General features: G+C 63.3%; 43 protein-coding genes, 1 tRNA gene, 3 rRNA genes and 1 pseudogene (1 of these 48 running past the window's edge). 31 read left to right on the top strand and 17 right to left on the bottom strand.

Annotated features, from left to right (window positions below; genetic code table 11):
* The 10 genes from G4D79_RS15820 to G4D79_RS15865 form a co-directional block, all read left to right on the top strand.
* Positions 1 to 361, top strand: the 3' portion of a protein-coding gene (locus G4D79_RS15820) for a glycine zipper family protein (RefSeq protein WP_030537336.1). It extends 110 nt beyond the left edge of the window; the window shows 361 of its 471 coding nt (coding positions 111–471); its start codon lies beyond the left edge, outside the window; the stop codon is at positions 359 to 361.
* Positions 362 to 641: 280 nt separating this feature from the next.
* The gene (gene atpB, locus G4D79_RS15825) at positions 642 to 1,469 is read left to right on the top strand and encodes a F0F1 ATP synthase subunit A (protein ID WP_003941403.1); all 828 of its coding nucleotides are present in this window, start codon (positions 642 to 644) and stop codon (positions 1,467 to 1,469) included.
* Between the two features lie 83 nt (positions 1,470 to 1,552).
* Positions 1,553 to 1,795 (top strand): ATP synthase F0 subunit C, encoded by a 243-nt coding sequence (locus tag G4D79_RS15830; protein ID WP_003941327.1) that lies wholly within the window; start codon positions 1,553 to 1,555, stop codon positions 1,793 to 1,795.
* A 7-nt stretch (positions 1,796 to 1,802) separates the two neighbouring features.
* Positions 1,803 to 2,363 carry a F0F1 ATP synthase subunit B gene (locus G4D79_RS15835; RefSeq protein ID WP_003941337.1) on the top strand — a complete coding sequence of 187 codons (561 nt, stop codon included), beginning with the start codon at positions 1,803 to 1,805 and terminating at the stop codon, positions 2,361 to 2,363.
* Positions 2,364 to 2,368: 5 nt separating this feature from the next.
* On the top strand, positions 2,369 to 3,193 hold the full coding sequence (locus tag G4D79_RS15840; RefSeq protein ID WP_003941304.1) for a F0F1 ATP synthase subunit delta: 825 nt from the start codon (positions 2,369 to 2,371) through the stop codon (positions 3,191 to 3,193).
* A gap of 62 nt (positions 3,194 to 3,255) precedes the next feature.
* Positions 3,256 to 4,899, top strand: a complete 1,644-nt coding sequence (atpA, locus tag G4D79_RS15845; RefSeq protein WP_007726218.1) for a F0F1 ATP synthase subunit alpha — start codon at positions 3,256 to 3,258, stop codon at positions 4,897 to 4,899.
* Between the two features lie 48 nt (positions 4,900 to 4,947).
* On the top strand, positions 4,948 to 5,931 hold the full coding sequence (locus G4D79_RS15850; protein ID WP_003941320.1) for a F0F1 ATP synthase subunit gamma: 984 nt from the start codon (positions 4,948 to 4,950) through the stop codon (positions 5,929 to 5,931).
* A gap of 3 nt (positions 5,932 to 5,934) precedes the next feature.
* Positions 5,935 to 7,386: a F0F1 ATP synthase subunit beta gene (gene atpD / locus G4D79_RS15855; protein ID WP_003941349.1), complete on the top strand. Its 1,452-nt coding sequence runs from the start codon at positions 5,935 to 5,937 to the stop codon at positions 7,384 to 7,386.
* 6 nt (positions 7,387 to 7,392) lie between these two features.
* Positions 7,393 to 7,761 (top strand): F0F1 ATP synthase subunit epsilon, encoded by a 369-nt coding sequence (locus tag G4D79_RS15860; RefSeq protein ID WP_003941287.1) that lies wholly within the window; start codon positions 7,393 to 7,395, stop codon positions 7,759 to 7,761.
* Between the two features lie 49 nt (positions 7,762 to 7,810).
* On the top strand, positions 7,811 to 8,233 hold the full coding sequence (locus G4D79_RS15865) for a DUF2550 domain-containing protein (RefSeq protein ID WP_029255703.1): 423 nt from the start codon (positions 7,811 to 7,813) through the stop codon (positions 8,231 to 8,233).
* Between the two features lie 10 nt (positions 8,234 to 8,243).
* Here G4D79_RS15865 and G4D79_RS15870 read toward each other — a convergent pair whose 3' ends face one another.
* Positions 8,244 to 8,816: a cob(I)yrinic acid a,c-diamide adenosyltransferase gene (locus tag G4D79_RS15870; RefSeq protein WP_099698505.1), complete on the bottom strand. Its 573-nt coding sequence runs from the start codon at positions 8,814 to 8,816 to the stop codon at positions 8,244 to 8,246.
* 54 nt (positions 8,817 to 8,870) lie between these two features.
* On the opposite strand from G4D79_RS15870, the gene murA reads away from it, so the two are divergent.
* The 4 genes from murA (at position 8,871) to rrf (ending at position 15,962) form a co-directional block, all read left to right on the top strand.
* A complete protein-coding gene (gene murA, locus G4D79_RS15875) occupies positions 8,871 to 10,130 on the top strand; it encodes a UDP-N-acetylglucosamine 1-carboxyvinyltransferase (protein WP_030537339.1) in 1,260 nt (419 codons plus the stop codon).
* Between the two features lie 583 nt (positions 10,131 to 10,713).
* Positions 10,714 to 12,231 (top strand): 16S ribosomal RNA (locus G4D79_RS15880).
* A 327-nt stretch (positions 12,232 to 12,558) separates the two neighbouring features.
* Positions 12,559 to 15,692, top strand: a 23S ribosomal RNA gene (locus G4D79_RS15885).
* Positions 15,693 to 15,845: 153 nt separating this feature from the next.
* Positions 15,846 to 15,962: ribosomal RNA gene (gene rrf, locus G4D79_RS15890) — 5S ribosomal RNA — on the top strand.
* The 16S, 23S and 5S rRNA genes sit together here, the layout of an rRNA operon.
* Before the next feature lie 291 nt (positions 15,963 to 16,253).
* On the opposite strand, the gene G4D79_RS15895 is transcribed toward rrf, so the two are convergent.
* Together G4D79_RS15895 and G4D79_RS15900 are read right to left on the bottom strand one after the other, a co-directional pair.
* Positions 16,254 to 16,880 carry a dihydrofolate reductase family protein gene (locus tag G4D79_RS15895; RefSeq protein ID WP_099699155.1) on the bottom strand — a complete coding sequence of 209 codons (627 nt, stop codon included), beginning with the start codon at positions 16,878 to 16,880 and terminating at the stop codon, positions 16,254 to 16,256.
* 140 nt (positions 16,881 to 17,020) lie between these two features.
* Positions 17,021 to 18,613 carry an adenylate/guanylate cyclase domain-containing protein gene (locus G4D79_RS15900; protein WP_099699154.1) on the bottom strand — a complete coding sequence of 531 codons (1,593 nt, stop codon included), beginning with the start codon at positions 18,611 to 18,613 and terminating at the stop codon, positions 17,021 to 17,023.
* Between the two features lie 42 nt (positions 18,614 to 18,655).
* Between G4D79_RS15900 and nucS the strand changes: the two genes are divergently transcribed.
* Together nucS and G4D79_RS34545 are read left to right on the top strand one after the other, a co-directional pair.
* Complete coding sequence (gene nucS / locus G4D79_RS15905; RefSeq protein WP_007733244.1) at positions 18,656 to 19,330, top strand: endonuclease NucS; 675 nt, start codon at positions 18,656 to 18,658, stop codon at positions 19,328 to 19,330.
* Between the two features lie 19 nt (positions 19,331 to 19,349).
* Positions 19,350 to 19,694: a hypothetical protein gene (locus G4D79_RS34545; RefSeq protein ID WP_054828484.1), complete on the top strand. Its 345-nt coding sequence runs from the start codon at positions 19,350 to 19,352 to the stop codon at positions 19,692 to 19,694.
* Between the two features lie 7 nt (positions 19,695 to 19,701).
* On the opposite strand, the gene G4D79_RS15910 is transcribed toward G4D79_RS34545, so the two are convergent.
* Together G4D79_RS15910 and mce are read right to left on the bottom strand one after the other, a co-directional pair.
* A complete protein-coding gene (locus G4D79_RS15910) occupies positions 19,702 to 20,760 on the bottom strand; it encodes a hypothetical protein (RefSeq protein WP_003945156.1) in 1,059 nt (352 codons plus the stop codon).
* A 40-nt stretch (positions 20,761 to 20,800) separates the two neighbouring features.
* Entirely contained in the window at positions 20,801 to 21,274 is a 474-nt protein-coding gene (gene mce / locus G4D79_RS15915; protein ID WP_037131968.1) for a methylmalonyl-CoA epimerase, read from the bottom strand.
* 107 nt (positions 21,275 to 21,381) lie between these two features.
* Between mce and G4D79_RS15920 the strand changes: the two genes are divergently transcribed.
* The 3 genes from G4D79_RS15920 (at position 21,382) to G4D79_RS15930 (ending at position 24,040) form a co-directional block, all read left to right on the top strand.
* The gene (locus tag G4D79_RS15920; RefSeq protein ID WP_007733254.1) at positions 21,382 to 22,575 is read left to right on the top strand and encodes an acetyl-CoA C-acetyltransferase; all 1,194 of its coding nucleotides are present in this window, start codon (positions 21,382 to 21,384) and stop codon (positions 22,573 to 22,575) included.
* A gap of 100 nt (positions 22,576 to 22,675) precedes the next feature.
* The gene (locus tag G4D79_RS15925; RefSeq protein WP_054782236.1) at positions 22,676 to 23,038 is read left to right on the top strand and encodes a DUF3817 domain-containing protein; all 363 of its coding nucleotides are present in this window, start codon (positions 22,676 to 22,678) and stop codon (positions 23,036 to 23,038) included.
* 105 nt (positions 23,039 to 23,143) lie between these two features.
* Positions 23,144 to 24,040 carry a tetratricopeptide repeat protein gene (locus tag G4D79_RS15930; protein WP_030537899.1) on the top strand — a complete coding sequence of 299 codons (897 nt, stop codon included), beginning with the start codon at positions 23,144 to 23,146 and terminating at the stop codon, positions 24,038 to 24,040.
* An 18-nt stretch (positions 24,041 to 24,058) separates the two neighbouring features.
* Here the strand turns inward: G4D79_RS15930 and G4D79_RS15935 are convergent, their stop codons facing one another.
* Genes G4D79_RS15935 through G4D79_RS15945 form a run of 3 tightly spaced genes read right to left on the bottom strand, consistent with a single transcriptional unit; the run spans position 24,059 to position 29,732 of the window.
* Positions 24,059 to 25,507, bottom strand: a complete 1,449-nt coding sequence (locus G4D79_RS15935; protein ID WP_042446171.1) for a neutral zinc metallopeptidase — start codon at positions 25,505 to 25,507, stop codon at positions 24,059 to 24,061.
* Positions 25,507 to 27,708, bottom strand: a complete 2,202-nt coding sequence (gene glgB, locus G4D79_RS15940; RefSeq protein WP_058038868.1) for a 1,4-alpha-glucan branching protein GlgB — start codon at positions 27,706 to 27,708, stop codon at positions 25,507 to 25,509. The genes G4D79_RS15935 and glgB overlap by 1 nt, the downstream gene beginning before the upstream one ends.
* Positions 27,708 to 29,732: an alpha-1,4-glucan--maltose-1-phosphate maltosyltransferase gene (locus G4D79_RS15945; RefSeq protein WP_099698637.1), complete on the bottom strand. Its 2,025-nt coding sequence runs from the start codon at positions 29,730 to 29,732 to the stop codon at positions 27,708 to 27,710. The genes glgB and G4D79_RS15945 overlap by 1 nt, the downstream gene beginning before the upstream one ends.
* A 177-nt stretch (positions 29,733 to 29,909) precedes the next feature.
* Here G4D79_RS15945 and glgP point away from each other — a divergent pair, with 177 nt between their 5' ends.
* Complete coding sequence (gene glgP, locus G4D79_RS15950; protein ID WP_030537902.1) at positions 29,910 to 32,510, top strand: alpha-glucan family phosphorylase; 2,601 nt, start codon at positions 29,910 to 29,912, stop codon at positions 32,508 to 32,510.
* A 68-nt stretch (positions 32,511 to 32,578) separates the two neighbouring features.
* Here the strand turns inward: glgP and G4D79_RS15955 are convergent, their stop codons facing one another.
* Genes G4D79_RS15955 through G4D79_RS15965 form a run of 3 tightly spaced genes read right to left on the bottom strand, consistent with a single transcriptional unit; the run spans position 32,579 to position 36,621 of the window.
* Entirely contained in the window at positions 32,579 to 34,627 is a 2,049-nt protein-coding gene (locus tag G4D79_RS15955; protein WP_099698632.1) for an ATP-dependent DNA helicase, read from the bottom strand.
* A gap of 9 nt (positions 34,628 to 34,636) precedes the next feature.
* Entirely contained in the window at positions 34,637 to 35,284 is a 648-nt protein-coding gene (locus G4D79_RS15960; RefSeq protein ID WP_042446164.1) for a nicotinamidase, read from the bottom strand.
* The gene (locus G4D79_RS15965; RefSeq protein ID WP_180279675.1) at positions 35,281 to 36,621 is read right to left on the bottom strand and encodes a nicotinate phosphoribosyltransferase; all 1,341 of its coding nucleotides are present in this window, start codon (positions 36,619 to 36,621) and stop codon (positions 35,281 to 35,283) included. The genes G4D79_RS15960 and G4D79_RS15965 overlap by 4 nt, the downstream gene beginning before the upstream one ends.
* Before the next feature lie 121 nt (positions 36,622 to 36,742).
* On the opposite strand from G4D79_RS15965, the gene clpS reads away from it, so the two are divergent.
* From clpS to rdgB, 7 genes are all read left to right on the top strand, one after another.
* Positions 36,743 to 37,054 (top strand): ATP-dependent Clp protease adapter ClpS, encoded by a 312-nt coding sequence (clpS, locus tag G4D79_RS15970; RefSeq protein WP_037132099.1) that lies wholly within the window; start codon positions 36,743 to 36,745, stop codon positions 37,052 to 37,054.
* A gap of 56 nt (positions 37,055 to 37,110) precedes the next feature.
* Positions 37,111 to 37,701 carry a DUF2017 domain-containing protein gene (locus G4D79_RS15975; protein WP_003945318.1) on the top strand — a complete coding sequence of 197 codons (591 nt, stop codon included), beginning with the start codon at positions 37,111 to 37,113 and terminating at the stop codon, positions 37,699 to 37,701.
* Complete coding sequence (locus tag G4D79_RS15980) at positions 37,698 to 38,765, top strand: P1 family peptidase (protein ID WP_003945309.1); 1,068 nt, start codon at positions 37,698 to 37,700, stop codon at positions 38,763 to 38,765. The genes G4D79_RS15975 and G4D79_RS15980 overlap by 4 nt, the downstream gene beginning before the upstream one ends.
* A gap of 92 nt (positions 38,766 to 38,857) precedes the next feature.
* Complete coding sequence (locus G4D79_RS15985; protein WP_007733273.1) at positions 38,858 to 39,517, top strand: rhomboid family intramembrane serine protease; 660 nt, start codon at positions 38,858 to 38,860, stop codon at positions 39,515 to 39,517.
* Positions 39,518 to 39,614: 97 nt separating this feature from the next.
* Entirely contained in the window at positions 39,615 to 40,373 is a 759-nt protein-coding gene (locus G4D79_RS15990; protein ID WP_007733274.1) for a cyclic nucleotide-degrading phosphodiesterase, read from the top strand.
* Positions 40,374 to 40,425: 52 nt separating this feature from the next.
* Positions 40,426 to 41,211 carry a ribonuclease PH gene (rph, locus tag G4D79_RS15995; RefSeq protein ID WP_003945332.1) on the top strand — a complete coding sequence of 262 codons (786 nt, stop codon included), beginning with the start codon at positions 40,426 to 40,428 and terminating at the stop codon, positions 41,209 to 41,211.
* Positions 41,212 to 41,214: 3 nt separating this feature from the next.
* Positions 41,215 to 41,823: an RdgB/HAM1 family non-canonical purine NTP pyrophosphatase gene (gene rdgB, locus G4D79_RS16000; RefSeq protein ID WP_003945370.1), complete on the top strand. Its 609-nt coding sequence runs from the start codon at positions 41,215 to 41,217 to the stop codon at positions 41,821 to 41,823.
* 62 nt (positions 41,824 to 41,885) lie between these two features.
* Here the strand turns inward: rdgB and G4D79_RS16005 are convergent, their stop codons facing one another.
* Both G4D79_RS16005 and G4D79_RS16010 read right to left on the bottom strand, forming a co-directional pair.
* On the bottom strand, positions 41,886 to 42,266 hold the full coding sequence (locus G4D79_RS16005; RefSeq protein WP_003945334.1) for a DUF3817 domain-containing protein: 381 nt from the start codon (positions 42,264 to 42,266) through the stop codon (positions 41,886 to 41,888).
* Positions 42,263 to 42,670 carry a hypothetical protein gene (locus tag G4D79_RS16010; protein ID WP_020970031.1) on the bottom strand — a complete coding sequence of 136 codons (408 nt, stop codon included), beginning with the start codon at positions 42,668 to 42,670 and terminating at the stop codon, positions 42,263 to 42,265. The genes G4D79_RS16005 and G4D79_RS16010 overlap by 4 nt, the downstream gene beginning before the upstream one ends.
* A 282-nt stretch (positions 42,671 to 42,952) precedes the next feature.
* Between G4D79_RS16010 and G4D79_RS16015 the strand changes: the two genes are divergently transcribed.
* On the top strand, positions 42,953 to 43,672 hold the full coding sequence (locus G4D79_RS16015; RefSeq protein ID WP_099698634.1) for an aspartate/glutamate racemase family protein: 720 nt from the start codon (positions 42,953 to 42,955) through the stop codon (positions 43,670 to 43,672).
* Positions 43,673 to 43,731: 59 nt separating this feature from the next.
* On the opposite strand, the gene G4D79_RS16020 is transcribed toward G4D79_RS16015, so the two are convergent.
* Together G4D79_RS16020 and G4D79_RS16025 are read right to left on the bottom strand one after the other, a co-directional pair.
* A tRNA-Leu gene (locus G4D79_RS16020) sits at positions 43,732 to 43,813 on the bottom strand.
* A gap of 73 nt (positions 43,814 to 43,886) precedes the next feature.
* Positions 43,887 to 44,603: a hypothetical protein gene (locus tag G4D79_RS16025; RefSeq protein ID WP_064689267.1), complete on the bottom strand. Its 717-nt coding sequence runs from the start codon at positions 44,601 to 44,603 to the stop codon at positions 43,887 to 43,889.
* 419 nt (positions 44,604 to 45,022) lie between these two features.
* Here G4D79_RS16025 and G4D79_RS16030 point away from each other — a divergent pair, with 419 nt between their 5' ends.
* The gene (locus G4D79_RS16030) at positions 45,023 to 54,334 is read left to right on the top strand and encodes a type I polyketide synthase (RefSeq protein WP_099698635.1); all 9,312 of its coding nucleotides are present in this window, start codon (positions 45,023 to 45,025) and stop codon (positions 54,332 to 54,334) included.
* 10 nt (positions 54,335 to 54,344) lie between these two features.
* Entirely contained in the window at positions 54,345 to 54,743 is a 399-nt protein-coding gene (locus tag G4D79_RS16035; protein ID WP_003945362.1) for a holo-ACP synthase, read from the top strand.
* 58 nt (positions 54,744 to 54,801) lie between these two features.
* Here the strand turns inward: G4D79_RS16035 and G4D79_RS16040 are convergent, their stop codons facing one another.
* Positions 54,802 to 55,503: a TetR family transcriptional regulator gene (locus G4D79_RS16040; protein ID WP_003945379.1), complete on the bottom strand. Its 702-nt coding sequence runs from the start codon at positions 55,501 to 55,503 to the stop codon at positions 54,802 to 54,804.
* Positions 55,504 to 55,793: 290 nt separating this feature from the next.
* Here G4D79_RS16040 and G4D79_RS16045 point away from each other — a divergent pair.
* Positions 55,794 to 57,142: pseudogene (locus tag G4D79_RS16045) on the top strand (dipeptidase).
* Here the strand turns inward: G4D79_RS16045 and bcp are convergent.
* Positions 57,139 to 57,612, bottom strand: a complete 474-nt coding sequence (gene bcp / locus G4D79_RS16050) for a thioredoxin-dependent thiol peroxidase (RefSeq protein ID WP_099698636.1) — start codon at positions 57,610 to 57,612, stop codon at positions 57,139 to 57,141. The pseudogene G4D79_RS16045 and the gene bcp sit on opposite strands and share 4 nt — an antisense overlap.
* Positions 57,613 to 57,671 lie beyond the last annotated feature (59 nt).

The following is a 57,671-nucleotide window of genomic DNA, read 5'->3' on the forward strand; positions in this document are numbered from 1 at the left end:
GGTCGGCGCGCTCCTGGGCGGGCTCTTCGCCGGTAAGGAAGGCGTCTACGGCGCTCTGATCGGCGCAGCCGTCGGCGGCGGGTTCATCTTGTTCACGGCGTTGGGCGTGCTGCTCACAGCGAAGCTGCCTGCGCTCACGGCCGGTGCCGTTCTGCTCGGTACCTGGCTGCTGAAGATGATTCTCGCGATGGTGGTTCTCTTTGTCCTCTCGGACATGGATTTCTACAACAAGACCGCCCTCGTCCTGGTCATCATCATGTCGCTGGTCGTGGTGCTCGGTGCGGAGACTTACGGCGTCCTGGGAACCAAAACTCCGTACGTCGATCCCGCTCCCAGCAGCAACGTCGACGACGACGAGTAGTACTACAAGAGGTAACTAATCGGACTTCCAGGTACCCCATCTACACAATGTCGTAGATGACTTGATAAGGTTCGGTTCAAGCGAGAGCAATGGTGGGCCGAGTAACACTCAGCCGACGATGCCATGTGCTCGCAGGTGGTCGAAATTCTGACCACTGAGTCGACGAGAGTCGCCGACACCGACAGACGCCAGGCCCCTCTAGGGTTCTCCAGCTGCTGACGAATGCGCGAGTCGAACTTGTCGACTTGTAGATCGTCAATGTCCGATCGAACCGCAGTCAATGATGGCTGCGGACCGACTACGGGAGAGAACGCTGAGCGTCACCACCCTGGCCGCGGATGAATTCCATGCGCCGTCACTAGACGATTTTTTCCCGCCCTCCGTGTTGATTCACGCGGGCCCCTTCGAGCTCGACCGTCTGATGCTGATTCGTCTGCTGATGTCGGTGCTGGTCGCAGCCTTCTTCGTGATCGCAATGCGCAGCCCTCGACTGGTTCCCCGTGGACTGCAGAACGCAGCTGAGCTCGCGCTCGACTTCGTTCGTATCAACATCGCCGAGGAGATCCTGGGCAAGGAACAGGGCAAGCGCTTCCTGCCGGTCATCACGACGATCTTCTTCATCGTGGTCGCCAGCAACCTGGCCAGCGTCATTCCCTTCCTGAACATCTCGCCGAACGCACGAATCGGTATGCCGCTGGTACTCGCAGCGCTCGCCTACATCGTGTTCAACTACGTGGGAATCAAGAAGTACGGCTTCTTCAAGTACGTCAAGAGCAGCATCGTCGTTCCCGGCGTCCCGCTGCCCCTGCACTTCCTGTTGGTGCCCATCGAGTTCATCTCGACCTTCATCCTGCGCCCGTTCACGCTGATGGTTCGTCTCATGGCCAACATGTTGGCCGGCCACATCCTGCTGGTGCTGTTCTTCAGCGCGACGAACTACTTCTTCTTCGTGTCCGGCGGATTCCAGGCGATCTTCGGTGTTCCGTCGATCATTGCCGGTATCGCATTCACGTTCTTCGAGCTGCTGGTCATCTTCCTGCAGGCTTACGTGTTCGCGCTGCTGACCGCGGTGTACATCGATCTGGCGCTCCACGCCGACGAGCACTGACCTTTTACCTCCTCACCAGCTACACCAAGAACTGAGCCTCTTGCCGAATCCGGCGGAGGTCAACAGAAAGGGAATGGAACACCATGAGCATCGCTTACCTCGCTCAGGAAGTTGTCGAGACCAAGTCGCGCGGCTACGGAGCCATCGGCTACGGCCTCGCAGCAATCGGCCCCGGCATCGGCGTGGGCATCGTTGTGGGCAAGGCAATCGAAGGCATGGTCCGCCAGCCCGAGATGGCCGGCCAGGTTCGTACCACCATGTTCCTCGGTATTGCATTCACCGAGGCCCTCGCGCTGATCGGCCTCGTCGCCGGCTTCATCTTCTAAGACCGACATGGCAGCCACCATCGCAATTCTCGCGGCGGAGGGGACGACTGAACACAATCCCCTCATCCCCGAGACATACGACATCGTGTGGTCCGCGGTCGCGCTCGTAGTAGTTGGTTTCGTCTTCTGGAAGCTCGTTCTTCCGAAGTTCCAGAAGGTCTTGGCCGAACGCACCGAGCAGATCGAGGGCGGCATCAAGAAAGCCGAAGACGCACAGGCGGAGGCAGCAGCAGCGCTCGAGCAGTACCGCGCGCAGCTCGCCGAAGCTCGTACCGAGGCAGCGCAGATCCGTGAGGAAGCGCGTACCCAGGGTCAGCAGATCATCGCTGACATGAAGGTTCAGGCGCAGGACGAGAGCGACCGCATCGTGGCCGCAGGCCACAGCCAGCTCGTCGCCCAGCGTCAGCAGATTGTCGCTGAGCTCCGCTCGGATCTCGGCAAGACCGCTGTAGACCTGGCCGAGAAGGTCATCGGGGAGTCCCTCGCCGACGACGTGAAGCGCGCCGGAACGGTTGATCGTTTCCTCAACGAGCTCGACACCGTCAGCGCTGATTCAGCCAGGAAGTGAGCAACATGTACGCAGCGAGCCGTGAAGCCTTGGCGCAGACTCGTTCTGCGCTGAGCAGTGCCCTGGGCGCCGTCTCTGCAGGAGCCGCAACTGCTGCTTCTGCTCAGGCTGGGTCCGAGCTCTTCTCGGTGGTCGAGGTACTCGACGGCCAGCGCGCTCTTCGCAGCGCGCTGGCTGACGCTTCGGCACCGGCCGCTGGTCGCCAGGCTTTGGCAGAGCAGTTGTTCTCCGGAAAGGTCGGCGCCGAGGCGCTCGCCACCGTGAAGGCAGCTGCAGGCCAGGACTGGTCTGCGGCCCGCGACTTGGTCAACTCGCTCGAACTGCTCGGACGCGAAGCTCTGCTCCGCGCCGCAGCCGATCAGAGCCAGTTGGACACCGTTGAGGACGAGCTCTTCCGTCTCGGTCGCATCGTGGCAGGGGATCCCAGCCTGGAGCAGACGCTCTCGGATCTGTCGGTTCCCGCAGCCCGCAAGCGTGAGTTCCTCTCCCGCTTGCTCTACGGCAAGGTCACTGCGGTCACCGAGGCACTCGCCGGACAGGCCGTCGGCCGGTTGAAGTCTGCACCCGCAGACACTTTCGATCAGCTGTCGAATCTTGCCGCAGCGCAGCGCGATACCACCGTTGCTCACGTTCGCAGCGCCTCGGCGTTGAGCTCGGAGCAGTCGGATCGCTTGGCCAGCACTCTTACCCGCACCTACGGGAAGCCGGTAGCAGTACACGTCGAGGTTGATCCAGAACTCCTCAGCGGCTTGGTCGTCCGGGTGGGCGACGAGGTTATCGACGGCAGCGCAGCGGGTCGACTCGCAGCACTGCGGAAGAACCTCAAGTAGTCCTTCAGCCGAACACATACTCCAGATCTTTTCGAAGACCAGACACCGAGAGCAGGAAAAACATGGCGGAGCTGACGATCTCCTCCGACGAGATCCGTAGCGCGATCGACAACTACACCGCGAGCTACTCCCCGGAGGCCTCCCGTGAGGAGGTCGGCACAGTGACCGACACCAGTGACGGCATTGCGCACGTCTCTGGCCTGCCTTCGGCTATGTCCAACGAGCTGTTGGAGTTCCCCGGTGGAATCGTCGGCGTCGCGCTCAACCTGGATGCCACCGAAATCGGTGCCGTCATCCTTGGCGATTACCAGAACATTCAAGAAGGCCAGGAAGTAAAGCGCACGGGCGACGTTCTGTCGGTTCCCGTCGGCGATGCTTTCCTCGGCCGCGTCATCGACCCGCTGGGTGCGCCCATCGACGGCCTCGGCGAGATCGAGAGCACCGAGAACCGTGCACTCGAGCTCCAGGCCGCTTCGGTGCTCGAGCGCCAGCCGGTCGAAGAGCCGCTCCAGACCGGTATCAAGGCTATCGACGCCATGACCCCGATCGGCCGCGGCCAGCGCCAGCTCATCATCGGCGACCGCAAGACCGGCAAGACCGCGGTCTGCATCGACGCCATCCTGAACCAGAAGGCCAACTGGGATTCCGGCGATGTCAACAAGCAGGTGCGCTGCATCTACGTTGCCATCGGTCAGAAGGGTTCCACCATCGCGGGCGTCAAGGCTGCCCTCGAGGAGAAGGGCGCGATGGAGTACACCACCATCGTTGCTGCTCCGGCCTCTGATTCCGCAGGCTTCAAGTGGCTCGCACCGTACACCGGCTCGGCCATCGGCCAGCACTGGATGTACCAGGGCAAGCACGTTCTGGTCGTGTTCGACGACCTGACCAAGCAGGCAGAAGCGTACCGCGCCATCTCGCTGCTGCTGCGTCGCCCGCCGGGACGCGAGGCTTACCCCGGTGACGTCTTCTACTTGCACTCCCGTCTGCTGGAGCGTTCGGCGAAGCTGTCCGACGCACTCGGCGGTGGCTCGCTGACGGCTCTGCCGATCATCGAGACCAAGGCGAACGACGTCTCGGCTTACATCCCGACCAACGTCATCTCCATCACCGACGGTCAGGTGTTCCTCGAGTCCGACCTGTTCAACAAGGGCGTTCGCCCCGCGATCAACGTCGGTATCTCGGTCTCCCGCGTCGGTGGCGCTGCACAGACCAAGGGTATGAAGAAGGTTTCCGGTTCGCTGCGTCTGGAACTGGCTCAGTTCCGTGAGCTCGAAGCGTTCTCCGCTTTCGCATCCGACCTCGACGCTGCCTCCAAGGCTCAGCTCGAGCGCGGGGCCCGTCTGGTCGAGCTGCTCAAGCAGGATCAGTACAGCCCGATCCCCGTCGAGGACCAGATCGTCTCGATCTACCTGGCCGGCGAAGGCATCTTCGACAGCGTTCCGATCGGCGACGTCCGTCGCTTCGAGAAGGAACTGCTCGAAGACCTCAAGCACTCGGCTGCTGGCGTCTACTCCAGCATCAACGGCGGTAAGGCACTCGATGCCGACAACGCTGCTGAGCTGATCGCCGCGACGAACAAGTTCAAGGAAGGCTTCATCGCATCCGACGGAAGCCGGGTCGTGAACGAAGCCGAGGCTGACGCTTTGGGCGCCGACGAGGTCGCGAACGAGCAGATCAACGTCAAGCGCAAGACCGTCAGCAAGTGACGTACGCGCCCATGACACTGCGAATTCCGAAGGGAGAGTGATTGATCGATGGCGAGCATTCTCGAATTGCGGTCTCGTATCAAGTCGGTCAACTCGACCAAGAAGATCACCAAGGCACAGGAACTGATCGCGACTTCGCGTATCACCAAGGCTCAGATTCGCGTCGCCGCGTCCAAGCCGTATGCCGAGGAGATCACGAAGGTACTCACCGAATTGGCGAGTGCGTCTGCTTCGCTCGATCACCCGTTGCTCAACGAGCGTCCGGAGCCCAAGCGGGCAGCGGTCCTCGTTGTCACCAGTGACCGCGGCATGTGTGGTGGCTACAACTCCAACGTCCTCAAGCAGGCAGAAGAGCTCATGGCTCTCCTCCGCAGCGAGGGCAAGGAGCCGGTCGTGTACGTGCTCGGTTCCAAGGGGCTCGGCTACTACACGTTCCGCGGCCGCGACATCGGTGCTGCGTGGACGGGCTTCTCGCAGGATCCGGGTTACTCGGATGCAGCGAAGGCCAGCCGCCACCTGGTGGAGCTGTTCATGGCTGGTTCGGGTAACCAGGTTGCCGCTCCGAACGGTGAAGGCACGATCGAGGGCGTCGACGAACTCCATATCGTCTACACCCGCTTCGTGTCGATGCTGACGCAGACTCCCGAGGTTCGCCGTATGGCTCCTCTCGAGGTCTTCGTGTCGGAAGAGCGCATCGAACTCGGTGACGACATGCTGACCAACGGCCACGACGACGACCATGACAATGGCCCCGTCGCGGACTTCAGCTTCGAGCCCGAGCCCGAGAAGCTTCTCGGTGCTCTTCTCCCGAAGTACGTCAGCACTCGTATCTTCTCGTCGCTTCTCGATGCTGCGGCATCGGAGTCGGCAGCCCGTCGTACTGCCATGAAGGCCGCGACGGACAACGCAAACGAACTGGTGAACACGTTGAGCCGTCAGGCCAACCAGGCTCGCCAGGCCCAGATCACCCAGGAAATCAGCGAGATCGTCGGCGGCGCCAACGCGCTCGCCTCGAGCGCAGGAAGTGACTAGCACATGACCGCAGCAGTAACCGAAAACAACGGGGCAGGTTCGGCTTCGGCCGTAGCCGGCCGCGTCGTGCGGGTCATCGGTCCCGTCGTGGACGTTGAATTCCCGCGTGGCGCTGTTCCTGAACTGTTCAACGCCCTGAACGCCGAGATCACGCTTCCCTCGGTCGCCAAGACGCTGACGCTCGAGGTTGCACAGCACCTCGGTGACAACCTGGTCCGCACCGTCTCCATGCAGCCCACCGACGGACTCGTCCGCGGCACTGCAGTGACCGACTCGGGCAAGCCGATCTCGGTTCCCGTCGGTGACGTCGTCAAGGGCCACGTGTTCAACGCACTGGGCGATTGCCTCGACACCCCGGGCCTCGGCCGCGACGGCGAGCAGTGGGGAATCCACCGCAAGCCACCAGCCTTCGATCAGCTCGAAGGTAAGACCGAGATCCTCGAGACCGGCATCAAGGTCATCGACCTCCTCACCCCGTACGTCAAGGGTGGAAAGATCGGCCTGTTCGGTGGCGCCGGCGTCGGCAAGACCGTTCTGATCCAGGAAATGATCACGCGTATCGCTCGCGAGTTCTCGGGCACCTCGGTGTTCGCAGGCGTCGGTGAGCGTACCCGTGAGGGCACCGACCTCCACCTGGAAATGGAAGAGATGGGCGTCCTCCAGGACACCGCCCTTGTCTTCGGCCAGATGGACGAGCCGCCCGGAACGCGTATGCGCGTCGCCCTGTCCGCACTGACGATGGCGGAGTACTTCCGCGACGTTCAGGGCCAGGACGTTCTGCTGTTCATCGACAACATCTTCCGCTTCACGCAGGCAGGCTCCGAGGTTTCCACCCTCCTCGGCCGTATGCCTTCGGCAGTGGGCTACCAGCCCACGCTGGCGGACGAGATGGGTGAGCTCCAGGAGCGCATCACCTCGACCCGTGGTCGCTCGATCACCTCGCTGCAGGCTATTTACGTGCCCGCCGACGACTACACCGACCCCGCGCCGGCTACGACGTTCGCGCACCTCGATGCCACCACCGAGCTTTCGCGCCCGATTTCGCAGATGGGTATCTACCCCGCTGTGGATCCGCTGAGCTCGACCTCCCGCATCCTGGAGCCCGGCATCGTCGGTGCCGAGCACTTCCGCGTTGCCAACGAGGTCAAGCGCATCCTGCAGAAGTACAAGGAACTGCAGGACATCATCGCCATCCTCGGTATGGACGAGCTTCAGGAAGAGGACAAGGTCCTCGTCGGCCGCGCCCGTCGTATCCAGAAGTTCCTCGGCCAGAACTTCATCGTTGCCGAGAAGTTCACCGGTGAGCCCGGCTCCGTCGTGCCGCTCCGCGACACGATCGAAGCCTTCGACCGCGTCTGCAAGGGCGAGTTCGATCACCTGCCCGAGCAGGCATTCAACAGCTGCGGTGGACTCGACGACGTCGAGGCTGCAGCCAAGAAGATGGCCGGGAAGTAGTCCACGATGGCTGAGATGACCGTAGAACTCGTTGCCGTCGAGCAGCGCTTGTGGTCTGGTTCGGCGACGCTGGTCAGCGCTCAGACCACCGAGGGTGAAATCGGAATCATGCCTGGGCATGAGCCGGTCCTCGGCCAGCTGATCGAGGGCGGAACCGTGTCGATCACCTCGGTCGACGGCGAGCGTATCGTTGCTGCGGTACACGGAGGATTCCTCTCCGTCACTGCGACGACGGTGACGATCCTTGCCGAGTCCGCGGACATGGCACAGGACATCGACGTCGAGGCAGCCAAGGCTGTCTTGGCCGAGAACTCGGGCGACCTCGAAGCGATTGCGGTCGCCAAGGGTCAGCTCCGGGCCGTCGAGCGCGCGTAAGTTACTCGAGTAAAGCCGCGACGGGAGCCGACGAACAGTGACATTCGGAATGACTGTGTTGATCATTCTGGTTGTGCTGCTCGCGGTTCTCGTCGCGGCTTTTCTGTATCGTCTGCTGGTTCTGCGTCGCGGCGGTACCGCTGCACTGCTTCGTGTTCTGCCATCCCCGGGGGACAGCGGGTGGCGTCACGGAATCATTCGCTACGGCGAAAGCACCTTCGTCTTTTTCAAACTGTCGAGTCTGCGGCCGGGCCCGGACTCCAGGATCGATCGTCAAGGTATCGAGGTCGAGAGCCGTCGTTCTCCCTCGGGTACCGAATTCGACATCATGAGCGACGACATCGTCGTGGTCAAGGTCAATGACGGCTCGTCCGCCTACGAAATCGCTTTGGACAGTGGAGCATTGACAGCGTTCCTGTCCTGGGTGGAATCGCGGCCGGACGGGCGCGCCCGTAGGCGACGCACCGCCTGACCGGTCCCGCTCAAGCTCCGGCGCCGGGCTTCCAGAGCACATCGCCTTCAGGATTTGCCACTCTTCCCATGATGAAGAGCAGATCCGACAATCTGTTGAGGTATTTCGCGGGGAGCGCGCTCGTGTCCTCCGGGTTCGCATCGATGGCGGACCAAGCCGCACGCTCCGCACGCCGCGAGACGGTTCTTGCTACGTGAAGCAGGGCTCCCAAGGCGGTACCGCCCGGCAGAATGAACGAATTCAACGGTGCCAGTTGCTCATTGAGCTCATCGCACCATCCTTCGAGTCGATCGATGTAGGACTGAGTCACTCGTAGCGGCGGGTACTTCGGGTTCTCGACCACGGGGGTGGACAAGTCGGCCCCTGCGTCGAAAAGGTCGTTCTGGATCTGGCGCAGCATTGCAAGGAGATTCTCCGGGGGAGTGCCGAGGGCAACGGCCACACCGATCGCTGCATTGGTCTCGTCGCAATCCGCGTAGGCGATCAGACGCGGATCGTTCTTGGACACGCGGGAAAAATCGCTGAGGCCCGTGGTCCCGTCGTCGCCGGTCCGGGTGTAGATCTTCGTCAGGTGAACAGACATAGGGCTACGGTACCGGCGCGGTGCCGACGAGGTTGTGGCTCTAGGCTGTGAACCGTGAGTGAGCACTTTCTTGTGACCGGGGGTAACCGCCTCGAAGGTGAAGTACTGGTGGGAGGGGCCAAGAACAGTGTGCTGAAGCTGATGGCCGCGGCGCTGTTGGCCGAAGGCACCACTGTCGTGACCAACTGCCCGGACATTCTCGACGTACCGCTGATGGCGGACGTTCTGCGAGGTCTGGGCTGCGAAGTCGAACTCGAAGATTCCGAAGTGCGGATCACGACGCCGGCCGAGCCGAAGTATCACGCTGACTTCGATGCGGTGAAACAGTTCCGAGCGTCAGTGTGTGTTCTCGGTCCGCTGGTCGCGCGTTGTCGACGCGCTGTTGTTGCCTTGCCTGGCGGTGACGCCATCGGTTCGAGGCCCCTCGACATGCACCAATCCGGGCTCCGCCTGTTGGGTGCGCGCAGCGAGATCGAACACGGATGTGTAGTTGCCGAGGCAGACGACCTGCATGGAGCGAACATCCGCCTGGTCTTCCCGTCTGTGGGTGCAACCGAGAACATCTTGATGGCAGCGGTCCTCGCCCGTGGTGAGACAGTGATCGACAACGCTGCACGTGAGCCCGAGATCGTGGATCTGTGCAACATGCTCAACGAGATGGGCGCCAAGGTATCTGGCGGCGGAAGTTCGACGCTCACCATTCAAGGCGTCCGCAAGTTGGAACCGACTACGCACCGCGTCATCGGTGACCGGATCGTTGCCGCAACATGGGGTGTCGCTGCCTCCATGACCAGGGGTGACGTCCGCGTTCGCGGGGTGAACCACAAGCATCTCGGACTGGTCCTCGACAAGCTTCGGACGGCCGGCGCGGAGGTGACTCCCGAGGTTGACGGTTTCCGCGTCATTCAGCGCGAACGGCCTAAGGCGGTCAATTTCGCAACATTGCCGTACCCCGGATTCCCGACCGACCTGCAGCCGATGGCAATCGGTTTGGCTGCGGTTGCCGAAGGCACGTCGATGATCACCGAGAACGTATTCGAATCGCGTTTCCGATTTGTCGAGGAAATGATCCGACTCGGCGCCGACGCTCGTACTGACGGTCACCATGCGGTGATCCGCGGAGTTCCGGTGTTGTCGAGTGCACCGGTGTGGTCTTCGGACATTCGGGCCGGCGCCGGGCTCGTGCTTGCGGGGTTGGTTGCGGACGGAACCACCGAAGTTCACGATATTTTCCACATCGACCGTGGGTACCCGCGATTCGTCGAGAATCTCCGTGGACTCGGGGGAGTGATCGAGCGGGTGGGCACCGACTAGGTATCGGTGCTCGGCGTCACACTCGGGCCTATTCGCAGTTGGCGGAAAGGCTCAACGGTCTGACCTGGCCTTAATCGGCCAATTCGGTGTGGTGACCAGGCGATTTGTGAATTGATTGAAGGTTCGCGTAACTTATTCCAAGTCAGAGCGACACGGACACCGACTCCCACCTGCGAGGGTGAGTGACACGAGGTTGTACGAAGTGCCTGGCGAACACAATCCAGTTTTTCTCACGGGGTTTCGGTTTGCGCCGGTGGCCAGGTTGGGATAGGCTGGAAAAGTTGCCCCGGAGCGGCGGCCATAGGGTCGTGGTGATGGTGTGTGCGTGTTCTTTGAGAACTCAACAGTGTGTCGATGAATGTCAGTGCCAAAATTTTTTTGGTACTTCACATCCGCGAATGATCAACCGCCTCTTGGGGTTTGGTTGGTTTGTGTGTGGTGTGAGTATTTTTCGTCGGTGATTGTTCATTCTTCCGTCTGAATGGTTGCCGACACATTTTTTGCTAGTTGAGTTTTTTTGCTAGTGATTTGACTCTTTTTGTCTATGACTGATTAGTGGGCTTGCCCGCGAAATCTAGAGTCTTCAACGGAGAGTTTGATCCTGGCTCAGGACGAACGCTGGCGGCGTGCTTAACACATGCAAGTCGAGCGGTAAGGCCTTTCGGGGTACACGAGCGGCGAACGGGTGAGTAACACGTGGGTGATCTGCCCTGCACTTCGGGATAAGCCTGGGAAACTGGGTCTAATACCGGATATGACCTCCTATCGCATGGTGGGTGGTGGAAAGATTTATCGGTGCAGGATGGGCCCGCGGCCTATCAGCTTGTTGGTGGGGTAATGGCCTACCAAGGCGACGACGGGTAGCCGACCTGAGAGGGTGACCGGCCACACTGGGACTGAGACACGGCCCAGACTCCTACGGGAGGCAGCAGTGGGGAATATTGCACAATGGGCGAAAGCCTGATGCAGCGACGCCGCGTGAGGGATGACGGCCTTCGGGTTGTAAACCTCTTTCAGCAGGGACGAAGCGCAAGTGACGGTACCTGCAGAAGAAGCACCGGCTAACTACGTGCCAGCAGCCGCGGTAATACGTAGGGTGCAAGCGTTGTCCGGAATTACTGGGCGTAAAGAGTTCGTAGGCGGTTTGTCGCGTCGTTTGTGAAAACCAGCAGCTCAACTGCTGGCTTGCAGGCGATACGGGCAGACTTGAGTACTGCAGGGGAGACTGGAATTCCTGGTGTAGCGGTGAAATGCGCAGATATCAGGAGGAACACCGGTGGCGAAGGCGGGTCTCTGGGCAGTAACTGACGCTGAGGAACGAAAGCGTGGGTAGCGAACAGGATTAGATACCCTGGTAGTCCACGCCGTAAACGGTGGGCGCTAGGTGTGGGTTCCTTCCACGGAATCCGTGCCGTAGCTAACGCATTAAGCGCCCCGCCTGGGGAGTACGGCCGCAAGGCTAAAACTCAAAGGAATTGACGGGGGCCCGCACAAGCGGCGGAGCATGTGGATTAATTCGATGCAACGCGAAGAACCTTACCTGGGTTTGACATATACCGGAAAGCTGCAGAGATGTGGCCCCCCTTGTGGTCGGTATACAGGTGGTGCATGGCTGTCGTCAGCTCGTGTCGTGAGATGTTGGGTTAAGTCCCGCAACGAGCGCAACCCCTATCTTATGTTGCCAGCACGTTATGGTGGGGACTCGTAAGAGACTGCCGGGGTCAACTCGGAGGAAGGTGGGGACGACGTCAAGTCATCATGCCCCTTATGTCCAGGGCTTCACACATGCTACAATGGCCAGTACAGAGGGCTGCGAGACCGTGAGGTGGAGCGAATCCCTTAAAGCTGGTCTCAGTTCGGATCGGGGTCTGCAACTCGACCCCGTGAAGTCGGAGTCGCTAGTAATCGCAGATCAGCAACGCTGCGGTGAATACGTTCCCGGGCCTTGTACACACCGCCCGTCACGTCATGAAAGTCGGTAACACCCGAAGCCGGTGGCTTAACCCCTTGTGGGAGGGAGCCGTCGAAGGTGGGATCGGCGATTGGGACGAAGTCGTAACAAGGTAGCCGTACCGGAAGGTGCGGCTGGATCACCTCCTTTCTAAGGAGCTTCTCCAATGTCAGGGTTCACACAGGTGAATTACTGGTTGGCAGAGACCGTTTCGGACACGATGTTGTCCGGCGGTTGCTCATGGGTGGATCGCTGACAAACTTGATCGTCGTACGGTTTCTCCTCTGTGGGAAACCGACGAACAATATATCGACATACTGTTGGGTCCTGAGAGAACACGCGAGTGTTTCCTCGAAGGAAGTAACGACAAATGACTGCAGTTGTCATACCGGTCCACTTTGGTGGGTGTTGGTGTCAACGTGTGTGTGGTTGTTTGTGTGTTGTTTGAGAACTGCACAGTGGACGCGAGCATCTTTGTTGTAAGTAATGAAGAGCGTACGGTGGATGCCTTGGCACCAGGAGCCGATGAAGGACGTAGGAGGCTGCGATAAGCCTCGGGGAGCTGTCAACCGAGCTGTGATCCGAGGATGTCCGAATGGGGAAACCCAGCACGAGTGATGTCGTGTTACCCGCGCCTGAATATATAGGGCGTGTGGAGGGAACGTGGGGAAGTGAAACATCTCAGTACCCACAGGAAGAGAAAACAACCGTGATTCCGTGAGTAGTGGCGAGCGAAAGCGGAAGAGGCTAAACCATGGGTGTGTGATAGCCGGCAGGTGTTGCATTCGTGGGGTTGTGGGGTTCATTTTGTCAATACTGCCGTGTTGGCCAACAGTAAGAAATCACAGGGTTAGTGGAAGTGGTCTGGAACGGCCTGTCGTAGAGGGTGAGAATCCCGTACACGAAAACTTTGTGACTGTTGTAATGGAAACCCAAGTAGCACCGGGCCCGTGAAATCTGGTGTGAATCTGTCGGGACCACCCGATAAGCCTGAATACTCCCTGGTGACCGATAGCGGACTAGTACCGTGAGGGAAAGGTGAAAAGTACCCCGGGAGGGGAGTGAAATAGTACCTGAAACCGTGCGCTTACAATCCGTCAGAGCCTTCGAGCAGTTTACTGCTGGGGGTGATGGCGTGCCTTTTGAAGAATGAGCCTGCGAGTTAGTGGCATGTCGCGAGGTTAACCCGTGTGGGGTAGCCGTAGCGAAAGCGAGTCCGAATAGGGCGAGTCAGTGGCATGCTCTAGACCCGAAGCGGAGTGATCTACCCATGGCCAGGTTGAAGCGACGGTAAGACGTCGTGGAGGACCGAACCCACTTAGGTTGAAAACTGAGGGGATGAGTTGTGGGTAGGGGTGAAAGGCCAATCAAACTCCGTGATAGCTGGTTCTCCCCGAAATGCATTTAGGTGCAGCGTCGCGTGTTTCTCACCGGAGGTAGAGCTACTGGATGGTCTAGGGGGCCCACAAGCTTACCGAAATCAGCCAAACTCCGAATGCCGGTGAGTGAGAGCGCGGCAGTGAGACTGCGGGCGATAAGGTTCGTAGTCGAGAGGGAAACAGCCCAGATCGCCAGCTAAGGTCCCTAAGCGTGTACTAAGTGGAAAAGGATGTGGGGTCGCGAAGACAACCAGGAGGTTGGCTTAGAAGCAGCCACCCTTGAAAGAGTGCGTAATAGCTCACTGGTCAAGTGATCCTGCGCCGACAATGTAGCGGGGCTCAAGTACACCACCGAAGCTGCGGCATTCACGCAATAGCCCCCAGTTGATCCACGGATTTTCTGGCAGGTGTGTGGATGGGTAGGGGAGCGTCGTGTGGCCATGGAAGCGGCAGGGTGACCTAGCCGTGGAGGCCACACGAGTGAGAATGCAGGCATGAGTAGCGAAAGACGAGTGAGAAACTCGTCCGCCGAATGACCAAGGGTTCCTGGGCCAGGTTAATCCGCCCAGGGTGAGTCGGGACCTAAGACGAGGCCGACAGGCGTAGCCGATGGACAACGGGTTGATATTCCCGTACCCGTGTGAACGCGCCCATGGTGAATCAGTGATACTAACCATCCTGAAGCCACGAGAAGACCTTCGGGTCTCGAGTTGGTGGATGCATGGGACCTGATCTGGTAGTAGCCAAGCGATGGGGTGACGCAGGAAGGTAGCTGAGCCAGTCAGTGGTAATACTGGTGTAAGCGTGTAGGGCGTGACCTAGGCAAATCCGGGTCGCACATAGCCTGAGACGTGATGCGTAGCCGATTGAGGCGAATTCAGTGATCCTATGCTGCCGAGAAAAGCCTCTAGCGAGCTTTCACACGGCCCGTACCCCAAACCGACACAGGTGGTCAGGTAGAGAATACTAAGGCGATCGAGATAACTATGGTTAAGGAACTCGGCAAAATGCCCCCGTAACTTCGGGAGAAGGGGGGCCCTGTCTGGTGACGACATTTACTGTCTGAGCTGGGTGGGGCCGCAGAGACCAGTGAGAAGCGACTGTTTACTAAAAACACAGGTCCGTGCGAAGTCGTAAGACGATGTATACGGACTGACGCCTGCCCGGTGCTGGAAGGTTAAGAGGACCGGTTAGTTCCTTCGGGAGCGAAGCTGAGAATTTAAGCCCCAGTAAACGGCGGTGGTAACTATAACCATCCTAAGGTAGCGAAATTCCTTGTCGGGTAAGTTCCGACCTGCACGAATGGCGTAACGACTTCTCAGCTGTCTCAACCGTAGACTCGGCGAAATTGCATTACGAGTAAAGATGCTCGTTACGCGCGGCAGGACGAAAAGACCCCGGGACCTTCACTACAGCTTGGTATTGGTGTTCGGTTCGGTTTGTGTAGGATAGGTGGGAGACTGTGAAGCGGTGACGCCAGTTATCGTGGAGTCGTTGTTGAAATACCACTCTGATCGAATTGGACCTCTAACCTCGGACCATGATCTGGTTCAGGGACAGTGCCTGGTGGGTAGTTTAACTGGGGCGGTTGCCTCCCAAAATGTAACGGAGGCGCCCAAAGGTTCCCTCAGCCTGGTTGGCAATCAGGTGTCGAGTGCAAGTGCACAAGGGAGCTTGACTGTGAGACTGACAGGTCGAGCAGGGACGAAAGTCGGGACTAGTGATCCGGCACCGGCAAGTGGAAGCGGTGTCGCTCAACGGATAAAAGGTACCCCGGGGATAACAGGCTGATCTTCCCCAAGAGTCCATATCGACGGGATGGTTTGGCACCTCGATGTCGGCTCGTCGCATCCTGGGGCTGGAGTAGGTCCCAAGGGTTGGGCTGTTCGCCCATTAAAGCGGCACGCGAGCTGGGTTTAGAACGTCGTGAGACAGTTCGGTCTCTATCCGCCGCGCGCGTTAGAAACTTGAGGAAGGCTGTCCCTAGTACGAGAGGACCGGGACGGACGAACCTCTGGTGTGCCAGTTGTTCCGCCAGGAGCACCGCTGGTTAGCTACGTTCGGAAGGGATAACCGCTGAAAGCATCTAAGCGGGAAGCCTGTTCCAAGATGAGGTTTCTCACCCCCTCGAGGGGGTAAGGCCCCCGGCAGACCACCGGGTTGATAGGCCAGAACTGGAAGTGCAGTAATGCATGCAGGTGACTGGTACTAATAGGCCGAGGACTTACCACAAAGAAGCTACGCGTCCACTGTGCGGTATCTGAAACAACACACAGATACTGATGAGAAACCCTGTTTTCTCCATCCCCCAACACCAGAAACTGGTGTTGACGGGTGGTGAAACCAGGTGATCAGAAGAAGGTTACTGTGACAGTTTCATAGAGTTACGGCGGTCATAGCGAAGGGGAAACGCCCGGTCCCATTCCGAACCCGGAAGCTAAGCCCTTCAGCGCCGATGGTACTGCACTCGACAGGGTGTGGGAGAGTAGGACACCGCCGAACACACATTAGAAAATCCCCCCAACCAGTACTGGTTGGGGGGCTTTCTCGTACCCAAAACACCCCCCCGCCAACACCCGAAAGCACCCCCGCCGGCACCCCCGACTTCGAGCGAACAGCACTGTCGTCGCCTCAGATCGACCCAACGTACCGTTCACACCATCTAGGGCGGGCACGCCGCCGGCACCCCGGCATGGAGTGAACGACACGCTCACCCTCTTAGGCGAGGGGAACGGTACGTTCACACCATCAGGGGCGGGAACACGACTGAGGACGACAGGCGCTTTGCCCGGATCAGTCGATGCCGTCGGCGGTGGCAGTCGCATACTTCGGCCGGCCAGCCGGCAGATACCTCTGAATCGTCACGCCCTTTGATGTGGCTCGCGATTCGGCCAGCTCTAGTGCGATGTCCGGTCCGGAGTCGGGAAACAGTCGCGTGCCCGGGCCTACCACCACCGGAACGATCAGCAGGATCATCTCGTCGACCAGATCGTTCGCGAAAAGCCAGCGGCACAGGTTGCCACTGCCGTGCACCTGAAGCTCACCGCCGGGTCTGGCTTTCAGTTCGCCGAGAGCTGTGGCGGTGTCACCTGAAAGGGCTGTCGTGTTCGTCCATTGCGGATCGGTGAGCGTCGTCGACGCAAGGTACTTGGGCCGCGAATTCAGTGCGCTTGCAATGGGGTTGACGTCGGGATTCTCGAACGCGCCCCAATAGCCGGCGAAGATCTCGTACGTGTGTCGCCCGAACAGGAACGCGTCAGCTCGCTGGTAGACCTGGACGAGGTAATCCATGGCTTCGGTGTCCACTAATGGCGCGGACCAGCCGCCCCGCTCGAATCCGCCACGGCGATCTTCGTCCGGACCACCGAGTCCTTGCATCACACCGTCGAGAGTGACGATGGTAAAGGTCGTCAGTTTCATAGTCGTACCCATCTCCCAGGTGTCGTCGGATCTCCGCTGTTTCGATATAGACCGTTGGGAAGCGGGAAAGTCATCGAGCGAACGTGGCGTTGATCGCCTTGGATCGACCGAACGTGCCGTTCGCTCAGGGGGCGGTGGGGTCAGGGCTGAACGGGCACGGAGTTTGACGGGCTGGTCTCGGACTCCAGAGCGTCGCACGGAATCGCGAGCTCGGTCTGTTCGAGCCGGCCGCGAAGGGTGATGTTCTCGGTGATCGACCACTGTGCAGCCTCGGCGCTGTCAGCGGCAGCCACAGCCCGTCCGGATGCGGCGACGTTACCCGGAACCGTCTTGGCGACCTCGGACAGTCGCGCCGCTTCGTTGACGGGATCACCGATGACGGTGTACTCGAATCTTTCTCGCGCACCGACGTTCCCGGCTACGGCAACACCTGCGGCGACGCCGATTCCCGCGCTCACTTCCGGAACCTCGGCACGCAGGCGCTGCTGAATCTTGCGGGCAGCGGCGAGTGCGCTGCCGGCGTGATCGTCGAGTGTCGTCGGCGCTCCGAAGATCGCCAGCGCTGCGTCGCCCTCGAACTTGTTCACGAATCCGCCGTGCGCGTCGACCTCGTCGACTATGACGTCGAAGAAACGGTTGAGTAGAGCGACCACCGCCGTAGGGGAGTTGGTGGCCGCGATGGTGGTCGATCCGATGACGTCGACGAAGAGTACGGCAACGTCACGTTCTTCACCGCCGAGTTCCGGGTTTCGGCGAACCGCGTTTGCGGCAACCTCGTGTCCGACGTGGCGCCCGAAGAGGTCGCGTATTCGCTCTCGCTCGCGCAGACCCTCGGCCATGCGATTGAAGCCGGCCTGCAGTAGTCCCAGTTCCGTTCCGTCGTACACGACGACGGACGCGGTGAGGTCGCCACGGGTGACTTGTTCCATTCCTCGTCGCACGGACCGAATGGGGGCCGCGGCGGACCGAATGTTGATGTATGTCAGTCCGAGTCCGACGCACAGGGTGATTCCGCCAATGACGAGGATGGCGATCGCGAGGGCTTGCCACGATGCAGGCCGGATGAAGCTGAAGACCGCCACGAGCATCAAGCCGGTGACGGGGACTCCGCTTCCGAGCAGCCAGACGAGGATTGTCCGGCCGGTCAGTCCGAGAACGGCAGCCTTGCGGGGTGCTCCGGATTCGAGTGCACGCGCAGCAATCGGGCGGAGTGCGAACTCGCTGAGCAGGTAGCAGAAAGCGCACGTGGTGATACCGCTGAAAGCCACGGTGAACAGAACTTTCGGAATGGCGTCGGGGTCGACGATTCCGTACATGGTCGTGAAGGTGATGAGCGCGGCCGTCCACAGGACGGCTTGCACTCGGGTCAGTCGCCACGGCCCGCGCAGCGCCGCGCGTTGATTCTGCTCTGTCGGTGGGTGATCCTCGGTGGCCCATCGAAGATCCCGCATCAGCCGTTTGGTGCCCCACAGAAGTCCGATGAGAAAGACACACCCGATGAAGACGGGCACGGCAATGAAGTTGATCCATGCGAATTCGGGGTGGATGATCTCGGGTCCGGGAACCACGAATCCGATGAGCACGATCGCCAGTACCGCTCCGATCAGGTTTGTGACCAGGAGGGGCGCGGTGAGTAGTGCCTGGACGCGGATTCGGCGGCGCCTGGGGCTTTCGTCGGTGGATCCGAGCAGCCACGACCCCAGGGGCGCACTCGGGACACGGCTTCGCTGCATAGTGTGTCGAGAGTAGTCGTAATGATCGCTTAGGGTGGTCCGGTGCGCCTAGTTATTGCTCGTTGCCGTGTCGACTATGTGGGACGCCTGACCTCCCACCTCCCTACCGCAAGACGACTGCTGTTGGTCAAAGCCGACGGCTCGGTCAGTATCCATGCCGACGATCGGGCGTACAAGCCGCTCAACTGGATGAGTCCGCCGTGCTGGTTGGTCGAGACCACCGGGGACGGCGACGACATCCTGTGGGTCGTCACCAACAAGGCGGGCGAGGAACTGCGGATCACTCTCGAAGAGGTCGAGCACGATTCGTCGTATGAACTCGGTCTCGATCCGGGATTGATCAAGGACGGTGTCGAGGCACACCTTCAAGAACTTCTGGCGGAGCATGTCGAGACACTCGGCCCCGGCTACACGTTGGTGCGGCGTGAGTACATGACGGCCATCGGGCCGGTCGATCTTCTGGTCCGAGACGCGGACGGTGCATCGGTGGCGGTGGAGATCAAGCGTCGCGGCGAGATCGACGGCGTCGAGCAGTTGACGCGCTACCTCGAATTGCTCAACCGCGATCCGCTGCTCGCGCCGGTCACGGGAGTTTTTGCAGCGCAACAGATCAAGCCGCAGGCAAAGACTTTGGCCAACGACCGTGGGATCCGTTGCCTGGTCCTTGACTACGAGGCCTTGCGGGGCACCGAAAGCACCGAGTTCCGCCTCTTCTGACGCTGTTTAGACTCGAACCATGCCGCGCCGCAAACCTTCGCCGAAGCAAACCCGTCGAACGGATACTCGGCGTGCTCGGGATTCGAGCGCGGAGTCGGCGTCACCAAGCGGCGTGTTGTTCGGCGGAGCGCTGGTCCGGGAGGAACCCGGGCCGGGCGGTGAAATGTACATGGTGAGGCCGATACCCGGCTCCAACGCGACGAAGTTCTATCGATGCCCCGGTTGTGATCACGACATCAGACCCGGCGTCGCTCACGTGGTGACGTGGCCTTCGGAACCGGGCGGCGCGAACGAGCGTCGACACTGGCATACCGGATGCTGGTCAGGCCGCGGTACGCGCAGCCTGACCAGACGGTGGTCCTGAGCGTCGATCAGTTCCTGGACTGGGCTCGCTGCTCGACGGCGCGGGTGTCGATCTCGGCGGTGTTCGTCTCGTCCGAGTCCTCGAGAACGTCGTCTTCGTCGATACTCGGTTCTGATTTGACCGGTTCTGCGTCGACCTTATCTGCGTCGGCCTTCTTGTCTTCGATCTCGAGATCTTCCTCGGCTTCGACGATGACCGGAGCGGGCGGTGCATCGAGGAGTTCGCTCTCCCGGTTGACCGATGCGAGCATAGCCGGAACCGAATCGAGTTGTCCGCGAATACCCAAGAGTTGAGCCAGGATTCGGCCACGGAGAACGCGCAGTTCTTCGGTGAGTTCCTTCGCGTGAGCGATCTTGCGCTCGGACTGATCAGTGGCGGCCTGCAGCCTGCGCTGAGCCTCGTGCGACGCATCGGCGAGTCGACGCTCGGCCTCTGCTTTGCTCGACGACTCCAGCTCGTTGACGGCGGCGACGACCTTGGCGCGGCGCTCCGACATCGAGATGTCGAAGTCTTCGCGGATCTGAGTGCGCTTGGCCTCGGACTCGGCAGCCAGTCGATCCCGCTCGGCCTGCGCGGCTTCGACGATCCGGGCGGCTTCGGTACGGGCCTGCGCCATGGTCTGCTCGTGCATGGTTTCCATCGCGTTGCGACGGTCCTCGAGTTCGGCGATCAGCGACTCGTAGTGACCACGAAGGCGGGCGCCGTCCTGTTCGGCGATGGAGGTCATCTCGGCTGCGTCGGCCTCGGCCTTCGCGCGCACCTCCGAGGCCTCGTCGGAGGCAAGGCGCAGCATGCGGCTGATGCGATCGCTCATGCCCTCCGCAGTGGTGGGCGGTACCGAGAGGCGGTCTACGTCCTTGCGGAGGTCGTCGATGTCGTCGCGTGCATCGTCGAGCTGCTTGGCGAGGTCACGGGCCTGCGCAGCGGCAGCATCACGATCAGCCGCGGTAACTCGCAGCTCCGCGTCGAATCGCTCGAAGTAGTTACGTACCTCGTCGCGGTCGTATCCCTTCCGTGCGATCTGGAACGGAAGTTGGATCGAACCGCGGTCCTGCTCGTATGCCATGGCGACAATCTACCTGGCATACGAGCTGGAGTCGGGTCTGCTAGTGGCTCGCGTCGGGTTCGACCAGTTCCACCAGGACGCCGCCGGCGTCCTTCGGGTGGATGAAGTTGATGCGCGAGTTGGCCGTACCGCGTCGGGGAGCGTCGTACAGCAACCGAACCCCGCGGTCGCGAAGCTCGGCGGAGATGGCGTCGATGTCGGTGACCCGGTAGGCGAGCTGCTGGAGTCCGGGGCCGCTTCGGTCGATGAACTTGGCGATGGTCGAATTCTCGTCCAGAGGCGCGAGCAGCTGAACGGCAGTGGATCCGGCGGGGGAGCCGACGACGGAGAGCATGGCCTCACGCACGCCCTGCGATTCGTTGATTTCCTCGTGGGTCGACACCATGCCCAGGTGCTGCGTGTACCACGCGATTGCCACGTCGAGATCGGGCACCGCGATTCCGACGTGATCGATCGCGACGACGAGGTCGGACGACAAAGGTGCGAGTGCAGAACTGGGGGAGGTCTGTGTCATACCTTTCACGGTAGCGCTACCGTTTGAGGAGTACACGTCGGGATGTGACTTGGCTCTTAGGCCGCACGGAACCGACGACTATCTCTCTTTTGCAGCCGGAGGAAATCGTGACCAGTTCTGTGATTGTTGCGGGAGCTCGTACCCCGATGGGTCGACTCCTCGGATCGTTGAAAGACCTCTCCGGATCCGACCTCGGCGGCATCGCCATCAAAGGCGCCCTCGACAAGTCCTCAGTCGCACCCGAACAGGTCGACTACGTCATCATGGGACAGGTCCTCACCGCCGGCGCCGGCCAGATGCCCGCCCGCCAAGCCGCCGTCGCCGCCGGCATCCCCATGAACGTCCCCGCCCTGAGCATCAACAAAGTGTGCCTCTCCGGCATCGACGCCATCGCCCTCGCCGACCAACTCATCCGCGCCGGCGAATTCGACATCGTCGTCGCCGGCGGGCAGGAATCGATGTCCCGCGCACCCCACATGCTCGAAAAAAGCCGCGAAGGCTTCAAATACGGCGACGTCACCCTCCGCGACCACATGGCCTACGACGGCCTCCACGACATCTTCACCGACCAGGCCATGGGCCTGCTCACCGAACAAGTCAACCAACAAGAAACCGCCCACATCACCCGCGCCGAGCAGGACGCCTTCGCCGCCGCCTCACACCAGAACGCGGCCCGCGCCTGGAAAGACGGCCTCTTCGACAACGAAGTCGTCCCCGTCTCCATCCCCCAACGCAAGGGCGAGCCCATCGTCTTCGCCCAGGACGAAGGCATCCGCGCCGACACCACCACCGAATCCCTCGGCAAACTGCGTCCCGCGTTCAGCAAGGACGGCACCATCACCGCCGGCTCCGCCTCCCCGATCTCCGACGGCGCCGCCGCCGTGATCGTGATGAGCAAAACCAAAGCCGAAGAACTCGGCCTGACCTGGATCGCGGAAATCGGCGCCCACGGCGTCGTCGCCGGACCCGACTCCACCCTCCAGTCCCAACCCGCCCGGGCCATCGCCAAAGCCTGCGCGAAGGAAGGCATCGACCCCACCGACCTCGACCTCGTCGAAATCAACGAAGCATTCGCCGCCGTCGGGATCGCCTCCACCCGCGAACTCGGCCTCGACCCCGCCAAGGTCAACGTCAACGGCGGCGCCATCGCCGTCGGCCACCCCCTCGGCATGTCCGGCGCCCGCATCGCCCTGCACCTCGCCCTCGAACTGCAACGCCGCGGCGGCGGCATCGGCGCAGCCGCACTCTGCGGCGGCGGCGGACAAGGCGACGCACTCATCGTCCGCGTCCCCAAGGCCTGAGTGTCTAAATACACCTGAACCAGCGCTCTCGCTCTGCGACGCCCCGTGGTTTTCCTCACACAACTACGGGGCGTCGTAGTTGTTCGGGCACAATGGCCTCATGGCGAACATCTTTGACGTATCCACTCCCGCGAAACGCTTCCGTCTGGTGGCGTGGTGGGAAGCTGTGACCTGGGCGGCCTTGCTGGTTGCCATGTTCTTCAAGTGGGTCCTCGGACACGAAGAAGCGATTCGCATCCCCGGAATGGTCCACGGCACCGCGGGCTTCCTGGTGTTCATCGTTGTTGCACTCCTGACCGCGTGGTCGCTCAAGTGGGACGTCAAGACCACGATCCTTGCGCTGATCTCGAGCGTTCCGCCCTTCGGCACCGTCATATTCGAACGATGGGCAGTGCGAAACGGCAAGCTCGGTGAGCTGTCCACGGAGTTCGCGGCGTCCAAGGGCAACGCGGCGCTCGTCTGAGTGCTGCATCCCTCTACGTAGCTTCTCGCAACTCGTGACAAACTGGGAGCCGTGACTCGACCAGGTTCCAGGCCCCCCGCGCGTTCGTCCGCAGTTGCTGCCGCCATGAGCGGCGCAGTCGACTTGTCCGCCTTCAAAGAGCGGGCCACGGCCCCACCACCGCCGCGTAACACCAGCGGCGACGGGGCCGTTTCTGCTGTCTCCGGGGCAGTGATCGAGGTGACCGAGGAGAACTTCGAAAGCGAAGTCCTGCTGAAGTCGAGCCAGGTGCCGGTGATCGTCAACATCGGTGGCCGCGCATACGAGCCCTCGGTCGTATTCACCGAAGTTCTCGAATCATTTGCAGCGCGAGCCGGCGGCAAGTGGATTCTTGCCAACGTCGACGTCGACGTGAGCCCTCGTATCGCGCAGGCATTCGGTGTCCAATCGGTTCCGACGGTTGTTGCTGTCGCGGCTGGTCAGCCGTTGGCCGATTTTCAGGGCGCTCAGCCAGAGGCGCAGCTCAGCCAGTGGTTCGACGCAGTCCTCCAAGCTGTCGAGGGCAAGTTGAGTGGGCCGGTCTCCGACGCGGACGAACCGGTGGAGGAGGTCGAGGATCCTCGCTTCGTGGCCGCTGAAACCGCGCTGGACGAGGGCGATCTCGACGCCGCCATCGCTGCGTACCAGGAAATTCTCGACGCCGAACCCAACAATGCGGAGGCCAAGAGCGCTGTCCGCCAGGTGAAGTTCATGGCTCGGGTTCAGGGTGTCGATCCCGAGTCGATTGCGGCCGCGGATGCTGATCCGTCCGATCTCGAACTGCAGTTCGCTGCGGCCGACCTGGAAATGTTCGCCCAGCAACCCGAGGCGTCGTTCGCCCGCTTGATCTCGGTGGTCTCGCGAACTGCCGGCGACGACAAGGCTGCCGCTCGGACGCGCCTGCTCGAACTGTTCGAACTGTTCGACCCGGCAGAACCGATCGTCATCGCGGCCCGTCGTAAGTTGGCTTCCGCTCTCTACTGACGTGTGGACCGGCAGTCGCTACTCCGTGTAGCGGCTGTCGCACACTTCCCGGCCACCGAGAACGCCGGTCCGGAACGCGTCGACACGTGCGAACCCGCTCGGAACCGTCTCACCGTTGACGTCACTGGCAGCCAGGCCGTCGGTCAGCAGCCCCGATACGGCTTCGTCGAGGTCGCCGGGAGAGAGTGTGACCTGTGCTCCGGACGCCGCGGCGTTGGTGGGACTGAGTGCTGCGGTGATGACGCCGGACAAGCAGGCCGCGCGCAGGGCAGTCTGCGGAGTGTCGAGCGATTGGCCGTTCTCCTTCTGCATCGCGAGGGTGTACCTCGACGCGAGCAGGACATAGGCGTTGTAGTCACCGGTGATGTTGGTCTGGATCAACTCGCGTCGCCCGACGCGACCCGGCGTGCCGCGCTCGGCAAGGTCGTCGACGCTGATTCCGATGGTGTTCGTCGACGGGCAGTACGAGACGGGTTCGGTCGCAACGGCATCGCTGCACCCGGTGTCTGCGCCGGTGAACACGACCTTCGGTGGCTGCGGTAGATCGAAGATCGCTTGGAAGGTCTTCACGAACTCGTCGAGAGTTGCCTCGGTGACGGGCAGTTCTCCGGAATCGTTGCCCTCGGCGAACTGCTGCGGGAGGTCTGCACGTCGTGACTCGATTTCGTCGGCGTCCATCTTCGCGCACGCACCGGCGCCGTCGGTGAAGCCGATCTGAGTGGCGGTGACGCGCTCGAACGCCGAACCATGGTGGCTCTCAGGATCATTAGGGTCTTCGTCGCGGATGGCGACCGCCGACGCCAACACCTTGTTGAGTCCGTCGGAGGTGTTCATCGTGAAGTGCGCGGCCTTGTCCTCGGCGACGTGCCGCAAGAAGGCGCCACCGAAACAGTCGGCTTGCTGTTCGCGCACCAGGGCTGCGTCTCGTTTACCGCCGACGATCCCGGCCTTGCGTTGAACGGCATGGCCGTACTCGTGCGCAAAGATGAACGCGACGGCCACGTCACCGAACTTCTCCCGCACCTCGGGCAGCAGCAATTCACGATCCCAACCGATGGTGTGATCGATGCTGCAGTACCCGGCGTTGATGAGTTCTTCGGTGGTCTCCTCACAGAAGTCCGGGCCGTTCGATTCGGTGGGGTCCCACGAGATCAGCTCGTCGACCGGTTCGAAGGGCTTGTCGAACAGAGCCGGGTACTCGGCGGCCCAGTAGGTTTCGATGTCTGTGATGGCGTTGGCTGCCAGCGCGTCGATGTCCCCGCCGTCGGTGCCGGTGATTGCTCGGTCGGCGTTGGGGGCTCCCGGACGCAATCCACTTGGTCCTGCCGTTGCGTCGAGTCCGGCGACGCGGAAGGGATCGTGATAAATCGAGACGGCGTGGCCACTCGTTCCCTGGGCACAACCGGCGAGCAGTGCGGCCACTGCCAACAGTGACGACGTGACAATGACTACTCGCCGGCCGACCATCAACGCTCCAGACTTATCCAAATCGCTCCAGCAGCTGGCAGCGCCACCTGTGCGGAGGCTGGCCGACCGTGCCACGAATGCGACGTTGCTGTGACCGCTCCGAGGTTCCCGACTCCGGAGCCGCCGTACACCTCGGCATCGGTGTTGAGAATTTCCACCCATCGGCCGGGCTCTGGTAGCCCGACGCGGTAGCTCGAGTGCTCACTGCCCGAGAAGTTGAACAGGCAGGCGACAATCGAACCGTCAGTACCGTAACGCAGAAAACTGAGGACGTTGTTCTCGGTGTCGTTGGCGTCGATCCAGGAGTATCCACCGGGCGAGGTGTCGAGGGTCCACATGGCCGGATGACGTCGGTACGCGGAGTTGAGATCGCCGACCAGTCGCTGGACGCCGCGATGGAGAGTGCCGGTGTACTGATCGTCGAGCTGCCACCAGTCGAGGCCGCGTTCTTCGGACCATTCCGCACTCTGACCGAATTCCTGTCCCATGAACAGCAGTTGCTTGCCTGGATGCGCCCACATGTATGCAAGCAGTGAGCGCAGGCCGGACGCCTTGGCGAAGTCGTTGCCGGGCATCCGGGTCCACAGAGTTCCTTTGCCGTGCACCACTTCGTCATGGCTGATCGGTAGCAGGTAGTTCTCACTCCACGCGTACATCAGTGAGAACGTGATCTCGTGATGGTGGTAGGTCCGGTGTACCGGGTCGTGACCGAGGAACCCGAGGGTGTCGTGCATCCACCCCATGTTCCACTTCATGTTGAATCCGAGGCCGCCGACATTGGTCGCCCGAGTGACTCCGGGCCACGCCGTCGACTCCTCGGCGACGGTGACGACTCCTCGATGGTTCTTGTGGACGGTGGCGTTCATCTCCTGCAGGAACGCAACGGCTTCGAGATTCTCGCGGCCGCCGTGAATGTTGGGAGTCCATCCACCTTCCGGGCGTGAGTAGTCCAGGTACAGCATCGATGCGACAGCGTCGACGCGAAGTCCGTCGATGTGGAACTCCTCGAGCCAGAAGAGTGCATTGGCGACGAGGAAGTTCCGCACCTCGCGGCGACCGAAGTCGAATACGTATGTGCCCCAGTCCAACTGCTCGCCGCGACGCGGATCGGCGTGCTCGTACAGGGGAGTTCCGTCGAAACGAGCCAGGGCCCACTCGTCTTTGGGGAAGTGTGCAGGCACCCAGTCGACAATGACACCTATCCCTGCGGCGTGCAGGTGGTCGACGAACCAGCGGAAGTCGTCCGGGGTGCCGAAGCGGGAGGTCGGTGCGTAGTACGAGGTGACCTGGTATCCCCACGATCCACCGAACGGATGCTCGGAGACGGGCAGCAGTTCGACGTGGGTGAATCCGGTTTCGGTGACGTAGACGGCGAGTTGCTCGGCCATCTGCCGGTAGTCGAGTCCGGGACGCCACGATCCGAGGTGCACCTCGTACACGCTCATCGGGGACTGCGAAGGATCGACACCGGCGCGGGTTTCGAGCCAGGCCGCGTCGTTCCACTCATGCGAACTGGTGGTCACTCGCGACGCCGTCGCCGGCGGGACCTCGGTACCGAATGCCATGGGATCGGCCTTGTCGCGAACGGAGCCGTCGTGGCCGTGGACCCGGAACTTGTACAGCGAACCGACTGCGATGTCGGGCAGGAAGAGTTCCCAGACCCCAGTGGATCCGAGGACTCGCATGGGGGCGAATTGCCCACTCCACCCGTCGAAGTCGCCGACGACGGTCACGCCGCGGGCGGCCGGAGCCCAGACGGCGAACGAGGTGCCGTCGACGGGTCCGTCCGGTGTCTCGTACGAACGCGGATGTGCGCCGAGGATGTCCCACAGTCGTTCGTGCCGACCTTCGCCGAACAGGTGAAGGTCGAGTTCACCGAGAGTCGGCAGGAATCGGTAAGGGTCGGCTGCGAGAACCGTGTGTCCACCCGGGTACGTCACGGAATAGCGATAGTCGATCAGGTCGGGGTAGGGGACCAGAGCCGCGAAGATTCCGTTCGAAACATGTTCGAGAGGAAAGTCTTTGCCGCCGATGACGGCGCTGACGGACTCGGCGTTGGGACGCAACGCTCGCAGAACGGTGCCGTCGGCGTGGGGATGGGCGCCGAGGACACTGTGCGGATCGTGATGTTCACCGCGCGCCAACAGCTCCAGATCGTGATTGTCCGGTGCGATACCCGAAGGGAACTTCTCGGTTGACATCACTTGCCTCCACCTGCGCGGTGCGCATTGCGTGCTTGGTAGGCCAGAGAGATCCGGGCCGGATACGGAACCGGTGGGAGCGCGAGGATGTGCGCCACCGAACGCCAGGGCTCGAGGCGGACGAAATTGGCTTGGCCCCAATTGAACTGCTCACCGGTTACCTCGTCGAGCACGGTCATGTGGTCGTGCCATTCGCGTCCGAGCGCCGGCATGTCCAACCAGACGGTGCCCTCTTCTGCAGCGAACGGGTTGAGGTTGATCACCGTCAGGACGGCGTCACCGGTCGAGGCGTCGAACTTCGAGTAGGCGATCAACGCGTCGTTGTCGATGTGGTGAAAGTGCAGGTTCCGCAACTGTTGCAGGGCCGGATGTGCACGCCGGATGCGGTTGAGCGCGGTGATCCACGGCTCGAGAGACTCGCCTCGCGCTGCTGCTTCGGCGAAACGGCGCGGCCGAAGTTCGTATTTCTCGGAGTCGAGGTATTCCTCGCTGCCGGGGCGAACGGCTTGGTGTTCGTAGAGTTCGTAACCGGAGTAGACGCCCCACGTCGGCGCCAGGGTGGCGGCGAGAGCTGCTCGCAGTGCAAACATTCCGGGCCCACCGTGCTGGAGGGACTCGTGCAGGATGTCCGGCGTGTTCACGAAGAGGTTCGGTCGGGCTTCGTCGGCCTTCGCCGCCAGCTCGTTACCGAATTCGGTGAGCTCCCACTTCGCAACTCGCCAGGTGAAGTACGTGTACGACTGCGTGAACCCGCGCCGGGCAAGGCCGTACATGCGCGCCGGACGAGTGAATGCCTCGGCGAGGAACAGGACGTCGGGGTCGGTCTTCTTGACCTCAGAGATGAGCGTCTCCCAGAAGTTCGGCGGCTTGGTGTGTGGGTTGTCGACCCGGAAGATCTTGACTCCGGCACTGATCCAGTGTCGGACGACTCGCAGGATTTCCTTGTCCAGACCGCGAGGATCGGTGTCGAAGTTGATCGGGTAGATGTCCTGATACTTCTTGGGCGGGTTCTCGGCGTAGGCGATGGTGCCGTCGGGAAGGACGTTGAACCACTCCGGATGCTTCTTGGCCCATGGATGATCCGGGGCGCACTGCAGCGCGAGATCCAGTGCCACTTCGAGATCGAGCTTGCGGGCCGCCGCGACGAAGGCCTTGAAGTCCTTGAGCGTGCCGAGTTGCGGGTGAACAGCGTCGTGCCCGCCGTCGACCGAGCCGATGGCCCACGGCGAGCCGACGTCACCGGGTTCGGGAGTGAGAGTGTTGTTGCGTCCCTTGCGGTTGATCTCGCCGATGGGATGGATCGGCGGAAGGTAGACGACGTCGAAACCCATTGCGGCGATGCGGGGTAGGTCTTCGGCCGAGGTTCGGAAAGTACCGTGTTGCGGCACCCCGTTCTCGTCCCAACCGCCCGTCGAGCGGGGGAAGAACTCGTACCACGATCCGAACAGTGCACGGTTGCGATCGACGACGACGGGGTGGGACTCGCCCTTGGTGACCAGTTCACGGAGCGGAGTGGCGCGGAGCAGTTCGGCGACGTCGGAGGCGAAGGCCGGCGCGACGCGAGCAGTCAGCGCCTGATCGCTGCGCAGCGACGCCGTGACGGCCTCGAGCCTGGACCTGTTGCCCCGCGGTACCTCGTGCGCGGCCTGTTCGAACAGGCGCGCACCGATTTCCAGGTCGTTGGCCAACTCGGCCGCCCCTTGCCCGACGGCGAGCTTTGCTTCCACGGCGTGCTTCCAGGTGGCGATGGGATCGCTCCACGCCTCGATCCGGAACGACCACATGCCTTCGGCGGACGGCGCGAACACCGCGTCGACGGTGTCCGGTTCGGTCCCGGGATCCATCGGAATGCGCAGCGGCTTGGTACCGCGCGGACCACGCACGACCAAAGTGGCGGAAATGGCGTCGTGGCCTTCTCGCCACACGGTGGCGTGCACTGGGAAGACTTCACCGACCACGGCCTTTGCCGGATAGTTACCCGAGATCTCGGGTACCACGTCGTCGATACCGAGGCGTCCTGACACGGGAAGCTCCATTTCTGGTGATGGATCGCGGTAAAACTTTCTTTCGCCGGGTTCAACCGTAGTGGGTGCGGCGCTGGAGTGCTGATAACGACGAATTCGGGTCTGTCGGTGGTCAGGTCGGCTCGGGCGTTCGGTTCCACCGGACAGAGTGCGAGGAACTCGACTAGGGTTCGCGGGGTGAAAGCCTTGCGTCGGTTCACTGTCCGAGCCCACCTTCCGGAGCGCCTCGCCGCGCTCGGCCCCCTGTCCACCAACCTTCGGTGGTCGTGGCATCCCGAGACACAGGATCTGTTCTCGCGACTCGACCCCGAACTCTGGCAAGCAGTCCAGTTCGATCCGGTCCGCATGCTCGGGGAAGTCGACCCCACCCGTCTCGACGAACTCAGCAGTGACGAGGCATTTCTCGGTGACCTCGACACTGCAGCAGCCGATCTCGATGCTTATCTGAGCACCCCGCGCTGGTACCAATCCCAGCAGGCCAAGGGCACATCGTTAGCCGGCGGAATTGCGTACTTCTCCATGGAGTTCGGAGTCAGCGAAGTTCTGCCCAACTACTCCGGTGGATTGGGCATCCTGGCGGGCGATCACCTCAAGGCCGCGTCCGACCTCGGGCTGCCGCTCATCGGCGTCGGACTGCTCTACCGATCCGGCTACTTCCGCCAGTCGCTGACCGCCGACGGTTGGCAGGCCGAGCACTACCCGCCGCACGACCCTCAAGGGTTGCCTCTTCGTTTGCTGACGGACGCAGGCCCGGCTTCCGAAGACGGATCGCCGGTCGTCATTCACGTCGCCATGCCCGGTGGCCGGGTGCTGCGCGCGCGAGTGTGGATCGCTCAGGTCGGACGAGTGCCGTTGCTGCTGCTCGATTCCGACATCGCCGAGAACGACGCGGATCTGCGCGGCGTCACGGACCGTCTCTACGGCGGGGACCAGGATCACCGCATCAAGCAGGAGATCCTCGCGGGTATCGGCGGCGTCCGCGCGGTGCGCGCCTACACCGCGGCGTACGGATTGCCCGATCCCGAGGTGTTCCACATGAACGAGGGGCATGCCGGATTCCTCGGCATCGAACGGATTCGGGAACTTGTCACCACCAGCGGTCTGGACTTCGATTCGGCTCTGGCCGCGGTCCGTGCCGGAACGGTCTTCACGACGCACACTCCGGTTCCCGCCGGAATCGACCGCTTCCCGGCGGATCTGGTCCGTCACTACTTCGGCGGAGCGAACGGCGAGAACGAATCGAGTCTGCTTCCCGGCCTGACCGTCGACCGCATCGTCGGGATGGGGCGTGAAGCCGATCCGTCGATCTTCAACATGGCGCACATGGGTCTTCGCCTGGGCCAGCGAGCCAACGGCGTCTCGAAGTTGCACGGCATCGTCAGCCGCGACATGTTCAACGGTCTCTGGCCGGGCTTCGACGCCGACGAGGTGCCGATCGGTTCGGTCACCAACGGTGTTCACGCGCCGACGTGGGCGGCGCCGGAGTGGATGGACGTGGCCAGGCGGATCGTCGGTCAGGAGCAACTCGAAGAAGCACGCGGGTGGGAGCGCCTGCACGAGTTGTCGGCAACCGAACTGTGGGAAACACGTAATGCGTTGCGCGGCAAGTTGGTCGACGAAGTTCGTCGTCGCGTCCGAGCGTCCTGGCTCGAACGCGGCGCGACCGAGGCCGAACTCGGCTGGACCACTGGAGTATTCGATCCCAACGTCTTGACAGTCGGATTCGCGAGGCGCGTTCCGACGTACAAGCGGTTGACGCTGATGCTGCGTGATCCCGAGCGTCTGCGTGCGATGTTGCTCGACGAGAAACGTCCGGTGCAGTTGGTGGTGGCCGGCAAGTCGCACCCCGCCGACGACGGCGGTAAGGCACTCATCCAGCAGGTCGTGCGGTTCGCCGACGAAGCGGATGTGCGTCACCGCATCGTCTTCCTGCCTGATTACGACATGTCGATGGCCCGCTACCTGTACTGGGGCTGCGACGTGTGGCTCAACAACCCGCTTCGCCCACTCGAGGCGTGCGGTACTTCCGGCATGAAATCCGCGCTCAACGGCGGCCTCAACCTCTCCATTCGCGACGGATGGTGGGACGAGATGTACGACGGCGAGAACGGGTGGGCCATTCCGACGGCCGACGGTGTTCTCGACGACGTGCGGCGTGACGATCTGGAAGCCAGCGCCCTCTACGAACTTCTCGAGCACGCGGTACTGCCGACGTTCTACGACCGTGATGCAGCCGATCTGCCGACGCGCTGGGTCGAGAGGGTTCGCCACACCCTCGAGAATCTGGGCCCGAAGGTGTTGGCATCACGCATGGTTCGTGACTACGCCGTCGACTACTACGCCCCTTCGGCGGAATCAGCTCGAGCGGTAGTGGCGGACGATTTTGCCGGCGCGCGTGAGGTGGCCGAGTTCCGTCGCCGTATCGAGTCGCAGTGGCCGTCGGTCGCCGTCGAGCAGGTTGACGGTTCCGGCCTGCCGGACACCCCGGAGATCGGTGCGACCATCTCTTTGAAAGCCAAGGTCCGCCTCGGCGGCTTGTCGGTCTCGGATGTGGAGGTTCAGGCAGTCCTGGGACGCGTCAGCCCAGGCGAGGAACTCACCGACGTGGTGACGTTCCCGATGACACATTTCGGAACCGAGGACGGAGCCGAGATCTTCGAAGCCGAGGTTGCGCTTCCGGTCTCCGGCTCCGTGGGTTACACCGTGCGGGTGTTGCCGCATCACCGGTTGTTGGTCGATGCGTCCGAACTCGGGTTGGTGACCACTCCGAGCGTCTGACGTATTGCATTCTGCCCCGGTCCGTTCGGTCGGCACCGGGGCAGAATTGTGCCCGCGTGAGAACCGGCTCAGGGACGTGAGTCGCGGATGCGGGTGAGCGCCTTGCGGACGACTTCGGGGTTGGTCGTCTCCCAGAACGGAGGCAGCGATGCGCGAAGGTAACCCGCGTATCTCGCTGTGGCCAGACGCGGATCGAGCACGGCCACCACGCCCTTGTCGTCGGTGCTACGAAGCAGACGGCCGACGCCCTGTGCCAGGAGCAGCGCCGCGTGATTGGCCGAGACGCTGAGAAAGCCGTTACCGCCATGGGATTCGATAGCCTGCTGGCGAGCCATCAACAGTGGGTCGTCCGGGCGCGGGAACGGAATCCGGTCCAATATGACGAGGCTCAGTGACGGACCCGGAACATCGACGCCCTGCCACAGGGACAACGTGCCGAACAGTGACGTGGGTTCGTCCTTGGCGAAGGCCTTGACGAGGGTGCCGGTGGCGTCGTCGCCCTGGCACAGGATGGGGGTGTCGAGGCGTTCGCGCATCGCCTCCGACGCGGCTTTGGCGGCGCGCATCGACGAGAACAGGCCGAGGGTGCGTCCGCCCGCAGCCTCGACGAGTTCGGCGATCTCGTCGAGATAGACAGGGGAGAGGCCGTCGCGGCCGGGAGTGGGCAGGTGGCGGGCAATGTAGATGATGCCGGACTTTGCATGGTCGAAGGGCGACCCGACGTCGAGTGAGTTCCAGCGGAAAGCCGAAGCGTCAGAAGGTGCTTCGGTGCCGATGGCGGTACCCGAGTCGGGGCGCGCGGACGATTCCGCAGGAAGACCCCAGTTGACGGCGAGACCGTCGAACGATCCGCCGACGGTCAGTGTCGCGGAAGTGAGAACGACGGTGGATTCGGCGAACAGTCGCGAGCGCAGCAATCCGCCGACCGAGAGCGGAGCCATCCGGACGGAGCGCCGCACCGATCCGCGGAACTCGTCCGAGGACAGCCAGACGACGTCCTTGCGCTTGGCCGGGTCGGGTTCGTCGAAAGCGGTGAGAATACGCACGGCACTGTCGTGGACGTCGTCGACGGACGAGAGTGCGGCGTTGCGGGCCGCAGCGGCTTCGGGATCTGCAGCAGCCATACCCGGTTTGGCCGGACCGATAGCGGTGCGCAGCGACCAGGCCGCGTCGCGGATCGCAGCCAGTGCGGGTGCCGCCCCGTCCGGGAGGCCTTCCCAGCGACCTGGGCGCAATTCCTCGAGGAGTCCAGCCCACCCCTCGCCGGCAGCTTCGAGGCGATCGGCATCCTGCTCTTCGGCGATCTTGCCGCAACGCCGGGCCGCGGCACTGATCGAGGCGGCAGTGAGATCGGCCGTGGCGACGCCGGTGACGCGGTCGACCAACTCGTGGGCCTCGTCGATCACCACGACGTCGTGGTCAGGCAGGATCTGGATGCCGGTGATGGCGTCGATCGCGAGCAGTGCGTGGTTGGTGACCACTACGTCGGCCTTCGACGCCTCGACTCGGGCGCGCTCGGCGAAGCAGTCCTCACCGACCGGGCACTGGTTCTTACCGATGCATTCGCGGGAGGTGACACTGACCTGCCGCCACGCCTGATCGGATACGCCCGGCACCAATTCGTCCCGATCACCGGTTTCGGTGTCTGAGGACCATTCGGTGAGGCGGACGACCTCCCGGCCGAGACGCGAGACCGTGAACGGATCGAACAACTCGTCCTCGGGTGGCTGCTCGGACGCGCCGGTATGGATCTTGTTCATGCACAGGTAGTTGTTGCGGCCCTTGAGGATTGCGAACTCTGCGCGTCGGCCGAGTGGCTTCTTCAGGGCATCGGCGAGTCGAGGCAGATCTCGGTCGACGAGCTGACGCTGCAGCGCGATGGTGGCGGTGGACACGACCACGGTGCGTCCCGATTCGACCGCGTGGCGCAGGCTCGGAACGAGGTAGGCGAGCGACTTACCGGTACCGGTGCCGGCCTGGACGGCCAGATGCTCGCCGGTGTCGATCGAGTGCGCCACGGCGGACGCCATCGTCAGCTGACTGGTTCGTTCGGCACCGCCGAGCGACCGCACCGCTGTCTGGAGCAGTTCGGGAACGTTCGGGAGTTGATCGGCCACCCACGAAGGTTAATGGATCCCTACGTCAGAAACGTCCACGGATGATTCCCGGGGTGGTTCCCCGGCATTCGAGTCTTCTTGCGACGAGGCCTCGTCTCGCCCGATCAGCTGCACTCCCGCCTCCCGCATCTGCACCAATGCCGACTCGATCGTGGCGGTCGACACACCAGCGGTGAAGGGGAGAAGGACAGTCGTGGCGAACCCCGCGCGCGCGGCATCGACGGCCGTGGCCTTGACACAGTGATCGGTGGCAATGCCGATCACGTCGACGTCGGTGATCTCGTGGGCGCGGAGCCAGTCCTCGAGCGTCGTTCCGTCCTCGGCTGCTCCTTCGAAACCGGAGTAGGCCGCGCTGTAGGCGCCCTTGGAGAAGATCGCCGACCCGGCGACGGAAGCGTCGAACGCCGGATGGAACTCGGCGCCGGCTGTCCCGACGACGCAGTGAACCGGCCAGCTGTCGATGAAGTCGGGATTCTCGGAGAAGTGCGCCCCAGGGTCGATGTGGAAATCGCGAGTCGCGACTACGGCGTCGTACTCGTGGGAGTTGACGAAATCGTTGACGGCTCCCGCAACCGCAGCACCGCCGTCGACTGCAAGAGCTCCACCTTCACAGAAATCGTTCTGAACGTCGACAATTATCAGTGCTTTTGCACTCACTGGTGCTCACCTCCGGTGAATCGAACGGGCACAGCCGAGTCTCCGCGCGAGAGCTTGAGGCCTTCCCACGGCAGGCTCACGAGCCCTGCCTTCAGAACCGCTCTGCTCTCTTCGAGCGTCGGCGCGCTGTCGACGACCTTGCCTTCGCGAACCAGCGGGATCAGCAGTTCGGTCGCGCCGTCCGCCTCGGAGACAGGTGACGGTGATCCGGCGGGGTAGATGACTTCTTCGACGATCGTTCCGGTCGGACGCACTACGCGCAGTGCCTTCTTTGCGCCGCCGCGAGATGCCTTGTTGGTGCTTCTCTTCTCGACCGCGATTCCGTCGACCTCGACAAGTTTGTAGACCATGCCGGCGGTGGGGGCGCCTGATCCGGTGACCAGGGAAGTGCCGACGCCGTACGAGTCGACGGGTTCGGCGCGCAGAGCCGCGATCGCGTACTCGTCCAGGTCGCCGGAGACGACGATGCGTGTTTTGGTAGCACCGAGATCGTCGAGTTGTTGGCGTACCTGACGAGCAAGAACGCCGAGATCGCCGGAGTCGATGCGAACCCCGCCCAGCTCGGGACCGGCAACGGCGACAGCCGTTTTCACACCCTCGGTGATGTCGTAGGTATCGACGAGCAACGTGGTGGATACGCCGAGTGCCGCGACCTGACCGCGGAATGCCGCTGCCTCGTCCGGACCGTCTTCGGTGGTGTGCAGGAGAGTGAAGGCGTGCGCGCTGGTACCTGCACTGGGTACGTCGTGACGCCGCGCGGCTTCGAGGTTGGAGGTGGCGTCGAAGCCGGCGAGATACGCGGCACGTGAAGCGGCGACGGCGGCCTGTTCGTGTGTACGACGCGAGCCCATCTCGATCATCCGTCGACCGCCCGCTGCGCTCACCATGCGGGCTGCGGCCGAAGCGATCGCGCTGTCGTGGTTGAGGATCGAGAGAATCAAGGTTTCGAGGATGACGCACTCGGCGAACGTTCCGCGGACCGAGAGGATCGGTGAGCCGGGGAAGTAGAAATCGCCCTCGCGGTAGCCGTCGATGTCACCGGAGAATCGATAGTTGCGCAGCCACTCGACGGTCGTGTCGTCGAGAAATCTTGCAACGATCGCCAGTTCCGGTTCACCGAACCGGAACTGCTCGAGTGCGTCGAGAAGGCGTTCGGTACCGGCGACGACGCCGTAGCGACGACCGTCTGGCAGCCGCCGTGCAAATACCTCGAAACTGCAGTTGCGGAAGGCAGATCCGTCGGCGAGAGCCGCCGAGAGCATGGTCAGTTCGTACTGATCGGTGAGCAGTGCGGTGCTGGCACCGGCGTCGCGGATGTCGGAAATTTGCGTAGGCACGCACACAACTCTATGCGCGAGACGACGTGGGTGGGTGTTGTCGCCTCTCGTCGCGCCGTACCCTGGATACATGGTTTTCGGCGGCGCGACCGTGTCCGGCACTTACTCGGCGAACGTAACGATGAGAGGCGCTACGGCTTCCTCTCCTCAAGCCACGCCCGAGCAGTCGGAGGCTGTTTCGACCATCGAAGCCGCAGATCGGCCCTGGGTGACCATCGTCTGGGACGACCCGGTCAATCTCATGCATTACGTGACTTACGTGTTCCAGAAGTTGTTCGGCTACAGCAAAGCCAAGGCCACCGACTTGATGATGCAGGTCCATTCGGAGGGCAAGGCCGTGGTCTCGAGCGGTTCGCGCGACAAGATGGAGGCCGATGTTCGTCGCCTCCACGCTGCCGGTCTCTGGGCCACGATGCAACGCGACGACACCTGAGAAAAGCACTTTTTCGACCGATTTGTTCGCCTAACTCGTAGACGGGAGTCCGACGCGTGCGGACGTGGAGTAGGAAGAGTTCACTCGGCGGAGTGAAGTTCAAGTCCGAGATGGACGGCCACGAGGCGGCGGTTCTGCGCTCGCTCGTGGAGTCGGTGACCGGGCTTCTCGACGAGCGTGCGTCTTCGGCGCCGCAAGACGAGCTCGCCGCCCTGACGGGCCTTCGTACCGGAAATTCGGAGACACCCGACAATCCGGTATTGGCGCGTTTGCTTCCCGACTTCCAGCGCACCGATCCGGACAAGGTCGCTCCGGACAGTGACGATCTCGACGACGCCGGTGCCAATGTCAACGGCGCGCTGCGCAGTTTGCACGAGCCCGAGATCATCGATGCCAAGCGTGAGTCCGCTCGCATGTTGTTGGCTTCGCTTCCAGAGGCCGGCGGCAAGGTCGTTCTCACGCAGGAACAGGCCGACGCCTGGCTGTCCTCGCTCAACGACGTCCGTCTCGCGCTCGGAACCAATCTCGGCATCGACGCCGACACCCCGGAGAGCCTCGAACCCGACGACCCGCGAGCCCCGCATCTCGACGTCTATCACTGGTTGACGTGGATGCAGGACTCCCTCGTCCAGGCGCTCATGCCATGACCACAACGCGGACCGGGCCCACTGATTCACTGACAGATGTCGCCGGCCTCGCCGTCGGTCATCACCACAAGCTCGACGAGGGAGCCACTCTCGGAAGCGGCGCAGCCACCGGCTGCACGGTCGTGCTCGCGTCGGCCGGTGTGGTCGCCGGAGTCGACGTCCGGGGCGGCGGTCCGGGTACCCGCGAGACCGATCTGCTCGACCCGAGCCATTCGGTCCAGCAGGTCAATGCCGTGCTGTTGACCGGCGGTAGTGCCTACGGACTTGCCGCGGCCGACGGAGTGATGCGCTGGCTCGAGGAACACGATCACGGGATCGCGATGGGCGCTCCCGGCCAGGTGGTACCGATCGTGCCCGGCGCCGTGATCTTCGATCTGCCGGTGGGGGACTGGACCGTTCGTCCGACCGGCGATTTCGGATTCCTCGCTGCCGACACTGCTTCGCGCGAATTCGCCACGGGCACGGTCGGCGCGGGGGTAGGTGCCAGAGCCGGAGCGCTCAAGGGTGGGGTGGGAACGGCCAGCGTCGTGATCGCCGACGGCCCCGCCGAGGGGACGACGGTCTCCGCCTTGATCGTGGCGAATCCGGTGGGTTCGGTCTTCGACCCCAGAACAGGCCTGCCGTGGGGCGTCGGCTCGGACGGCGCGGAGTCGTTCGGCCTCAGGCTCCCCGACGCGTCCGAACTCGCGGCGGCCAATGCCGTTGCAGCCAAGGGGACTGTCCTCAACACCACGATCGGTGTGGTCGCCACTGACGCCGCCTTGACGAAGGCCGGGTGCCGACGCGTCGCCGTCGCAGGTCATGACGGCCTGGCCCGAGCGATTCGGCCCGCACATTCGCCGCTCGACGGCGACACGATCTTTGCGCTCGCCACCGGTGATCACACTCCGAATTCGGAGATCACGGTTCCGGACGCTTTCCCGAACGATCTGCCGATACTCGACGCGGTGTGCGCGGCTTCGGCCCAGGTGGTCGAACGTGCGATCGTCACAGCGATTCTCGACGCCACGTCGGTAGCCGGAATCCCGAGTTACCGCGAACTCTTCCCGTCCGCATTTCTCTAGGCAGCACTCCTGGAATCGGCGGTAATCTCGAATTGAGCCTGGTCGCGAGTGACCGGATCAGAAAACCGGATCGACGGTGGAGGACGCACACGATGACGATGGATTTCAACAGTCCGGACTTCGGCACCCGGACGCCGGCACCGAAATCCGGTCCGCCCTCGGTGTGGAAGCAGTCGGCCGTGTTGGTGGGCGGCTTCGCGATCCTGCTCTACGTGATCGAGATCGTGGATGTCATCTCCGGTCAGAATGTCCAAAACGCCGGCGTCACCCCGCGCACGCTCGACGGCCTGTGGGGAATCCTGTTCGCCCCGGTGCTGCACGACGACTGGGGTCATCTGATCGCCAACACCATTCCGGTGCTGATCCTCGGATACCTCGTGCTGGTGTCGGGAATTGCGCGGGGACTCGCGGCGACCGGCATCATCTGGGTGATCGGCGGCGTCGGGACCTGGTTGTTCGCCGGCTCGAACTCGAATCACGTCGGTGCGTCCGTGCTGATCTTCGGCTGGGTCACCTACCTGCTGGTGCGCGGGTTCTTCACGCGGAGCTTCACACAGATCCTGATCGGCGTTGCCGTCTTCGTCGTGTACGGCGGAGTGCTGTGGGGCGTTCTGCCGAGCGATCCACGGGTTTCCTGGCAAGGGCATCTGTTCGGAGCGATCGGCGGCGTGGTTGCCGCCTGGGCGCTCACGTCGGGGGAGAGGGCTAAGCGTGCCGGGTCGGCGCCGGCCGTTCGACCACCGAGTTTCTGAACGGACGTGGGTCACACCCTCACTGCGGTGTGACTTCGACGCGCCAAAACCACCAAGAGCTTTTTCCCAGACGGGTAGACGTGGCAGCATGACCGGTATGCGCATGACCGTCCTGGGGTGTTCCGGCAGCGTCACGGGTCCGGATTCACCGGCTTCGGGATACCTGCTCACGGCACCGGGAACTCCGCCGCTCGTGATCGACTTCGGCCCGGGAGTTCTTGGGGCGTTGCAGCGATACGCCGATCCGGGCGAGGTGACGATCCTGCTTTCGCACCTTCATGCGGACCACTGTCTCGACATGCCCGGCCTGCTCGTCTGGCGTCGCTATCACCCCAACCCGCCGGTCGGCCGTGCTCTGGTTTACGGCCCCACCGACACCGCGTGCCGCATCGGAGTGTCCTCCGCCGAGTGCGCCGGCGAGATGGACGACATCTCCGACACCATCGACGTCCGGCTCTGGGCCGAGAACGAGCCGGTGACGTTCGGTGAACTGAGCGTCGTCGCCCGCCGGATGAATCATCCACCCGAGGCTTACGGTTTCCGGATCACCGGCGCCGACGGCCGCGTCCTCGTCTATACAGGCGACACCGGAATGTGCGACAACGTCGTCGAACTCGCGCGTGGTGCAGACGTGTTGCTCTCCGAAGCGTCGTGGACCGACAGTCCGGATCGCCCCGAGGGAGTTCACCTCTCCGGTAAGGAAGCCGGCCGTGTGGCTGCGCTCGCCGGCGTCAAGGAACTTCTCCTCACGCACATCCCGCCGTGGACATCGCGTGAAGACGTGATCGCCGAAGCGAAATCCGAATTCTCCGGACCGGTCCATGCCGTCTCCGCCGGAAGTGTCTACGACATCTGATTCCCCTCACATTCGGTGCAGCGCTCACCGGGCGACCGCTAGGCTCACGAAGGTGACTACACGAGAAGACGGTAGGGCGGACGACGAGCTCCGCACGGTCAAGATCACCCGCGGGTTCACCAGTCACCCGGCCGGATCCGTTCTGGTCGAGTTCGGGAACACTCGCGTCATGTGCACGGCCAGCGTCGAAGAGGGTGTACCCCGCTGGCGCAAGGGCTCCGGCTTGGGTTGGCTTACAGCCGAATACGCGATGCTTCCCGCCGCCACGCACACACGCAGTGGCCGCGAATCGGTCAAGGGCAAGGTCGGCGGCCGCACGCAGGAGATCAGTCGACTCATCGGCCGATCACTTCGAGCGTGCATCGATCTCGCGGCGATCGGTGAGAACACCATCGCCCTCGACTGTGATGTCCTCCAAGCCGACGGTGGCACTCGCACCGCGGCAGTGACGGGGGCATACGTGGCCCTGGTCGACGCCGTGACGTACCTGCGCGCAGCCGACCTGCTCTCCGACCCACAGCCCATCTCGTGTGGCATAGCGGCCGTCAGCGTCGGCGTCGTGGACGGACGAGTGCGTCTCGACCTTCCGTACGAAGAGGATTCGCGTGCCGAGGTCGACATGAATGTCGTGGCCACCGACACCGGCACGCTGGTGGAAATTCAGGGAACCGGTGAGGGCGCCACCTTCCCACGCTCGACGCTGGACAAGCTGCTCGACTCCGCTCTGGCTGGTTGTGAGCAACTTTTCGAGATCCAGCGTCAGGCGTTGGCCGAGCCGTATCCCGGGGTGCTACCCGAACCGAAGAATCCGGAACCCAAGAAGAAGTTCGGTGCATGAGCTGTGAGCGTACGAGTACTGGTTGCCAGCCGAAATGCCAAGAAACTGAAGGAACTTCACCGGGTACTCGACGCCGCCGGAGTGAGCGGAATCGAACTGGTCGGGCTCGACGAGGTCCCGCCGTTCCCCGAAGCCCCCGAGACCGGAGCGACGTTCGAGGAGAATGCGCTCGCCAAAGCGCGTGACGGAGCAGCTGCAACCGGAATGCCCTGCATCGCAGACGATTCCGGTGTCGAGATCGACGCACTCAACGGTATGCCCGGCGTGCTGTCCGCGCGATGGTCGGGCACTCACGGAAACGACGGCGCCAACACGGCTCTGGTCCTGGCTCAGCTGGGAGACGTGCCAGACGAGCGTCGAGGCGCGGCGTTCGTCTCCGCCTGTGCACTGGTGATCCCCGGCGGCGACGAGACCGTCGTGCGCGGCGAATGGCGCGGGGTGATCGGCCGCGAACCAGCCGGCGACGGCGGCTTCGGATACGACCCCATCTTCCGTCCGGACGGCGACACCCGCTCGGCCGCAGAACTCACCCCGGCCGAGAAGGATGCGGCGTCACATCGAGGGCGCGCGCTCGTACAGCTCGTTCCCGCGCTGGCGGCACTGGCCGGCTGAACCGAATCCGAAAAGTGGAGCCCTGAACGCGTCTGCGTTCAGGGCTCCACTTTTTGAAACTCTCAGAGCTGGTAAGCCTGCTTCACCTGGGCAGTTCGCTTGTGCTCGAACACGAACGACAGGAACGGGATCGTGCCGGCGAGCGCGGTGGCAACCGTCGTACCGGGCTTCCACCGAGCCTTGATCGCCAAGTCGATCGTGAACACGAGGTAGAGCATGTAGAACAGGCCGTGGATCTGGCCGATGTAGAACAACCACGAGGGTGCGTCCGCCGAATTGTCGAGAATCAGGTACTTGTAGACCATCTCACCGGTCAGGAACAGCAGCCAGAGGCCGGTGATCCAGGCGAGAACGCGGTATCGGACCAGCGCCGACGCAACCTTCTTCTGCTTTTCTGCGTTGACTGCGGGGGTAGCGATGCTCGCTTCCGAACCGGTACTCACGTCGTGCTCCTATCGGACTCGCGAGCGGCGAGCTGCGCAAGGTAGTCGTTGTATTCCAGCATTTGGCGGGCTTCAGGGTCGTCGACGTCGAGGTTCACATCGTCGAACTCGGCCCGCGGGCGTTGCGGCAAGAGGTCGGCGGGAATCTCACGCGGCTCCGCGGCGGCTTCCTCGGCTTCGGCCTCTTCGGGGTCCACGTCTTCGAGCTGAACGAACTTGCGATACGCGTACACGACAAACGCCGCGAACAGCGGCCACTGGAACGCGTACCCGAGATTCTGTCCCGAGCCTCCGACGGCTTCGAAGCGCTCCCACTGCCACCAGCCGAGCGCGAGGCAGCCGGCAGCTGACACGATGACCAGCAGAATCAGCGCAGGTCGGCGTTTAGTAGCGTTCTTGGACACACTAAGACGGTACCTGAGAGCTATAGTGCCTCGCCCTGCGATCTCCGACACGGTGTCGTAGAAGCCGTGCCACGGCGTGTCGTAGAAGCCGTGCCACGGCGTGTCGTAGAAGCCGTGCCACGGCGTGTCGTAGAAGCCGTGCCACGGCGTGTCGTAGAGGCCGTCCCGCAGCACCTGTGCGCTATGCCCATCCTCACCCGCAACGCCAGGGCACTGAACACATTCTCCCGGCTGTGCTGCATCGATAACCTCGGCGCGTATCCGAAAGCAGGGGAGTGTTTCATGCACATCAGAGTGATTCGCCCGGTCATCGACACCACACTGACTCCGGCGGTGACAGCCGAGGTGGAGCACTGGGCGGCGCCCGGCACGACGGTCGACGTCGTTTCGCTGCCTACCGGTACGGCGAGCATCGAGTCCGAGTACGACGAGGCACTTGCCGGCCCCGGGATAGTGCAGAGGGTCGAGGAAGCGGCTGCCGACGGCGTGGACGGTGTGTTCATCACGTGTTTCGCCGATCCCGGAGTGCATGCCGCCCGAGAGGTCATCGACGCTCCGGTGGTCGGCGGCTTCGAGCCGTCATTTCTGACAGCGATGAGTCTGGGCGATCGCGTCGGTGTCGTGACCATCCTGCCGAATGTCGTGCCGATGCTCCGATCGCTCACTCGGCGGTATGGACTCGATAGTCGGCTGGGCAGTATTCGAGTCGTGGACATGCCGGTGCTGGGCCTCACCGATCGGGAGGAACTGATCGATCGACTGGCCGCACAGGCGTCTACGGCAGTGGAGAACGGTGACGCCGACTCCGTCGTTCTCGGTTGCACCGGCATGCTCGGTGTGACCGCCGCAGTCCGAGACAGGCTGCATGGCAAAGGGATTCATGTTCCGGTTGTGGACCCGACGGCAGCGGCGATCACATGGTTGGAGAGCTCGGTCCGTCTGGGGCTGACACCGAGTCGGACGACGTACATGACTCCACCGGTCAAGGATCGAAAGCGCTGACCTTGCTCACGAGAACCGAAAAAGCCCCGCCGGATCAGATCCGGCGGGGCTCTTCGTTGTGCGCGAGGGGGGACTTGAACCCCCACGTCCTGAGACACTGGAACCTAAATCCAGCGCGTCTGCCAATTCCGCCACTCGCGCGCGGAATTCAAAGGATACGCGAGTGGAATCGCTCGCGGGCACACCACCCTGGTCGGGATGCGCCCGCCCGCTCTCAGGCCGTTTCGGCGAGTGGATCCGCTGCGGGCGGCATGGTGGATTTCTTCGATCGGCGAGGTTGCTCGGCCGTGCGTTGATACCGCCACGCAGCGTGGGTGAGTGTCCGAACATCGACATCGAGATGTTCGGCAACCGCAACGAGCAACTCGGCTGCGTCGGTGCTCGACAACAATTTCTCGCTACTGCTTGCTTCGGTGGCGAACCGTGCAAGCAGGTCGATCGAAGTTACCGTCAACCTCCCGGACAGGAACATCAGTGTCTCGAAGGTCCTGGGGCCGAGGCCTGGAACGGAGACGACTGCCGAACGGAGGCCTTCGGTGTCCTCGACGTCGGCACCGCACCGGCAACCGGCGTCGGCGAGCGCTTTGGCCGCACGAGCCGCGCCTTCGGCTTTGGTGAAGTAGTTGCCCGGCACGCGCTGGCGATTGCCGAGAATCGTTGCGAGCTCGTCGCCACGGTCGGTGAAGGCGGCGAGAGCGGGCAAGCTGTCGAGGCGATCGTCGGCGGCTACCGAGCGGTGTGTGCGCCAACGGTCGACGACGGCGCGGACTCCGGTCTTCGGTGTTCCATAGGCGGCGCGCGACGAGAAGATCGCATCGAGAAGGGCGGCTTCGGACTCGCGCGGCCATCCCTGATTCCAATGCGGCCACGCCTCGCGCGGAAGCTCGGCGCCGATGAATTCGGCCGCTCTGACTACGTCTGTGTCTTTCATGATTTCTCCCCCCGAGAAGTTGTCCGGTGTGGACGCGCTGAACGTAGCGAGGGGGTCCGACAGATTGTGGCCCGGAACGCACGGGATCGACCGTCCGTCAAGGAGGTCACGAATTGGTAACAATAAATATGAGGGGTTCCTCAGGTTTCTGAAAATCCCGGTAACAGTCCCAGGCAGGGCGTTCGCGACCTACTCGCGAGTCACTTTCTCGAAGTCTCGTGAGGAAGATCACGGCCCCGAAAGTCCAGATTTCCAGGGTGCCGACAAACGTGAGGAAATCCTCATGATTCTGTGTAAACCTTGTCTTGCACGAACGCCCTGACTCCGTCGATTCTCTCGACGAATTCGCGAGCACTTCAGCCGGGCAGCACACCGCAAATCCCACCTCGCCGCAGAGGTGACCAGGAGAGGACGTACGCGTGACGATCGATGACACGACACCTACAGGAAACGGACGCGACTCGAAGGGTGGACGCCGTTTCGGCGTCGATGGGGGACAGTCCCGCACGACCAGCAAAGGTGCCCTCGTCGATTCGCTGAACAACGGCGTTTCCTACGCAATCGCTTTCGGTGGACAGGGCGCTCCCTGGCTCACCTCGCTCGAGGAGCTCAGCCGTGACAACGGCCTGGAGCCCGTTCTGACCGATCTGGTCAACGACGCAGCAGCACGCCTCGCGCCCGTCGCGCAGGATCTCCTCGTGGTTCGCCCGGTCGGATTCGATCCGATCGCGTGGATGCTCGAAGCCGAGATCGTCGACGAAGAAGAAGGTGAGAAGTCGGCCGGGCCTTCCGCTGCCGCGCTCACCGCAGCTCCGGTGTCACTCCCCGGCGTCTTCCTCACGCAGCTTGCGGCGTTGCGTGCACTCTCCGCTCAGGGTCTGGATGTAGCCGGTAACCCGCCGGCTGCCGTCATCGGCCACTCGCAGGGCCTTCTGGCCACGGCTGCCGTAGCCGCGCAGGGCAACGACGACGGTGAACTCCTCGCCGTCGCACAGCTCGTCGGTGCTGCTGCCAGCTTGGTCGGCCGTCGCCGCGGCGTCATCGCCGGCGCCTCCGCGAAGCCGATGGTTGCGGTCTCGGGCGTCGATCCCGAGCGTCTCGCCGCCATCGTCGCCGAGCTTGCCGAGGGTGTGGCGCCTGAGCGCGCGGCTGTCCTCGCCATCCGCAACGGCCGTCGCCGCGTCGTTCTCGCCGGGCCGCCCGCTCAGCTGGCACGCGTGCAAGAGCGTTGCGAGCAGATCGAAGCCGAGGAAGCCCGCGAGCGTGAGGGTAAGAAGCGTGGCGGTTCCGTCTTCGCGCCGTCCTTCGATCCGCTCGACACCGAAATCGGCTTCCATCACCCCGCATTGACCGAGGCCGTCGAACTCGTCGGCAGCTGGGCGACCCGTTGCGGTCTCGACGCGGACCGTGCGCGCGAACTTGCGCAGGGTGTCCTCGTCGATCCGGTCGACTGGGTCGAGGCTGTCGACGGCGCAATCTCCGCCGGCGCCAAGTGGATTCTCGATCTCGGACCCAGCGATCAGCTGACCCGTATGACGTCCTCTTCGCTGCGTGGACAGGGCATCGGCATCATTGCCGCAGCCACCCGCGGCGGACACCGCAATCTGCTCACCCCCGGTGCAGCACCTGAGGTCTCACGTTCGTGGTCCGAGTTCGCTCCGAAGCCCGTTGCGCTTCCCGGCGGCCGTATCGGCGTCGAGACCGCGTTCACGAAGCTGACCGGTCGTTCACCCATCCTGCTCGCAGGTATGACGCCGACGACGGTCGACGCCAAGATCGTTGCCGCGGCAGCCAATGCCGGTCACTGGGCCGAGCTTGCCGGTGGCGGGCAGGTCACCGAAGAAATCTTCGAAGACCGTGTCGCAGAGCTGAAGATGCTGCTCGAGCCGGGCCGCGCGGTCCAGTTCAACTCCCTGTTCCTCGACCCGTACCTGTGGAAGCTGCAACTCGGTGGCAAGCGCCTCGTGCAGCGTGCCCGTACCGCCGGTGCTCCCATCGACGGCGTCATCGTCACCGCCGGTATCCCGGAACTCGAAGAGGCTGTTGCCCTCATCGACGAGTTGTCCGAGATCGGCATCACCAACATTGCATTCAAGCCCGGCACCGTGGCGCAGATCCGCTCCGTGATCCGCATCGCCAACGAGGTTCCGAATTTCCCGGTCATCGTCCACATCGAAGGCGGCCGCGCCGGCGGACACCACTCGTGGGAAGACCTCGACGACCTGCTCCTCGACACGTACGCCGAGCTGCGTACACGTCCGAACCTGGTCATCTGCGTCGGTGGCGGCATCGGAACACCTGAGCGCGCAGCCGATTACCTGACCGGTCGCTGGTCCGCCGCAGCAGGTTTCCCGGCCATGCCCGTCGACGGCATCCTGGTCGGCACCGCAGCCATGGCGACTCTCGAGGCCACCACTTCTCCCGAGGTCAAGCAGCTCCTCGTCGACACACCCGGTACGCCGGACTGGGTCGGTGCAGGTACCGCTGAAGGCGGAATGGCCTCCGGCCGTAGCCAGCTCGGTGCCGACATCCACGAGATCGACAACGCGGCTTCGCGTACCGGGCGCCTCCTCGACGAGGTTGCCGGCGATTCCGAGGCAGTGGCCGAGCGCCGCGACGAGATCATCGCCGCCCTCGACGTCACCGCCAAGCCGTACTTCGGCGACGTCGAGACCATGACGTACGCACAGTGGCTGCGCCGCTACCTCGAGCTGACCGTCGGCATCGACGCGGCGAAGGAATTCGACTGCGGCGCCGATCTTCAGGACGCCATCGTCGAGGCGACGTCGAGCCCGTGGCTCGACATCACCTGGCGTGCTCGCTTCGGCGAGATGCTCCAGCGCACCGAGGCGCGTCTGCACCCGGTCGACCGCGGCCCGATCCCCACGCTGTTCGCTGACGCCGAGACCCTCGAGCGCCCCGAGGCTGCAATCTGCGCACTGCAGGCGTCGTACCCGGACTACTCGACCACCGTTCTGCATCCCGCAGACGTCTCGTTCTTCATCTCGTTGTGCAAGACGCCGGGCAAGCCGGTCAACTTCGTTCCCGTCGTCGACGGTGACGTGCGTCGTTGGTGGCGCAGCGACTCCCTGTGGCAGGCACACGACCCCCGCTACACCGCCGATCAGGTTTGCGTCATCCCCGGCACCGTTGCCGTCGCCGGCATCACCCGTGTCGACGAGCCGGTCGGTGACCTGCTCGATCGCTTCGAGAAGGCGACCTACGACGAATTGGTTGCTGCCGGAACCACTCCGGTGGCACTCGCGAGCCGTCGCCACCAGGATTCCGCACCCGGACTTCTCGACGCCGTTCTCTCGGCTCCTGACCTCCAGTGGGCCGGCCGCCTGACCCAGAACCCCGTCCGTCGTCTCGGCGACCTCGACGAGTGGAGTGCAGAGTCTGCCGACAAGGCAGTTCACGGCACCACCGGTTCCAGTCTGACCGTCGTCGATTCCTCGCACGTGCTGCTTTCGGTTCCGTTGGTGGCAGGCAAGTCGGTCGACATCACGATCACGATCCCCGAGTCCGTCGTCGACGGCGGCGCTCCGGTTGTCACCGAAGCCGATGCCGAAGGTGCGATGTCCGCGCTCCTGGCAGTTGCTGCCGGACAGGAACTTCCGACAGTCAAGAACGGCAAGGCTCGCCTCAACGTCGCGTGGGTTCCCGATCGCATCGCCGATCACGCCGGTGTCACCGGTTCGGGTCTGCCCGCCACGCTCAGTGTCAGCGGCAAGGCTGTTCCGGACGTCGTCGTCGGAGCATGCTGGCCTGCAGTGTTCGCAGTCCTCGGCGCAGCCAAGCTCGACAGTCTTTCCGTTATCGAAGGCATGCTCGACCTGGTCCACCTCGACCACACCGTCGACTTCGTCGGTGAACTTCCCTCCGAGACAAGCATTCTCGTGGTCAATGCCGAGGTCGCCTCGGTTCTCGACACCGACCTCGGTCGTGTCGTCGAGGTCAAGGTCGAGGTCGGTGCCATGCTCGGCGAGGGCCTCGACGCCCCCGCAGTCGTCACCATGACCGAGCGTTTCGCGATCCGCGGACGCACCGGTGCAGGCGAACTCGCCGACCCGGCTCGCGCCGGTGGATCGATCAGCGATGCGGCTGTCGACACCTCGCGTCGTCGTCGCCGTGACGCGAAGATCCTCGCTCCGGTCAGCATGGGCGCCTTCGCTCAGGTTTCCGGTGACCACAACCCGATTCACACCTCCGACAACGCCGCTCTGCTGGCCGGCCTCGGAACCCCGATCGTGCACGGCATGTGGCTCTCCGCCGCAGCGCAGCAGGTAGTCACCGCAGTCGACCCGGCCGAGACCCGCGTCCCGCCGCGCCGCCTGACCGCCTGGACAGCTCGCTTCCTCGGGATGGTTCGACCCGGCGCCGAGATCGACGTCCGTGTCGATCGTGTCGGTATCGACCAGGGCGCGGAAATCGTCGAGGTCGGCTGCCGCATCGACGGTGAACTGGTCATGGTCGCCACCGGCCGCACCGCCGCGCCGAAGACCGTCTACGCCTTCCCCGGCCAGGGCATTCAGCGCCCGGGCATGGGCCTCGACGCTCGCGCACGCTCCAAGGCCGCCCGCGACGTCTGGGAGCGCGCGGACAAGCACACTCGTAAGGCACTCGGATTCTCGATTCTCGCTGTCGTGCGCGACAACCCGGTGACCGTCAAGGCCCGTGGTGTCGAGCACAGGCATCCCGACGGTGTCTTGCACCTGACTCAGTTCACCCAGGTGGCCATGGCCGTTCTCGGTGTTGCCCAGGTTGCCGAGCTGCGCGAATCCGGAACCTTCATCGAGGATTCCCTTCTGGCCGGTCACTCGGTCGGTGAGTACAACGCACTCGCCGCTGTCGCCGAGGTTTTCCCGCTCGAAGCACTTCTCGAGGTCGTCTTCCAGCGTGGCTCCGCCATGCACCAGCTCGTTCCCCGTGACGAAGCCGGACGCTCCGACTACCGCATGGCCGCTATTCGCCCGTCGCAGATCGGTGTTTCCGACGACGACGTGCAGGGCTTCGTCGCCGGTGTCGCCGAGACCTCCGGTGAGTTCCTCGAAATCGTCAACCTGAACCTGCGCGGCAGCCAGTACGCCATCGCCGGTTCGGTAGCCGGTCTCGACGCACTCGAGGTCGAAATCGACCGTCGCCGAGCAGAATTCGGTGGCAAGCGGGCATACATCCAGGTTCCCGGCATCGACGTGCCGTTCCACTCCACCGTCCTTCGCGGTGGCGTGGCGGACTTCCGCGTGTGCCTGCAGGACTTGCTCCCGCACGACATCGACCCGGACATCCTGATCGGCCGCTACATCCCGAACCTGGTTCCGAAGCCGTTCTCGCTGCGTCGTGACTTCGTTCAGGAAATCGCCGACTTGGTGCCGTCCGAGCCGCTGCAGGAAGTCCTCGCAGACTTCGACAGCTACGCAACGCGCACTCACGAGTTGTCCCGCATCATCCTGATCGAGCTGCTGGCTTGGCAGTTCGCCAGCCCGGTCCGTTGGATCGAGACGCAGGACCTGCTCTTCGGTGACGAGTCCGAAGGTGGACTCGGGGTCGAACGCTTCGTCGAGATCGGTCTCGGCGCTGCCCCGACCGTTGCAAACCTCGCGTCGCAGACCCTCAAGCTGCCGGGCCGCTTCGGCTACCCGGTCGAGGTTCTCAACGTCGAGCGCGAAGCTGCGATCGTCTACGGCACCGACGTCGACCCCGCTGTCGATGACGACGACGAGATCGAAGCGCCTGCCGCGCAGGCTGCTCCGGCCGCCGCGGCCGCTGCTCCGGTTGCCGCTGCCGCGCCGGCTGCACCTTCGGGTGGACCGCGTCCGGACGACCTCACCTTCAAGGCGCCCGACGCCACGAAGGTCCTGATCAGCCTGTGGACCAAGCTCCGTCCCGATCAGGTCGGCCCCGCGGACACGATCGAGGCACTGTGCGACGGCGTTTCCTCGCGTCGCAACCAGCTTCTGGTCGACCTCGGCTCCGAGCTCTCCCTCGGTGCCATCGACGGGGCCGCAGACGCCGACATGGGCTCCCTGGGGGCAACCGTCGACAAGCTCGCCCGTACGTACAAGCCGTTCGGACCGGTGCTCTCCGATTCGATCAACGATCACCTGCGTAAGGTCTTCGGCCCCTCGGGCAAGCGTCCCGGCTACATCGCCGACCGCGTCAAGAAGGTCTGGGAACTGGGCGACGGCTGGGCACACCACGTCACCGCAGCAGTGGCTCTCGGTACCCGTGACGGCGCCAGCATCCGCGGCGGCGACCTCGGTGGCCTGAGCTCCGGCGCACTGGCCGACGCGGCAGCAGTGGACGCAGTCATCGACAGCGCAGTTGCCTCGGTCGGGTCTGCTCGTGGAGTCAGCGTCTCGTTGCCCGCTACCGGCGGCGGAAGCGGCGGAACTGTCGACGCAGCTGCTCTGGGTGAGTTCACCGAGAACATCACCGGTCGCAACGGCGTTCTGGCCTCGGCCGCACGCCTGGTACTCGAGCAGCTCGGACTGAACGAAGAAACGGCAGTCGCGACGGTCGAGGAAACCGAACTGGTCGACCTGGTCTCGGCTGAACTCGGCTCCGACTGGCCGCGTCTGGTTGCTCCGGCATTCGACGCGCAGAAGGCCGTTCTGCTCGACGACCGCTGGGCAAGTGCGCGTGAGGATCTCGCTCGCATTTGGCTCGGTGACACCGCGTTGTCGGTCGAGAACTTCATCGGTGCCGGCTCCACCGTCGCCGCACAGGCGAAGTGGTGGGCCACCCGTGCGACCGACGAAGGCCGCACCGCACTCGCCGAGGTCTACACCCGCATCGCTGATGCGGCTGCTGCGGCAGAATCCGACGCACCCGAGTGGGCAGGCGAGGTCGCAGTAGTGACGGGCGCCAGCAAGGGTTCCATCGCGGCAGCGGTCACGGGCAAGCTCCTTGCCGGTGGCGCAACGGTATTCGTGACCACCTCGCGACTCGACGGTCAGCGTCTCGGCTTCTACCGCGACCTGTACCGCGAGAATGCTCGCGCCGGTGCCGCCCTCTGGGTGGTTCCCGCGAACATGGCGTCGTACACCGACGTCGACGCGCTGATCGACTGGATCGGCAACGAGGCCACCGAAAACGCGGGCGGCGCAAAGAAGCTCATCAAGCCGGCCATGACGCCGACGATGCTCTTCCCGTTCGCAGCTCCCCGTGTCGGCGGTGAACTTTCCGACGCCGGCGCTCGCGCCGAAATGGAAATGCGCGTGTTGCTCTGGTCGGTGGAGCGCCTCATCGGCGGTCTCTCGAAGATCGGTTACGACAGCGACGTCGACACGCACCTGCACGTGGTGCTGCCCGGTTCGCCGAACCGCGGAACATTTGGTGGTGACGGTGCTTACGGTGAGGCCAAGGCTTCGTTGATCGCCGTGGTGAACCGTTGGAAGGCCGAGCGCAACTGGGCCGAGCGGGTCACGTTGGCACACGCCGTCATCGGTTGGGTTCGCGGAACCGGACTCATGGGTCACAACGATCCGATCGTCGACGCAGTCGAAGCTGCGGGCGTCCGCACCTGGTCCACCCAGGAGATGGCGACCCAGCTACTGAAGACGGCAACGCGTGAGTCGCGTCGCGCTGCTGCAGAGGCTCCGCTCGAGGTCGACCTGACCGGTGGGCTCGCCGAGGCGAACCTCGACCTCGCCGCACTGGCCAAGGAAGCTGCCGAGGTGGCCGAGATCGCCGAGGCCGTCGACGAAGCAGTGGACGAGTCCAGCATCCTGGCGCTGCCCGCGCCGGCTCGCATCGACGACTCGGTCAAGGCTCCGAGCTGGCCCGAACTGGACGTCACCCCCGCGGACCTCGTGGTCATCGTGGGTGCCGGAGAGCTCGGACCCTACGGTTCCTCGCGTACCCGCTTCGAGATGGAGGTCGACGAGCAGCTCTCTGCCGCAGGCGTTCTCGAATTGGCGTGGAACACCGGACTCATCGTCTGGGAGAACGACCCCAAGCCGGGCTGGTACGACGTCGAATCCGGTGACCTGGTACCCGAGGCGGAAATCGCCGACAAGTACCACGACGCAGTCGTCGAGCGTTGCGGCATCCGTCGCTACGTCGACGAGGGCGCGATGATCGACAACACCGCTCCGCTGCTCACCTCCGTGTTCCTGGACAAGGATCTGAGCTTCGTGGTCGGCAGTGAGGCAGAGGCTCAGGCCTTCGTCGAATCCGATCCGGAGAACACGACGGCGACGGTTTCCGCCGAGTCCGGAGACTGGACGGTCACCCGCCGCGCAGGCACCGAGATCCGCGTTCCGCGCAAGATGAAGCTGACTCGTAGTGTGGGCGGTCAGATTCCGACCAACTTCGACGTCACCAAGTGGGGCATCCCCGCCGACATGGCAGATTCGGTCGACCGCGTCGGCCTCTGGAACATCGTCGCAACGGTGGACGCCTTCCTCACCGGCGGCTTCACTCCGAGCGAACTGCTCCGCTGGGTACACCCGAGCCTGGTCGCCAACACGCAGGGCACCGGCATGGGCGGCATGACCTCCATGAGGAGCCTGTACATCGACACGCTGCTCGGCGAGAACCGTCCGAACGACATCCTGCAGGAAGCGCTGCCGAACGTCATTGCAGCGCACGTCGTTCAGTCGTACGTCGGCGGTTACGGCGCGATGGTTCACCCCGTCGCCGCCTGCGCCACGGCAGCGGTATCCGTCGAAGAAGGCGTCGACAAGATCCGACTCGGCAAGGCGCAGTTGGTTGTTGCCGGCGGGTTCGACGATCTGAGCACGGAAGGCATCATCGGCTTCGGCGACATGTCGGCCACTGCCAAGACCGAGGACATGCATGCCAAGGGCATCGAGGATCGCCGCTTCTCGCGGGCCAACGATCGTCGCCGCGGCGGATTCGTCGAGTCGGCCGGTGGCGGAACGATTCTCCTCGCTCGCGGTGACCTGGCACTCGAGATGGGTCTTCCCGTCCTCGGTGTGGTCGCCTGGGCCGGATCGTTCGCCGACGGTGTCCACACCTCGATCCCGGCACCGGGACTCGGAGCATTGGGTGCCGGACGTGGGGGAGCGGATTCGCAGCTCGCACTCTCGCTCAACGCACTGGGCGTGAGCGCCGACGACATCGCCGTGATCTCCAAGCACGACACCTCCACTGCCGCCAACGATCCCAACGAGGCAGAGCTGCACGAGCGCCTCGCCGGGGCATTGGGACGCAGTGAAGGCGCGCCGATGTTCGTGGTCTCGCAGAAGAGCCTGACCGGTCACGCCAAGGGTGGTGCCGCAGCCTTCCAGCTGATCGGGCTCTGCCAGGTACTGAGCCAGGGCATCGTCCCGCCGAACCGCAGCCTCGACTGCGTCGACGACAAGATGGCCGAGTTCGAGCACCTCGTATGGGCACGTCAGCCGCTCAAGTTCGGTGATCAGCTTCCGCTGCGTGCCGGCCTGCTGACCAGCCTCGGCTTCGGTCACGTCTCCGGACTGATCGCAGTCGTGCACCCGCAGGCATTCGTCGAGTCGGTTCCGGCCGACAAGCGTGACGCCTATGTTGCTGCGGCCCAGCAGCGGACGATCGACGGTCAGCGTCGCCTCGCGAAGGCGATGTGCGGTGGCGACAGCCTCTACGAGCGCCCGGCGGATCGTCGCCTCGGTGCCGACGGAACGCCGGCCAAGGCGTCGCGTCAGCTCGAAGCGGACATGCTGCTGAGCGAGGACGCACGACTCGGCGCAGACCAGGTGTACCGCTCGAATCTGCCCGGCTGCAAGTAGTAGTCACGGTATGGGAGTTCTGGGTATCGGTTTCGACCTCGTGACGGTGTCGGAGTTCGCCGAGCAATTGAACAGGCCGGGAACGGCAATGCTCGACAACTTCACACCGGGCGAGCGTCGAGACGCCGCTACCCGGAGCTCCGAACCGGCACGACATTTCGCCGCCCGGTGGGCTGCGAAGGAAGCAGTGATCAAGGCATGGTCAACTGCTCTCTTCGCCGGCCCACCGGTGCTGGGGGAAATGATCCACAATCAGATCGAGGTCGTCTCGGACGCCTGGGGGCGCCCCGGCATCCGGCTTCGCGGTGACGTGGCCAAACACCTGACCGGAGTGAAGATTCATATTTCGCTCACGCACGACGGGGACATGGCGGGCGCTTTCGCGGTCATCGAATCCGACCCGGAGTAGCACTGCCGGACACGAAAGAGCCGGTCTCCCAAGGGGAGACCGGCTCTTTGTCGTTCGACTAGTCCTTCGTGCGGGATTCCTTCTCGGCGACGAGGAGATACGCGATCATCAACCTTTTCAGTTCGGCGACGGCGTCGGCATGCGACTGACCGTCCTGAACCGAGAAATTGAGCATCGAATACACCACGTGGACAAGAACTTCCGCCATCATCAGGCGACGATCTCGCCGCGTACGAGGCGTCAACGGGCCGAGCATTTTCGCTACGGTCTCGGCGAACTGCTTTTCGTGAATGACTCCGGTTGCCCGCGTGGACGGCGTCGACTGCATCGCCAGCCAGACCTCGCGGCGCGACGGATCAGACGTCCACAGCCCGGCCATGTGATCGACGAAACTGTTCAGGAACCGCAACCAGTCGAGCGAGGGTACTTCGCCGCCGAACTGAGCAAGCTCGTGCTGGACCCCGACGAGGTCCTGGCGGTTCAATTCGCACACGATGACGTACTTGTTCGCGAAGAACTGGTAAAGCGTCCCAATCGGGACGTCAGCACGTGCCGCGACTTCTTCACAGGTGAACGATTCGAAACCGACATCGGTGAGGAGTTCCCGTGACGCAGCCAGGAGTGCGTCGAATTTACGCTGGCTGCGCTCTTGCGTCGGACGCTTGCGCGGCAGCAGTTCCTGCGGTTCTTCGAGGCTCTGGGGATTCTCCAGTGCTGGGTCGACTCGTCGCCGCGCGCGGTGACGAGTCGTGGGCTGCACGTCTTCCAGGCTATCGGTGTTTTCTGTCGAATTTGGGACTTGTGCATTATCCGGTGTCATCGGCCACCTACTTCGGCGGTCGTGATCGGTCGAAACGCACCGCGCAGGTGCGCGCACACGAGTCCCGATGCTGTTGCCACACCTCGATACTAGGTGACCAACTGTCCAGTAGCCGAAGAGGTTGCTGCGCGGTGTGGCGCAACGGCGATCCTGGCGCCTGCCTACGTCCGATTCGGGCAGACTGAGATTCTTCGGGCACACCGAGATTCGATGCCGAGGAGAGGGAGACGATGACGGAAGAACTGCGAACCGCGGTACGTGAACTCATGCCGCGTGCCCGTGAGGATCTGAGTGCACTTGTGGCGATGAAGTCCGTCGCCGATGCGCGGCAGTACCCGCCGGAAGAATGCGCGGCCGCTGCGCATTGGGTCCTGGAGGCATTCCGGGCTCAGGGTTTCGCCGATATCGAGGCGATCGAGACCTCCGACGGTTCGGCCGCGGTTGTCGGGCGTCGACCAGGCCCGGGCGGTGCTCCGACCGTTCTGTGTACTGCCACTACGACGTTCAGCCGCCCGGAAGCGAAGAGCTCTGGGGCTCCCCGCCTTTCACGCTCACCGAGCGCGACGGACGGTGGTACGGACGGGGCGCTTCCGACTGCAAGGGCAACGTCGTCATGCATCTGACAGCTCTGCGAGCGCTCGCCGCAGCCGGTGTGGATCCGAGCGTCCACCTGACGCTCGTCGCCGAAGGATCCGAGGAGATGGGCACTGGCGGTCTCGAGGATCTGGTGCGAGAGCGGCCCGAACTTTTTGCAGCCGACATGATCCTGATCGCCGATACCGGCAACACCGAAGTCGGGGAGCCGACGATCACGACGTCATTGCGCGGGATCGCGAACGTTGTGGTCCACGTGTCGACGCTCGAGGGTGAGATTCACTCCGGTGTCTTCGGTGGACCGGCGCCCGATGCGATCACCGCGCTGGTGCACATACTCTCGACGCTGCACGACAGCGCCGGAAACACCACTGTCGAAGGCTTGACCAACGACCAGGAATGGGCGGGTGTCAGTTATGACGGCGATCAGTTCCGCTCCGACGCCGGGGTGCTCGAAGGGGTGCAGCTGACTGGTTCCGGTTCGGTCGCCGAGCAGGTGTGGGCTCGTCCGGCGCTGACCATCCTGGGTATCGACTGCCCGCCGGTCGTGGGTTCGGCGGCGGCGATCACGCCCCGCGCGTCGGCGCGCCTGAATCTTCGTGTCCCGCCTGGCACGGATCCGGCGCAGGCACAGAAGTTGTTGACGGACCACCTCCGCGCGGCGGCGCCGTGGGGCGTCCACATCGAGGTCGTTCCGGAATCGACGGGATCGCCGTTCTCGTCCTCGACGGAGGGTGCAGGTTTCGCGCAGCTGAAGTCCGCGCTCACCGATGCCTACGGCCGCGAAGTCGGATTTGCCGGCCAAGGGGGATCGATACCGCTGTGCAGTGCACTGGCCGAGCAGTTCCCCGACGCGGAGATCGCGTTGATCGGCGTCGAGGAACCGCAATGCCGCATTCATGCGCCCGACGAAAGCGTCGACCCGTCGGAGATCGAGAATCTCGCTTTCGCGGAGGCTCTGTTCTTGAGCCGGTACGGGAGTTAGACCGACAGATCGCGTCGTAGCTTGGCGACGTGACCGGTGGCCCGGACGTTGTACTGGGCCACCTCGATCTTGCCTTCCTCGTCGACGAGGAACGTCGAGCGGATGACGCCCTGGACGGTCTTGCCGTACATCTTCTTCTCACCGAACGCGCCCCAGGCTTCGAGCGTCGCCTTCTCGGGATCGGTGAGCAGCGGGAAGGTCAACTCTTCGGTATCGCGGAACTTCGCGAGTTTTGCGGGCTTGTCCGGCGAGATTCCGATGACTTCGAGGCCGGCGCCGTTCAGCTCGGCGAGGCTGTCACGGAAGTCGCAGGCCTGCTTGGTGCACCCCGGGGTGCTGGCCGCCGGGTAGAAGTACACGATGACCTTGCGGCCGCGGTAATCGTGAAGGGAAACCTCGTTGCCATCGGCGTCTGGGAGCGTGAAATCCGGCGCGACGTCGCCGGCGGACAATCTACTGTTCTCGGTCACGGGAATCGAGGTTAGTCGAGAAATTGCGCGGCAGGTGGGCGCGAGGGCATTCTGCTCCT

The sequence above is a fragment of the Rhodococcus sp. WY5 genome (assembly GCF_018588185.1).
GTDB lineage: Bacteria > Actinomycetota > Actinomycetes > Mycobacteriales > Mycobacteriaceae > Rhodococcus_F > Rhodococcus_F qingshengii.

What these genes read in the sequence shown, in the direction of transcription:
- mce (WP_037131968.1), bottom strand. Translation starts at nt 21,274, where the DNA reads ATGACACAGACCTCCCCCAGTTCTGCACTCGCACCTTTGTCGTCCGAC.
- G4D79_RS16015 (WP_099698634.1), top strand. Translation starts at nt 42,953, where the DNA reads ATGCACATCAGAGTGATTCGCCCGGTCATCGACACCACACTGACTCCG.
- G4D79_RS15850 (WP_003941320.1), top strand. Translation starts at nt 4,948, where the DNA reads ATGGCGAGCATTCTCGAATTGCGGTCTCGTATCAAGTCGGTCAACTCG.
- G4D79_RS16035 (WP_003945362.1), top strand. Translation starts at nt 54,345, where the DNA reads ATGGGAGTTCTGGGTATCGGTTTCGACCTCGTGACGGTGTCGGAGTTC.
- G4D79_RS15830 (WP_003941327.1), top strand. Translation starts at nt 1,553, where the DNA reads ATGAGCATCGCTTACCTCGCTCAGGAAGTTGTCGAGACCAAGTCGCGC.
- G4D79_RS16025 (WP_064689267.1), bottom strand. Translation starts at nt 44,603, where the DNA reads ATGAAAGACACAGACGTAGTCAGAGCGGCCGAATTCATCGGCGCCGAG.
- glgB (WP_058038868.1), bottom strand. Translation starts at nt 27,708, where the DNA reads ATGTCAACCGAGAAGTTCCCTTCGGGTATCGCACCGGACAATCACGAT.
- G4D79_RS15835 (WP_003941337.1), top strand. Translation starts at nt 1,803, where the DNA reads ATGGCAGCCACCATCGCAATTCTCGCGGCGGAGGGGACGACTGAACAC.
- atpD (WP_003941349.1), top strand. Translation starts at nt 5,935, where the DNA reads ATGACCGCAGCAGTAACCGAAAACAACGGGGCAGGTTCGGCTTCGGCC.
- G4D79_RS15925 (WP_054782236.1), top strand. Translation starts at nt 22,676, where the DNA reads ATGGCGAACATCTTTGACGTATCCACTCCCGCGAAACGCTTCCGTCTG.
- G4D79_RS15895 (WP_099699155.1), bottom strand. Translation starts at nt 16,880, where the DNA reads ATGAAACTGACGACCTTTACCATCGTCACTCTCGACGGTGTGATGCAA.
- clpS (WP_037132099.1), top strand. Translation starts at nt 36,743, where the DNA reads ATGAGAGGCGCTACGGCTTCCTCTCCTCAAGCCACGCCCGAGCAGTCG.
- G4D79_RS15910 (WP_003945156.1), bottom strand. Translation starts at nt 20,760, where the DNA reads ATGGCATACGAGCAGGACCGCGGTTCGATCCAACTTCCGTTCCAGATC.
- G4D79_RS15990 (WP_007733274.1), top strand. Translation starts at nt 39,615, where the DNA reads ATGCGCATGACCGTCCTGGGGTGTTCCGGCAGCGTCACGGGTCCGGAT.
- atpB (WP_003941403.1), top strand. Translation starts at nt 642, where the DNA reads ATGATGGCTGCGGACCGACTACGGGAGAGAACGCTGAGCGTCACCACC.
- G4D79_RS15900 (WP_099699154.1), bottom strand. Translation starts at nt 18,613, where the DNA reads ATGCAGCGAAGCCGTGTCCCGAGTGCGCCCCTGGGGTCGTGGCTGCTC.
- G4D79_RS15935 (WP_042446171.1), bottom strand. Translation starts at nt 25,507, where the DNA reads ATGGTCGGCCGGCGAGTAGTCATTGTCACGTCGTCACTGTTGGCAGTG.
- G4D79_RS15930 (WP_030537899.1), top strand. Translation starts at nt 23,144, where the DNA reads ATGAGCGGCGCAGTCGACTTGTCCGCCTTCAAAGAGCGGGCCACGGCC.
- G4D79_RS15865 (WP_029255703.1), top strand. Translation starts at nt 7,811, where the DNA reads ATGACTGTGTTGATCATTCTGGTTGTGCTGCTCGCGGTTCTCGTCGCG.
- G4D79_RS15860 (WP_003941287.1), top strand. Translation starts at nt 7,393, where the DNA reads ATGGCTGAGATGACCGTAGAACTCGTTGCCGTCGAGCAGCGCTTGTGG.
- G4D79_RS34545 (WP_054828484.1), top strand. Translation starts at nt 19,350, where the DNA reads ATGCCGCGCCGCAAACCTTCGCCGAAGCAAACCCGTCGAACGGATACT.
- G4D79_RS15980 (WP_003945309.1), top strand. Translation starts at nt 37,698, where the DNA reads ATGACCACAACGCGGACCGGGCCCACTGATTCACTGACAGATGTCGCC.
- G4D79_RS15985 (WP_007733273.1), top strand. Translation starts at nt 38,858, where the DNA reads ATGACGATGGATTTCAACAGTCCGGACTTCGGCACCCGGACGCCGGCA.
- atpA (WP_007726218.1), top strand. Translation starts at nt 3,256, where the DNA reads ATGGCGGAGCTGACGATCTCCTCCGACGAGATCCGTAGCGCGATCGAC.
- G4D79_RS15870 (WP_099698505.1), bottom strand. Translation starts at nt 8,816, where the DNA reads ATGTCTGTTCACCTGACGAAGATCTACACCCGGACCGGCGACGACGGG.
- G4D79_RS15840 (WP_003941304.1), top strand. Translation starts at nt 2,369, where the DNA reads ATGTACGCAGCGAGCCGTGAAGCCTTGGCGCAGACTCGTTCTGCGCTG.